The sequence below is a fragment of the Qipengyuania sp. SM2507 genome, from assembly GCF_053714505.1.
The window spans coordinates 635,380-691,819 of sequence record NZ_CM132307.1; the positions used below are offsets into that span (position 1 = coordinate 635,380).

Here is a 56,440-nt window from a genome sequence, read left to right on the forward strand (position 1 = left end):
ACGATCTGTGGGTCGGGCTGATCAAGGCACCGGTGTTCGGGCTGATCGTCGGGCTGGCGGGCTGCTATCACGGCATGCAGGTCAAGGGCGATTCCGAGCAGGTGGGTCTGCGCACCACGCTGGCGGTGGTTTCGGCGATCTTCGCGGTGATCGTGATCGACGCATTCTTTGCGGTCTTCTTCACCAAGCTGGGATGGGCCTGATGGGCGAGGACAGCAACCGCCCCGGGCGCCACGAGCGGTATCGCGGCGAGCATCCCGTCGTGGTCAAGGGACTGGTCAATCGCTTCGGCGACCATGTGGTTCACGAGAACCTCGATCTCGAGGTGCGGCGCGGCGAAATCCTCGGTGTGGTCGGTGGCTCGGGTTCGGGCAAATCGGTGCTGATGCGCTCGATTATCGGCCTGCAGCCGCCGACCGAGGGCGAAGTCGAGGTGTTCGGCCGCTCGCTCACCAATTCGCAGCCCGACGAGGTGCTGGGCGTCCGCGACCGCTGGGGCGTGCTGTTCCAGGGCGGCGCGCTGTTTTCGACGCTCACGGTGGGCGAGAATGTCGAGGTTCCGCTCAAGCAGTTCTACCCTGAACTGTCGGACAAATTGCGCAAGGATATCGCCAGCTTCAAGGTGCTGCTCTCGGGCCTGCCCGCAGAAGCGGTGAACCAGTATCCCTCCGAGCTGTCGGGCGGGATGCGCAAGCGCGCCGGTCTGGCGCGGGCGTTGGCGCTCGATCCCGAGCTGCTGTTCCTAGACGAACCGACCGCGGGGCTCGACCCGATCGGGGCGGCGGCCTTCGACCGGCTGACGCTGGAGCTCAAGGAAACGCTCGGGCTGACCGTGTTCCTGATCACCCACGATCTCGACACGCTCCACGCGATCTGCGACCGGGTGGCGGTGCTCGCCGACAAGAAGGTGATCGCGGTCGACACCGTGCCCAATCTGATGGCGCTCGATCACGAGTGGATCCAGGAATATTTCAACGGCCCGCGCGGACGCGCGGCGCTCAGCGCGCAGGCGCTCGAGGAATTGCGCAAGCATATGGACACGCCCATCGCCGCGCAGACCCTCAAAGCGTTGGACAACGCGCCGGATAGGAAGGCATAGGCGAGGCAATGGAAACGCGGGCCAATCATGTATGGGTAGGGGCGGTGACGCTGCTGCTGCTCGCTGCGCTGGCGCTGGCCATCGTTTGGATCGCGCGGCTGGGGCAGGGCGACCAGGACGAATACGACATCTTCTTCAAGACTTCGGTCGCGGGTCTCGCCACCGGGTCGCAGGTCTCCTTTGCCGGTGTCCCTGTGGGGCAGGTCAGCGAGATCGTGTTGTGGGACAAGGATCCCGAATTCGTGCGTGTGCGGATCAAGGTGAAAAACGAGGTGCCGATCCTGGTCGGAACCACCGCGACCATCCAGTCCAGCTTCACAGGCGTCTCGACCATCATGCTCGACGGCGCGCGCAGCGGCCAGCCGCCGATCACCTGCGAAACCACCGCCTGCACCGAAGGCGTCCCGATCATCCCCCCCAAGGCGGGCGGGTTCGGCGAGATTCTCGCCAATGCGCCGCTGCTGCTCGAACGGCTGGCGACGCTGACCGAGCGGCTGACCTCGCTGCTCTCGGACGAGAACCAGGGCGAGCTGGCGGGCATTCTCGCCAACACCAATGCGATGACCGAGGATTTCGCCCGCGCGACCCCGCAGATCGAGCGCACGATGCTCGAGCTGCAGGTCACCTTGCGCGAATCGAGCGAGGCGCTCGACCAGTTCGAGAAGGTGACCGCCACCACCGATCGCCTGATCAACCAGGAAGGCGTGGCGATATCGCAGCAATTGCGCAAAACGCTCGACTCCGCCAGCGGCGCGGCTGCGGCGCTCGAACAGACGCTCGAAGAGGCGCGCCCCGTCACCCGCCAGCTGACCGAAAGCACGCTGCCGGCCGCCGAAGCGACGCTGCGCGATTTGCGCGCCACCAGCAAGTCGCTGCGCGATATCACCGAAACGATCGAGGATGAGGGCGTTGGCGCCCTGGTGGGCGGGCCGCCCCTGCCCGATTACGAACCGTGAGACACGCCATGATCCGTGCCAAATTCCTCGCCTGCCTGGCGCCCGCGCTGGCGCTGACCGGCTGCATCAGTTTCGGCGCGGACGCGCCGCCCAGCCTGCTGACGCTGACCGCGACGGCTACTGCACCAGCCGGTGCGGGAGCGAGCGGCGATGCAAACACCGCGCTGGTGCTGAACGAATTCGAGGTGCCCGCGCGGCTCGACGTAACCCGCGTCCCGGTGCAGGTCACCGACACCGAAATCGCCTATCTCAAGGATGCGGTCTGGGTCGAGAAACCCGCCCGCCTGTTCCGCCGCCTGCTGGCCGAGACCATCCGCACCCGCAGAAACCGCGTGGTCATCGATGGCGACGATCCCGGCGTGCTGGCGGATTCGCGGCTGGGCGGTGTGCTGCGCGAATTCGGCTACGATGTGGCGACAGGTTCGGTGGTGGTCAGCTTCGACGCGGTCCGCAAGGGCGAGGGCACTTCGGTGACCACGCGGCGGTTCGAGGCGGTGGTGCCGGGCGTTCCCGCCGAGGCGGGGCCTGTGGGCGTGGCGCTCAACCAGGCGGCGAACGATGTCGCCGGCCAGGTCGCGGCCTGGATCGGCTAAGCCAGGCTTAAACGGCAGCGGCGCGGGCGAAGTCCAGCGCCGCGAGGAATTGCTTTGTCCGCTGACCGCGCTGCTCCTGCGCTTCCTCGTCGGCGCCCCATTGCTCGATCTGCCAGTCCTCTTCCAGATTGGCGGCATCCCACAGCGCCCGCGCATCGGCCTCGGCGTCGAGCACCGACAGGCCCACGCACAACGAGGCTGCGAGCGAGGTCAGCGTTTCGAGTGCGGCCAGTTCGAAGGGCGTGAATTGGCCCAGCCGTTTGCGCAAGGCGGCCAGGGTTTCGGGCCGCTGCGGGCGATGGATCACTCCGCTCACCCGTTCCAGAACAACCTGTTCACGCGCCTCGAACCCGGCGACCAGCGGTTCCCATTGCTGCTGCTGGCGGCGCCAGAAGGGTTCGTCAGGATCGGCGCGGTAGCACAGCGTGTCGGTCTCGACATAGGCGAGCAGATTGTCGCGGACCGGATCGGGATCGCGTGCAACCATGTCGATCGCATAGTCGGCCAGATCGCGATGGACGAAGCGCTTGGGGTCGAGCGTTTCCCCTTGGCCGCGCCATTCGGCGGCGAGCAGTTCGGCAAGCTTCGGCGTTGGCAGCACTTGGGGCTGCCCGCCCTGCGTCTTGATGGGACGACCATCGAGCCGGACGGTCCAGCCGTCGCTCTCGTCGGTGATGGTAACCTCGGAATAGAAACGCTTCATTCGTCGCGACTTTTCCAGCGCTTGGCGAGCGTGTGCGGCAGGAAGAAAAAGCCCAGCGCCCCGCCGACCAGCAGCGCGAAGCCGAGCAGCGCGGGGCCTTCGATCCGGTTCTCCTGAATGAGCAGGCCGAACATCACCACGAAGATGCAGGCCAGCCGGACGAGGTGGAGCGCCATGTAACGCCCCATTGCTGGATCGCGGGCGGGGGCAGAATCGGTGCCGGGATCGTGTTCAGCCATGCGCCGGGTCCCCGAGCAGCGCTTCGAGCGCCTGCATGTCGCTCGCTACGCCGGTTGCGCCGGTAGCGAGCAGTTCCTCGGGCGCGTGATAGCCCCAGTCGACGCCGATCGCGCGCACCCCGGCGGCGCTGGCCATTTCCATGTCGAAACTGGTGTCGCCGATCATCACCGCAGCGCCAGCTTCGACGCCCGCTTCGAACAAGGCGGCTTCGAGCATCGCGGGATGCGGCTTGGACGGGTGGCGGTCGGCGGTCTGGAGCGTGACGAAGAGTTCGGAGATCTCGTGCCCCGCGAGGCAGGATGTGAGCCCGCGGTCGCTCTTGCCGGTGGCGACGCCGAGCAGCCAGCCGGCTGCGTGCAGCCGCTGGAGCAGCTCGCGCATCCCCTCGAACAGCGGCTCGCTCAGCCGCCCCTCGGTGCGTGCGTTGAAGAAGGCGCTCTTGTAGCCGCTGACGATTTCGGAGCGCTGATTTTCGCTGGCCTCGGGAGCGAGCTGGATCATTGCCTGCGGCAGGCTGAGCCCGACCACGCGGCGCACCTGCGCGCGTGGCGGGCAGGGCAGGTCGGCTCCGGCGAAAGCGGCTTCCATCGCCTCGCAGATCGAGGCCTGGCCATCGACCAGCGTCCCGTCGCAATCGAACACCGCCAGCCGCGTCATCCGTTGTCTCGCGGCTTCTTCGGGCTGGGACGTTTGACGCGAGCCGGCTTGGCGCCGCCAGCCCTGGGACCCTTTCCGGCGGGCTTGCCTCGACCGGCGGGCTTGCCCGGGCCTTTGCCCGCACCCTTGGCGGCGCCCTTCGCCGGACCCTTGGCGTCGACCGCGTTGCGGCGCCCGCGCCGTTCGCCGCGCTGGTCCTTGCGGATCGACTTGGCGTGCTGGCGCGCGGCCTGCTTCTTCTCCTCGCGCGATTTGGGCGGGGGTTCGTCGCGCAGCGGTTCGGCGTTGGTCAGCGTGAGGTCGAAACCCATCTGTTCCATCGTCGCGGCGAAATGCTCGGGCAGCTCGGCCACCGCATCGATCTTGCCGCCGCCGGGCGAACCGATCACCAGGCGCCGTGCATGGAGATGCATCTTGCGGCTGATGCTCCCGGTGAGGAAGGCATCCTGTCCGCCGTATTTGCCATCGCCGACGATCGGATTGCCCATCGCCGCGCAATGGACACGCAATTGGTGGGTGCGCCCGGTCAGCGGTTCGAGTTCGAGCCAGGAGGCCCTGCGGCCGGCGGTTTCGACCACGCGATAGCGGGTCTTGGCGATCTGGCCGTTTTCCTCGTCGACATGCATCTTCTCGCCGCCGGTGCCCGGCTGCTTGGCGAGCGGCGCCTCGATGGTGCCCTCGCGGACGTCGGGGACGCCGACCACAAGCGCCCAATAGACTTTTCGCGCGCTGCGCCCGGAAAAACGGCGCGAGAAATGCGCCGCGCTGCCCGGGGTGCGCGCGATCAGCAGCACGCCGCTGGTGTCCTTGTCGAGCCGGTGGACCAGCCGCGGGCGCGGGCCGTCGCCTTCGACGAAGGCATCGAGCAACCCGTCGACATGGCGGGTGGTCTTGGTCCCCCCTTGCGTGGCGAGGCCGGGCGGCTTGTTGAGGACGATCGCCGCCTCGTTCTCGAAAATGACCATCGCCTCGGCCTGCTCGATGTCCTCGGCGCTCAGCTCGGGCTTCTCGCGCGGTGTGCGGTTCTCGCTTTCGCCGCCGGGGGGGACGCGCAATTGCTGCCCGGTTTCGAGCCGGTCGTCGGGCTTGGCGCGCTTGCCATCGACCCGGATCTGGCCGGTGCGCGCCCAGCGGCTGACCGTGTTGAAGCCGATCTGCGGCAGATGGCGTTTGAACCAGCGGTCGAGGCGGATGCCGTTGTCGTCGGGACCGACGGTGAACTGGCGGACATCGAACTGGGGAGCGTCAGACTGTGTGGCGTCAGACTGGGGGGTATCGGTGGCGCTCATCCGAACATCCTCGTAAGAGTCAGGCCGAAGAACAGGCCGGTGACCCCCAGCGCGATGGAAAGAAAGGCGTAAAGCGCGGCGATGGTGAACTGGCCGCGTTCGATAAGCACCACCAGTTCGAGGCTGAAGGCGCTGAAGGTGGTGAAGCCGCCGAGCAGACCGACGCCGAGCAGCAGGCGCAGCTGATCGCCACCCTGCCCCGCGCGCGCCAGCCAGCCGAACAGCAGCCCGATGAGCAGGCTCCCCAGCGCGTTGACCGCCAGCGTCGCCCAGGGAAAGAGCGACATGGCGGGTGCGCCGAGCCAGCCGGTCATCGCGCGGCCCATCTGATAGCGGAGCGCGGCACCGAAGGCGCCGCCGATGGCGACGTTGACGGTAGCGACGAAGGGGGAGAGGGTGGACATGGCTGTTGCCTTAGCCGCGCATGGCGCAAGTGAAAAGCCGCAGCGGCCCGATAGAGCGGCCCGTTGTAGCAGCGGGGTGCAGGCACGCTTGCATTCCGTCGGGGGCGGGTTTATGTGGCGAGCGTTATTGCCGGTCCGGAACGGATTCGGCGCAGTCTTCGTTGATTCGACGAGACGGTCTTTCCGACCCGGTTTTCAAGGAGGCATACCCCGCCGCGGCGGGCTCTGGCCCGCTTAGCAAGGTGTTTGAATTTATGCAGATCATGGTTCGCGATAACAATGTCGATCAAGCTTTGCGCGCGCTCAAGAAGAAGCTGCAGCGCGAAGGCGTCTATCGCGAGATGAAGCTGCGTCGCCATTACGAGAAGCCCAGCGAGAAGCGCGCCCGCGAAAAGGCTGCCGCCGTGCGCCGCGCGCGCAAGATGGATCGCAAGCGGATGGAACGCGACGGCTGAAAATGATCCGGCGCGCCATGCGCCGGACTTGAAGCCCCGGACTTGAAGCATTTGCCAAGCTAAGCCATGAGGGCGCGGATCGCTATCCGCGCCCTTTCGCATTCCAGTTTTCCTCTCGCTTTTCCGGGACACATCATGACCGAAGTCACCCGCGTACCGTTGCAGCCCATCGCCAAAGGCTCGCTCACCAAGCTGTGGATCGGCATCGTTCTGGCAGTTCTGGCTGCGGCCGCGCTGGCCTGGTACGCCGCGCCCAAGGGTGTCGACGTCGACACGCTGACTGCGGGGAGCGGCCCCAACCCGGCCGCCACCGATGTGGTGTTCGTCCGCTACACCGGCACGCTGGAAGACGGTTCGGTGTTCGACCAGTCGCAGGATATCCCGCTCCCGATCGAGGGCATCTTCCCCGAGGGCAATCCGCTCCCGCTCGACCGCATGGTCCCCGGCTTCGCCGAAGGCGCGCAGCAGATGCAGAAGGGCGGCACCTATCGCCTCACCATTCCCGCCAGCGCGGGTTACGGCGCCGAAGGGCGCACCGATCCGCAAGGCAATGTGGTGATCCCGCCCAACGAGACGCTGACCTTCGAGGTGGAACTGGTCGATTTCATGACCATGCCCGATTTCGAGCGCCGCCTCGCGACGCTGCAGCAGGCGATGCAGATGGGTGGTCCCGGCGGCATGACCGGCGATCCCTCCGCTCCCGAGGGACAGGCCTCGCCGCAAGACGGCATCCAGCCCGCGCCCGCGCCGATCCAGTAAAAGCCCACGCGATCGCCGCTTGAAGCGGTGGGCGCGCGCCGCTAACGCGCGCTCATGTCCGTCGATAAAGCTACAGTCACCAAGATCGCCTCGCTCGCGCGCATCCGCATGAGCGATGGCGAGCTCGAACGCATGGCCCCCGAGCTGAGCCAGATCCTCGACTGGGTCGAGCAGCTGGGCGAGGTCGATGTCTCGGGAATCGAGCCGATGACCGCGGTCATCCCCAACAGCCTGCGGCTGCGCGACGATGTCGTCGATGCCGATCCGCTGACCGGCGGCGGGCGGCGCGAGGACATCCTCGCCAACGCCCCCGCGGCCGAACACGGCTTTTTCGCCGTACCCAAGGTGATCGAATGACCGACCTTACCCAGCTTGGCATCAAGCCGCTCCGTGATGGAGTGGCGTCGGGCGAATTCACCGCGCGCGAAGTGGCCGAGGCGTTCAACGCCGCGGTCGCCGGTGCCGCCGCGCTCAACGCCTTTATCGTCACCACCCCCGATCACGCGCTGGATGCGGCAAGCAAGGTCGATGCCGCCCGCGCCGCGGGCAAGCCGCTGGGCGCGATGGCGGGCGTGCCGATCGGGATGAAGGACCTGTTCTGCACCCATGGCGTGCAGACCACCGCCGCCAGCCATATCCTCGAAGGCTTCGTGCCGCGCTACGAAAGCACCGTCAGCCAAAAGCTGTGGGATGCGGGCGCGGGCATGCTGGGCAAGCTCAACCTCGACCAGTTCGCGATGGGTTCGTCCAACGAGACCAGTCATTTCGGCAATGTCTCCTCGCCCTGGCGCCGCGCGGGCACCAATGCGCCGATGAGCCCGGGCGGCTCCTCTGGCGGTTCGTCCTCGGCAGTCGCCGCGCGGATCGCGCCTGCCGCCACCGGCACCGACACCGGCGGTTCGATCCGCCAGCCCGCCGCCTTCACCGGCATCTGCGGGATCAAGCCGACCTATGGCCGCTGTTCGCGCTGGGGCGTGGTCGCCTTCGCCAGCAGCCTCGACCAGGCCGGGCCGATGGCGCGCAGCGTCGAAGACTGCGCGATCATGCTCGGCGCGATGGCCGGGTTCGACGCCAAGGACGCCACGAGCCTGAAGATGGATGTGCCCGACTGGGCCGCCGGGCTCGACGGCAATCTGGCGGGCAAGACCATCGGTATCCCCAGGGAATACCGCATGGAAGGCACCGATGCTGCGATCCTCGATAGCTGGGAACGCGGCAAGGAATGGCTGCGCGACGCGGGTGCGACGATCGTCGACGTTTCGCTGCCGCACACGAAATACGCGCTGCCGGCCTATTACATCATCGCCCCCGCCGAGGCCTCGTCCAATCTCGCGCGCTATGACGGCGTCCGCTATGGCTTGCGCGACCTGCCCGATGGCGCGGGCCTGCAGGACATGTATGCCGAGACCCGCGAGGCGGGCTTCGGCGACGAGGTCAAACGCCGCATCCTGATCGGCACCTATGTGCTGAGCGCGGGCTTCTACGACGCCTATTACACGCAGGCGCAGAAGGTCCGGGCGCTGGTGGCGCGCGATTTCGAGCAGGCGTGGGCGCAATGCGACCTGATCCTCGCGCCGACCACGCCGACGGCCAGCTTCCCGCTCGGCGACAAGAGCGACGACCCGCTCGCGATGTATCTCAACGACGTCTTTGCGGTGCCCGCCAGCCTCGCCGGCCTGCCCGCGATGAGCGTGCCCGCGATGCAGAACGCCGACGGTCTGCCGCTGGGGCTGCAACTGGTCGGCAAGCCGTTCGACGAGCAGGGCGTGCTCAACGCCGGGCTGGCGATCGAACAGCGCGCCGGTTTCGCTGCAACGCCGGAGCGTTGGTGGTGAAGTCGTTGGGGTCCGTGACTGTCAAACCGATTGACGGTTGGGGATTCGACGAGACGGTGGACGGAGAGTTGGCGCCTGAGTTTACAATCGAGATCGCTGAGGCCGGTGTGCAGCTGGTTGGTGGCATTCTCGGTTGGCGGGGTAGCGCACTTGATGGAAAGTACGCTGGTACCACAATCGAAATGTCACCGAGGCACGAGGATTGGGATGACGTGGTTGTTTTGAGAGCTTTGCGATCCGAGAACCGTGACGACTATTTTTTCTATGGCTTGGCGAACACCGCTGGATTGAAACGGGATTGGACATGAGCACTTACCGCATCCACGGCGCCACGGGCGAATGGGAGGTCGTGATCGGCCTCGAGGTCCATGCGCAGGTCACCTCCAATGCCAAGCTGTTCAGCGGCGCCAGCACCGTTTTCGGGGCGGAACCCAACACGCAGGTCAGCCTCGTCGATGCGGCGATGCCCGGGATGTTGCCCGTGCTCAACGCCGAATGCGTCCGCCAGGCGGTGCGCACCGGAATGGCGATCGAGGCGCAGATCAACAAATACTCGCGGTTCGACCGCAAGAACTACTTCTACGCCGATCTGCCGCAGGGCTATCAGATCAGCCAGCTCTACCACCCGATCGTGGGCGAGGGGCAGCTGTTGATCGATGCGGACGAAAAGGCCGGGATCCCGGAGGACAAGATCATCGGGATCGAGCGGATCCATATCGAGCAGGATGCGGGCAAGCTGATGCACGACCAGCATCCGACGATGTCCTATGTCGACCTCAACCGCGTCGGCGTGGCGCTGATGGAGATCGTCAGCCGCCCCGACATGACCTCGCCCGCCGAAGCGGGTGCCTATGTCCGCAAACTGCGCAGCATCCTGCGCTATGTCGGATCGTGCGACGGCAACATGGAAGAAGGCTCGATGCGCGCCGACGTCAACGTCAGCGTGCGCAAGGTCGGCGATCCCGAACTGGGCATCCGGACCGAGACCAAGAACGTCAATTCGGTGCGTTTCGTGATGCAGACGATCGAATTCGAGGCTCAGCGCCAGGTCGATCTGCTCGAGGATGGCGGCACCGTGGTGCAGGAAACGCGGCTGTTCGATCCGGGCACCGGCACCACGCGGACCATGCGCAGCAAGGAAGACGCGCATGATTATCGCTACTTCCCCGATCCCGATCTGCTGCCGCTCGTGCTGGAGGAGGATTTCCTCGCCGAATGCCGCGCGAGCCTGCCCGAACTGCCCGACGCCAAGCGCACCCGCTATACCGATGTGCTCGGCCTCACGCCCTACAACGCCCGCGAACTGACCGCAGAGGTCGAAACCTTCGCCCGGTTCGAAACGCTGCTGGGCGAAACCGCCAGCGCGGTTGGCAAGTCGGAAGCCGATGTGGCGACGCAGGTCGCCAACTGGTCGCTGTCGGTGGCACCCGGGGTGATCAAGTCGCTCGGCGACGAAGCCGATCCCAGCCACGCCACCGCGCAGGCGCAGGCTGCCATCCTCAAGATGCAGGCCGCCGATGAAATCAGCGGGGGGCAGGCCAAGGAAATCTACGAGATCGTGCTCAGGACCGGCCGCGCGCCGGACGAGATTGCCGATACCGAAGGGCTCAAGCAGGTCAGCGATACCGGCGCGATCGAGGCGGCCATCGACGCGATCATCGCGGCCAATGGCGACAAGGTCGAACAGTATCGCGGCGGCAAGGACAAGCTGTTCGGTTTCTTCGTCGGCCAGACGATGAAGGCGATGCAGGGCAAGGCCAATCCGGCGGTGGTCAACGATCTGCTCAAGGCCAAGCTGGGCTGATCGCCGCCTCGCGATTGCCCCTCTATTGTCCAGCCCATTGACCGCTTGAAGCGCGCTGCGATCCGCCCTAGCGACGGCACAGCCCGCGCTCTGGCGCGATACCAACGGATTGGGAATTCCATGCGCAAACCTGCTTCGATTGCTACCCTTCTCGCCTGCAGCTCCGCGCTGTCTCTGACCGCACCGCTCGCCGCCAAGGAAGGCATGTTCACGCCCGACCAGCTGCCGCAAATCGCCGAGGACCTGCGCGCGACCGGGCTCGAGATCGACCCCGAGGCGCTCTCGGACCTCACCGGGTTTCCGATGGGTGCCATCGTCTCGCTGGGCGGCTGTTCGGCCAGCTTCGTTTCGCCCGCAGGTCTGGTCGTCACCAACCACCACTGCGCGCGCGGTTCGGTGCAGTACAATTCCACCGCCGAGAACAATTATCTGGTCGACGGCTTTCTCGCCCCGGCCAAGGGAGACGAACTCCCCGCCGCGCCGGGCTCGCGCATCTATGTGACCGTGGCCGAGGAAGACGTGACCGTGCGGATGCGCGAGGGCACCGAAAACCTCGAACCCGCGGCGCGCTACGACCTGGTCGAGCAGCGCAACAAGGACATCGTCGCCGAATGCGAGCAAGACGCCGGCTATCGCTGCCTGGTCGCCAGCTTCTACGGCGGCGCGCAGTACAAGCTGATCAAGCGGCTCGAGGTGCGCGACGTGCGGCTGGTCTATGCCCCGGCGGATTCGATCGGCAAATACGGTGGCGACATCGATAACTGGCAGTGGCCGCGCCACACCGGCGATTTCGCCTTCTACCGCGCCTATGTCGCTCCGGATGGCTCGGCGGCCGATTACGCCGAAGAAAACGTCCCCTACGAGCCGGAGCATCACCTCAAGGTCAGCGCGGGCGGGCTCGAGGAAGGCGATTTCGTGATGGCCGCGGGCTATCCCGGATCGACCCAGCGCTATGCCATGCTGGCCGAGGTCGAGAACACCTTCGACTGGCAATATCCGACCTTCGTGACGCTGCTCAACGAGTGGATCGACACCATCGAGCTGGCTGCTCCGGCGGATTCCGACGCACGGGTCAAATATGAAGCGCGGCTCGCCGGGCTGAACAATTTCGAGAAGAACCTGCGCGGCCAGATCGAGGGTGCGCGGCGCGTCGGACTGGTCGAGCGGCGGCGGATGCGCGAGGCGGCGCTGGCCGAATGGATCGCCGCCGATCGCAGCCGCGCTCCCTATGGTGCTGCGATCACGCAATTGTCGGCGCTGGCCGATGAAAGCGCGACTGCGGCGCGGACCAATTTCTGGTACAATTACGGCACCAATTCGCAGATGCTCTCGACCGCCGAGCGGATCTACCGCCTGTCGCAGGAGCGCCTGAAGCCCGATGCCGAGCGCGATCCGGGCTATCAGGAACGCGACATGACCTTCTTCCGCCAGGGCCTTCAGGCGCTCGACCGGCGCTACGATGCCGAGGTCGACAAGGCCGAATGGCTGCTGTTCCTCGACAAATATCTCGCGCAGCCCGAAGCGGCTCGGGTGGATGTTCTCGACCGCCAGCTCGGGATTTCGGGAACGCCCGACCGCGCTGCATTGCAGAGCCGCATCGATGGTTATTACGCGCAGACCCGGCTCGACGAGGCGGAGTATCGCGCCAGCCTGCTCGACGCGACGCCCGAGCAGTTGGAAGCGAGCGAGGACCCCTTCATCAAGCTCGCGGTGGCGCTCTACGATTACGAGCGCAAGCTCGAGGCCGAGTCCGAGGTGCGCAGCGGGCGCGCACTGGCGCTGCGCCCCGACTATATGAAGGCGATCACCGGGTGGCAGGCCTCGCAGGGCCTGCTTGCCTATCCCGATGCCAACAGCACGCTGCGGGTGACCTATGGCACCGTGCTCGGCGGCTCGCCGCGCGACGGGATGGCCTATCTGCCCTTCACGACGCTCGAAGGGCTGCTGGCGAAGGACACGGGCGAGGACCCCTTCAACGCCCCGCCCGCGCTGCTGGAGACAATCCGCGAGAAGGATTACGGGCGCTACGAGCTCGAGAGCATCGATTCGGTGCCGGTGAACTTCCTCTCGGATCTCGATTCGACCGGTGGCAATTCGGGTTCGGCCACGCTCAACGCGCGCGCCGAACTGGTCGGCCTGCTGTTCGACGGCACCTTCGAGAGCGTCAATTCGGACTGGGATTTCGATCCGCGCACCACCCGCACGATCCATGTCGATACGCGCTACATGCTGTGGGTGATGGACAAGGTCGACGGCGCGCAGGCGCTGATCGCCGAGATGGACGTGGTCGACTGACCGCCATGGGCCAATGAGCATGAAAAAGGGGCGCCGGAGTGATCCTCCGGCGCCCCTTTTCGTTGGGCAAATTTTCGGGCGGTTCAGCCCTGGCGTTCGCCGGTCAGCGCCATGTCGCCGAAGGCGCCGGCGTTGACCTTGCCGGTCAGCTGGTCGCCGGTGACATTGGCGGTGCAATCGAGCGTCATCGGCATCGGGACGGTCATGTCCATCTTCCACTTCAGCGTGTCGCCGTCGATGGTGCCATCCTTGACGTCCATCGAACCCATGCCGCCGGCCATCGAGCCGGTGAAGGTCTTGCCGTCATCGCCCGGGACAACGGTGAAGGTACCCTTCTGGTCGCCCATGGGGCTCTTGACGATGGTGTCGTACGTACCGGCTACGGACATATATGCTCTCCTGTCAGGCGGCCCACAACTGCGGGCCGCGGTTTGAAATACAGTGCGACATCGACGGTGCTTACATCGATGTCAATACGAGGACCCTACTCTTCGAGGCTGATGACTTCGACATCTAGATCGAGCGCATCGAGTTGCGGACGGACCACGCTGGCATCGCCCACCACGACATAGACGATGTCGTCCTCGACGAAGTTTTCCCGCGCGATCGCGTCGAGCTCGGCAGCGTTGAGATTGCGATAGGTCTCGGCGAGACCCTCGTAATAATCGTCGTCACGATTGTAGCGGACGATCGATATCACGCCGCCGAGCACATCGCCGGCGGTCTCGAACTGGCCGGGAAGCTCGCGCATATTGCTGTTGATGATGCGCTCCAGCTCGTTGGGCTGGACACCGCGGGAAACGACGAATTCGTCGATCTCGCGCTGGACCTCGGTGATCGAATCCGCGGTCCGGTCGGCCTGGACCGGGGCGCGGACGCCGTAGAACACACGATCGAGCGCGGTGCCGATCCCGCCACCGGCACCATAGGACCAGCCCTTGGTCTCGCGCAGGTTCATGTTGATCCGCGAGAGGAAGCCACCGCTAAGCGCTTCGTTGGAGGCGCTGAGCTTGGTGAGATCGTCGGTGGCGCCGCGGGCGTCGAGCACCACGCCGCCATAGATCACCGATTGCGGCGAATTGGGGCGGTCGAGCAGCAGGATGCGCTGCCGCGGTGCGGGGATCGGCGTATCGTAGCCCCGCTCGGGCGGGGCCGAAGCCGGAGCCCGCCAGTCGCCGAAGCTTGCCTCGAGCAGGCCGGTCGCCTCGGCCAGCGTGGTGTCGCCGACCACATAGATGCGCGCATTGTCGGGACGCAGCCAGCGGTCGTGGAAGTCCTGGAGATCCGCCGCGTTCAGCGTCTGCAGCCGTTCCGGCGTGCCGAGACCGGACGAGGGCAGGCCGTAGGGGTGATCGCCATAGAGCGTGCGCCGCAACGCGCGGTCGGCCAGCTGGTTGGGCTCCTTGAGCTCGGCGGTCAGCGAGTTGAGCAGTTGCGCGCGCGTGCGCTCGATATCGCTGGCGCGGAACCCCGGCTGGCGAATGAACTCGGCCAGCAGCTCGAGCGAAGGCGCCAGGTTGGGCGACAGGCCACTGAGCGAGAAGGTCGTCCAGTCGGCGTTGAAACCGGCCGAGATATTCGCCGCCAGCCGTTCCTGCGCGATGGCGAACTCGGTCGAATTGAGCCGCCGTGTGCCTTCGTCCATTGTGGCTAGCATCAGCCGCTGGGTGCCCAGATCTTCGCGCGTCTCCGCTGCACGACCGGCGTCGAATTCGACGAGGACCGACACCGTCGGCACCGCATCGCGGCGGGCGAAATAGACTTCCATTCCGTTGGACAGGGTGGCGCGCTCGATATCGGGGAAATCGAGCCCGGAGAGCGTGCCGATCTCGGGCAGCGTGTCGCGATCGGCCTGCATGAAGGTGGCCAGCGCCTGCATGGCGCAGGCGTCGGGCTGGCAGTAATTCGCCTCGGTGAGATCGGCGAGGCTGGCAGGGCCTTCAGGATTAGTCCCGGTCACCGCACCACCGCGGTTCTCGCCGCCTTCGGTGCGCTCGCCGGGATTGAAGACCAGGTTGAAGACCGGCCGCGAGAGCCAGGTCCGGGTCAGTTCGCGGACCTGTTCGGGCGTCGCCGCGGCCATCTGCGCGAGCTCCTTCTCGACCTGGCCGGGATCGCCCATGTACAGTTCGCCCGCAGCCAGCTGCGGTGCCTTGCCGCCGAAGCCGCCGACCGATTCCAGCCCGCGGATCACGCCAGCCATGGTGCTGACCTTGGCGCGTTCGAGTTCGTCGGCGGTCGGGCCGGTGGCGATGAATTCGGCAATCTGCGCATCGAGCTTGGCGGCAACTTCCGCCGGGTCGACGCCCGGCTTCACATCGGCCTGGACGACGAACACGCCGGCATCCTCGAGCGAGTAGTTGAAGGTCGAGACCGAGACCGCCACCGGATCCTCGCGCACCAGCGCATTGTCGAGCCGCGAGCTCGACAGCCCGCCGAGGACTGCAGAAGCGAGGTTGAGCGGCACCGCCGCGGGCGAGTTCGAGCCCGGAACGGTCCACATGCGGAAGAGCCGCGTGGTCGAGATATTGTCGGTGGTGACCTTGGTCTTTTCCGCGGGGAGAGTGGGTACGGTCACCTCGGGGTGGACCACTTCGGGGCCGGCGGGGATGTCGCCGAACCAGTTCTGGACCTTGGCGCGCGCGGTGGCGGTATCGATATCGCCTGCCAGCACGAGCACCGCATTGTTGGGCCCGTAATGGTCGCGGAACCAGCTCTGGACATCCGCCATCGAGGCGGCGTTGAGATCGCCCATCGAGCCGATGGTCGAGTGATGATAGCGATGGCCCTTGGGAAAAAGGTTCTCGAAGATTTCGTAGCGCAGCAGGCCGAAGGGACTGTTGTCGCCCTGGCGCTTCTCGTTCTGGACGACGCCGCGCTGGTTATCGAGCTTCTCCTGCGTCACCGCATCGAGCAGATGCCCCATGCGATCGCTCTCAAGCATCAGGATGCGGTCGAGCGCGCCGGTCGGCACGGTCTGGAAGTAATTGGTACGATCGGGGCTGGTGGTGCCGTTGACGTCGGTGCCGCCCATCTGCTGGATGTATTCGAACCAGTCCGCCGGGGCGTTCTCGGTGCCGTTGAACATCAGGTGTTCGAACAGGTGCGCGAAGCCGGTCTTGCCCGCGGGCTCGTGTTTGGAGCCGACATCGTACCACACCGAAACCCCGACCAGCGGCGCCTTGCGGTCTTCGTGGACGATCACGGTCAAGCCGTTGTCGAGCGTGAATTTATCGAACGGCAGATCCACTTCGGCGACCAGCTCGGACAGCGGAGCGGGTTCGAATTGCACCGCCTGCGTTGCAGCGACGGCTGCAGCACGATCCGCAGTGGTTTTGGCCGAAGCGCTGCCTAGCGGTTGGTCGGCGGTGGTCGCGCAGGCGGCGACGCTCAGCGCGATCAGGCTGGTCGATAGAATGCGTATCATTGCGAATCCCCTTGGAAGTAATGCCACTTGCGTAAATGCTTATCGGCGGTTGGTCACGATTTTCCGGCTGGCGGCATTGGCCAGCACGTCATCGCGCCAGAAATGGACCGGTTTCAAGCGGTGTTGGACAAACAGCGCAGCCTGATCGGCATAGTGCTTGCTCTTGGGCCTGGTGGTCGCCGCGCCGAAGGGCTGGATCGAGCGGGAGGAGACGCGTTCTCCTTGCTCCCATTCGACCCACTGGATGAAGCTGTCGCCGTGCCGGACCGAAAGCCGCCCGTCGTCGGCGACGTCCCAGCTGGTCGAGGCGCGCAGGGTGTCGGACCCGCCATCGAGGGGCAGATCGACCTCGCCCTGACGCAGACGCAGCAGATCGCCCATCGGCGGGTCGATGCGGCCGAAGTGCTCGTTGAGATGATCGACCGCTTCACGCAATTCCTCGCGCAAATCCGGCTCGGGCTCGTTCTGGTATTCGGCCGACATGAAGTCGCGGATCAGCAGCAGCGCGATCGCATCCGCCTCGCCGATATTGTCGGCGGTGAAATCCCAACCGAGCAGCAGGTCGCGCGCCCGGTCGAGTTCGCTATCGTCCGACAGGTCGATGGTTTCGAGCGCATCCCACAGCCGGGCGACATAGCCCGAGCGCTCGTAGGATTTGTCGTATTTGATTTCCTCGAGCCGGGCGCGGTCGAGAAGTCCGCTTTCGCTCATCAGGCTCCACGCGCGGCGCGAGCGGTTGGTCTGCTTGAGTTCGACCCCGAGTTCGGGGGCGAAATCCTCGGGCGAGAGATCGCTGCCTGCGCCGGCTGCGGTGAAGGGCGTGTTGTTGGCGTTGTAGAGCCAGCCGCTGGCCGGATTTACATAGCGCGGCAGCCGTTCGTAGGCGACCGGACCGCTCCAGATCAGCGAGGGATCGTCGCCGGGAAGCACGCCGCGCCAGTTCACCCCGGGCTTACGGTCGGGTAGCGCGGCGTTGTAGATATAAGCGATGTTTCCCGCGTTGTCGGCATAGATGAAATTGGTGCTGGGGATGTCCATCCGCGCCAAGATGGTCTCGAACTGGTCCAGCGTCTCGGCCTTGTTGAGCCGGTAATAGGCGTCGAGCTGGCCGAGATCGTCGATCCCGCCATAGCGAATGGCAAAGGCGCCGCTGTCGTTGACGATTACCGGGCCGTGGACGCTGCGATGCACCGTGCGACGGATCGGCAGCGTGACCGGGCCGATACGGACGGGCAGGGTTACGGTCTGCTCTTCCAGCTCGAGCCAGCGATCGCCGAGCTTGTAGCGCGTCCCGCTGTCGTCGAGCACGAGCTTGTAGACATCGACCATGTCGGGGCGGTTGACCGTATTGGTCCAGCCCAGATTCTCGTTGTGGCCGAGGAAGGGGAAGGGACTGCCGGGAAAGTTCGCCCCGGCATAATGCCAGCCCTCGCCGCTCTCGACCACCAGCTCGTACCAGGCCACGCCACCGCGCCAGGGCTGGTGGGCATTGGAAATGAGCACGGTCGGTCCGCCGGATTTCGCCGGTGCCACCGCGAAAGCGTTGGAGCCGGACAGCGCGCCGTCCTCGCCCATGGGGAGCGGCATGGCGCGGGCAGTCGTCTCGGGCTTGTCATCGGCGCGGATGACGCGTGCGGGAGGAATGCCGTCGTCGGCGTCTGCGGCATCGGGGGTGATCGCCGGGCCGAACTCGGGCCGCATCGGCTCGTTCGCGACGAGCGGTCCGATCACATTGTTGAGCCCGAAGAAGAACGGCTGGCGCAGTGTGAAGCCGGTGGCGATATCCATCCCGTCGAGCGGAAAGAGATTGTCGAGTTTGACCTCGTCGGGATGCTCGCGGGCGTATTGGTTGAGCCCGCTGGCATAGGCTTCGAACAGCGCGCGGGTGTCGGCGGGCAGGCTGGGGTAGTGCCGCTCGGCGGTGTCGCGGGCACCGAGCAGGTGGTAGACATAATCGACCGCCGCACCGTCCTCGCCGGCGATCGCGCCGTAGCGGCCCACGCTCATCGCGGCGACGTCCTGCAAGGTGAAGAAATCGTCCTCCGCATGGGCGATGGCGACGCCATAGGCGACATCGGCATCGGTCTCGCCGTAGATATGCGGCACGCCGAAATCGTCGCGGATGATCTCGGCGGTATAGCTTTGCGCCGACGGGGTGACGCCTTCGCGTTGGGCCCAGAACGGTTCCCAGGTCGCCAGCGCGACAAAGGCGAGCAGCACGACAAGAAGCAGGGCAAAGCCCATGCGCGAAAGCCATTTGGTCATGAAATTCCTCTCTTGGCGCAAAGGAGTAGCCGCCTCGCGCCCGGGGACAAGCCTGCAAGCGAAGAAAATTTGTGAAGAGCCCCCTGTCCCCGCCGGCAAGCACCCCTATGTTCGGGTAACACACTGCGAGCATATGCTGGTATGTGGTCAGAGTGGCCTTGTGTTGCGGAATGGCAACACCATATCCGCATAGTCATCCATAGAGGGGCAGCTCAATGAATCTGGAAAAATTCACCGATCGCGCGAAGGGCTTTCTCCAAGCCGCGCAGACCGTCGCGATCCGCATGAACCACCAGCGGATTTCGCCCGCCCACCTGCTCAAGGCGATGATCGAGGATGCTGAAGGCATGGCTTCCGGGCTGATCGCCCGCGCCGGCGGCAACCCACGCATGGTCGAGGACGAGATCGACGCCGCGCTGGCCAAGGTCCCCGCAGTGTCCGGCAGCGGCGCGCAACAGACCCCGGGGCTCGACAACGACGCCGTGCGCGTGCTCGACCAGGCCGAGCAGGTCGCCGAGAAATCGGGCGACGCCTATGTCACCGTAGAACGGCTGCTGGTGGCACTTTCGCTCGCCAGCACCACATCCGCGGGCCAGGCGCTCAAGGCGGCGGATCTCGACCCGGTCAAGCTCGAGGCGGCCATTTCCGAACTGCGGGGCGGGCGGCGGGCCAATTCGGCCAGCGCCGAGGAATCCTACGACGCGATGGAGAAATACGCCCGCGATCTCACCCAGGCGGCGCGCGACGGCAAGCTCGACCCGGTGATCGGCCGCGACGAGGAAATCCGCCGCACCGTCCAGATTCTCGCCCGCCGGACCAAGAACAATCCCGCGCTGATCGGCGAACCCGGCACCGGCAAGACCGCCATCGCCGAAGGGCTGGCGTTGCGGATTGCCAATGGCGATGTGCCGGACAGCCTCAAGGGCCGCACGCTGATGAGCCTCGACATGGGCTCGCTGATCGCCGGTGCGAAATATCGCGGCGAGTTCGAGGAGCGGCTCAAGGCGGTGCTCGACGAGGTCAAGCGCGCCGACGGCCAGATCATCCTCTTCATCGACGAGATGCACACGCTGATCGGGGCTGGGGCAAGCGAGGGCTCGATGGACGCTTCCAACCTGCTCAAGCCCGCGCTCAGCCGCGGCGAGCTGCATTGCATCGGGGCGACCACGCTCGACGAATATCAGAAATACGTCGAGAAGGACCCGGCGCTGCAACGCCGCTTCCAGTCGGTCTATATCGACGAGCCGAGCGTGGAGGACACCATATCCATCCTGCGTGGCATCAAGGACAAGTACGAACTGCACCACGGCGTCCGGATCACCGATGGTGCCATCGTGGCGGCGGCGCAGCTGTCCAACCGCTACATCCAGAACCGCTTCCTCCCCGACAAGGCCATCGACCTGATGGACGAGGCTGCGAGCCGGATTCGCATGGAAATGGAGAGCAAGCCCGAGGAGATAGAGGGGCTCGACCGCCGGATCATCCAGCTCAAGATCGAGGAGCAGGCGCTCCAGAAGGAGAGCGATCGCGCCTCGAAGGACCGGCTGGAGGCTTTGCGCAAGGAGCTTGCCGAGCTCGAACAGCGATCGAGCGAGCTGACCACGCGCTGGCAGAACGAGCGCGACAAGATCCACGCCGAAAGCCGGCTCAAGGAAGAGCTGGACGCGGCGCGGATCGAGCTGGAGCAAGCGCAGCGCGGCGGCGATCTCGCCAAGGCGGGCGAGCTGTCATATGGGCGCATCCCCGAACTGGAGAAACAGATCGAGGAAGCCGCCGGCCATACCGAAAACGCGCTGCTGCGCGAGGAAGTGACCGAGGAAGATATCGCCGGCGTCGTCAGCCGCTGGACCGGCATCCCGGTCGACCGGATGCTCGAGGGCGAGCGCGAGAAGCTGCTGCAGATGGAAGAACTGCTCGGCAAGCGGGTGATCGGCCAGCGCCAGGCGATCGACGCGGTTTCCAAGGCCGTGCGGCGCGCGCGGGCGGGTCTGCAGGACCCCAACCGCCCGCTCGGCAGCTTCCTGTTCCTGGGCCCGACGGGTGTGGGCAAGACCGAGCTGACCAAGGCGCTTGCCACCTTCCTGTTCGACGACGACGACGCGATGGTCCGCATCGACATGAGCGAATATATGGAAAAGCACGCGGTCGCGCGGCTGATCGGTGCGCCTCCGGGCTATGTCGGTTACGAAGAGGGCGGGGTGCTCACCGAGGCGGTGCGGCGCCGGCCCTATCAGGTGGTGCTGTTCGACGAGGTCGAGAAGGCGCACAGCGACGTGTTCAACGTGCTGCTGCAGGTACTCGACGACGGACGCCTGACCGACGGGCAGGGGCGGCGAGTCGATTTCTCGAACACGCTGATCATCCTGACCTCAAACCTGGGCAGCCAGTTCCTCGCCAATATGGATGACGACCAGAAGGTCGAGGATGTCGAGCCGCAGGTAATGGATGTGGTGCGCGGCCATTTCCGTCCCGAATTCCTCAACCGGCTGGACGAGATCATCCTGTTCCACCGGCTGGGCATGGAACACATGGCGCCGATCGTGGAAATCCAGGTCGGGCGGGTGCAGAAATTGCTCGCCGATCGCAAGATCACGCTCGAACTGACCGATGCGGCGCTGCGCTGGCTGGGGCGGGTCGGCTACGATCCGGTCTATGGCGCGAGGCCTCTGAAACGTGCGGTGCAACGCTATGTGCAGGACCCGCTGGCGGACAGGCTCCTCAAGGGCGAAGTGCCCGACGGCTCGACGGTGCAGATCGACGAGGGCGATGGAGAACTGCGGATGGAGATCGTTTGAAGCAACGATGCAGCCTTTTTGCCCCTTCTGCGTTACAGTTGATTACAATTGTTACAAATGTGTGATTCTGGCCACAGCCACACCAAAACTCGCTTCGGCGCTTTGACAAGGCGTCCTGCCTATTGCAGTTAACTCCTCATCGAAGGGGCTGGAAGTCTACAGCATCAACATTTCGGAACCTGTCGTTGGGGAAACGGCAGGTTCGATTGCGGACTGTTGAAGGGTGTGGGGGTCGCCAGACCCAGTTGTCGTGACTGGAGTTCTCAATGAAAAAATTGCACCGGAATTCACTCAAGGGCCTTGCGGTTTCCGCCTCGGTTCTCGCCCTGATCTCCGCAGCGCCCGCATGGGCCCAGGCTGCGCAAGCGGGCGAATGCCCCACCGGCCAGGAAGAAGTGGATGGCGATTGCGTCACCCAGGGTCCGGATGGCGTCACGAACAATGCCCCGCTGCAGAGCGAAGTGGTCGATGTTACCGACACCGGGGCCACCGGCCAGCGGAACGAGGGCGCGATCGTCGTGACCGGTTCGCGTATTCAGCGCGATGACACCTACAGCAGCATTTCGCCGCTTCAGATCCTCCAGACCGAGACGCTCCAGGACACCGGCCAGTTCGATGCTGCATCGATCCTTCAGCAGAGCGAATCGGCTGCCGGCACTCAGATCGACGCAACTTTCCAGGGCTTCGTGCTGAACAACGGCCCGGGTTCGCAGACGCTCGACCTTCGCGGTCTCGGTGCCGACCGGACGCTGCTTCTGGTGAATGGTCGCCGCCTTGCTCCGGCAGGTGTCGAAGGTGCGCCGACCAACCCGTCGATCAACCTCATTCCTTCTTCGCTGGTCGCTCGCTACGACCTCCTGCTGGACGGCGCATCGTCGGTTTACGGCTCCGACGCTATCGCCGGTGTGGGCAATATCGTCCTGCGCAGGGATATCGATGGTCTCGAACTGTTCGCCAGCGGCAACCTCAACGAACAGGGCGCCGGCAACGATTTCCAGATCAGCGGTGCATACGGCAAGTTCGGTAGCAACTGGAGCTTCGGTATCGGCGCGGAATATGCGCGCCGCGACGAAGTACGGATCCGCGATCGCGATTTCCTCGCCGGGTGCAATACGCATTACGAAATCACCGATTCGGGCCAGATTCGCACACTCGGCATTTCCGATGACGCGAACACCCGCTCCGACAGCGGTGGTGCGATCGGCGAAGTGACCACGCCTTGTACGATCGATGCCGCAGCACGCCGTATCATCCCCAATAGCCCGCTCTTCTTCAGCTCGATCTATTATGACGAGAGGGTCTTTGGGAGCACCGGCGTGGCCGGCAACACCGGCATTCCGAACTTCTCCGACGCGTTCGACGCCTTCGGCAACCCGGTCGATCGCGATGGCGACGGCCTGCTCGACGTCGATTTCTCGCAGGTCACGCGCAACGGCACCGATCTCGAGCCGTCGTTCATCTCCCCGCAGGATCTCTACAACGTGATGGCCTATGGCGAATACACGTTCGATGGTGAATGGGGTATCACGCCTTATTTCGAGGCGAATTACAGCCGTGCGGAAGTGAGTGCACGCGGCACCGCACCGCAGCTGTTCCCCTACGTTCCGGGCAGCAATCCCTTCAATCCGTGTAACATCGCCAACAACGATTGTGGCGCCCTGAACAACACTTTCGATGGCCTCAACACTTTCCAAGGCGGTGCATTCCGCCGTCCGGTCGGTCGTTCCTACACGGTTCGTCCGGTCGTCAGCGTCGTCGGCGATCGCAGCTTCGTCGAAACGGTGCAGGAGCAGTATCGCGGCGTCTTCGGCATCCGCGGTGACCTGCCGTTCATCAACTTCGGCCCGGGCAACGACTGGACCTTCGACGTCTCGGGTGTTTATTCGCGTTCGGAGGGTACCTCCTCGCGTATCGGTATCCGTAACGACCGCCTCGCGCTTGCGCTCGGCATGGATCCGACGGTTTCGGCTCCGACTGGTCGCGCCACTCCGGTGGTTCTCGCCGGTGGCCCTTGCGCCACCAGCGGCTTCTTTGATCCGTCGGCGCTCCAGCCGGACGTGATTAATGGTTGTGTGCCGGTCAACCTGTTCGCACCGAGCCTCTATCAGACCGCAGTCGGCGATTTCGCCACCCAGGCAGAGCGGGATTATCTGTTCGACTCGCGCGACTTCGACACGACTTACGAACAGACGGTCCTGTCGGCCTTTTTCCAGGGCAGCATTTTCGAACTCCCCGGCGGCACCGCAAAGATGGTGCTCGGTGCGGAGTATCGGAACGACACGCTGAATTCGCAACCCGATCTGGTTGCCTCGGAAGGCCTGTTCTTCGGTTTCTTCGCCGACCAGGGCGCACAGGGCAGCAAGAACATTTACGAAGTCTTCGGCGAAATCGATCTCCCGCTGATGAGCGGGCAGACGCTGGTCGAAGATCTGCGGGTGAACGTGTCCGGTCGTCTGACCGAAGACGAGTTCTACGGTACGAACGGGACCTACTCGGCCAAGCTCGGCTGGCGTCCGATCCAACAGCTTCTCCTGAAGTTCTCGTACGGTACCTCGTTCCGCTCGCCGAACCTGCGCGAACTGTTCCTGGCCGGTCAGTCGGGCTTCGGCGGGGTTACCGACCCCTGCGCGGTGCCGACAAACGCCTATGCGCCACTTGCTGGCGGGTACAACGCGGCCAACGATACTCGTGATGCCTTCGTTCTGGACAATTGTCGTCGTGAAGGTCGTGACCCGACCTTGGTCGGTACCGATGGTGCAACCACCGTTCAGGTTCCGAGCGTGGAGATCACCTCGGGCGGCAGCTTCGACCTCGATCCCGAAACGTCTCGGTCGATCACCACCGGTTTCTCCTTCGGTGAAAGCCTTGGTCCGATCGATTTCGATTTCAACTTCAACTACTACGATATCAAGGTCAAAGGTGCCATTGCGGAACCCACGGGCCAGTTCATCGTCAACCAGTGCTACCTGCGCGACGATGGCCAACGCTCCAATTTCTGCGATTTCATCGAGTTCGATACCGACCCGCTTTCGCGCCGACTGATCACGGACGTCTTTGCCGGCTTCGTGAACATCAACGAGGAATCGGTGCGTGGTATCGACCTCAACACGAACATCTCCACCGACCTGGCCCTCTTCGGGAAGGACATCCGCCTGGGGCTCAACGTTCGTGCAAATCACCTGATCCAGCGTGATTCGGTCTTCCTGACCGATATCGGTGAGCCGACCACAGACGAAGATGCCGGCGAGTTCGGCTTCCCGTCCTGGACCGGTCGGGGAACATTCTCGGCGCAAGTCGACAATGTCACCTTGACCTGGTCGACCCGCTACATCGGCTCGACCGAACAGCAGGAAGACGGCATCGATCCGCTTTCCGATGCCTTCGGTCGTGGTCCGGATGGCCAGCCGACCGGGTTCATCGGCAACACCTGCCTCGGTAACGGTTCGGGCAGCAACGACCCGACTACCGGCGCGTTCATTCCCGATGGCGTGGTGGCAGGCGATGGTGTTTTCTGTCGCGATATCGGCTTTGCAGACGAGTATTTCGTCAGCAGCGCGTCGGTCCGCGTCGAATTCGACCGGTTCAGCGTTCGGATGGGTGTCTCGAACATCTTCAACGAGAACCCGCCGCTGATCGATACCAACGAAGTGTTCGGAATTTCGAATATTCCGATCGGCAACGGCTACGATCTCGACGGTCGTGAATACTTCGCCTCGCTCAGCTTCGCGTTCTAAGTCGGTTCATCTCGAACCGACGATGACAGCAGGCGGCCCCGTACTTAACGTACGGGGCCGCTTTGCATTTTAGCGCAGCGCTCCTGCGTCGGCGTCGTAAACGAGCATCGGAGAGGCTTCTTCACCAAGTTGCTCGGCTTCCTCGCGAATGATCACGGCTCCGGTGGCCACCAGGCTTCAGTCCGAACAACAAAAACCCCCGCGGCCATGGATGGACGCGGGGGGCTTCGTTCCCTCAACTCGATTGCGGCGCTTCGCGCGCCGACCGACCTATTCGACCCGGCGCCCCTTGACCCCGTTCTGACCGGCGATGCGGATGAAGTAGGAGCCGAGCGCCGCTCTCTTGAACACCACCGCATCGCCGACCCGCGGCGGCCGCAGCCGCATGGGCACGTTGCTCATTTGCCATTTGCTGCCCTCGGTAATGGCGATGACGTAGGTATCCCCGCGGAGCCTTCGGACATCAGTGATCGTGGATTCCAGCATCGAGCTATCGTCCTCGTCGTCATTGCTGCCGAAAATACCGCCCTCGGGCATGGTGAAGCCGAACAGGCTGCGCCGGGTTTCGCGCACATCCTCGCGATCGACGATGCTGACCTCGCCACTGTCGGTGGCCGCGACCATCGCGGAGACCGCCTCATCGAAACAGGCGAGCCGCTGCGTCTCCACGGCGATAACTCGGCATGCCTTGAGTTGCGCGATATAATCGGACGAAGGGGCCGAACTGGTGTCGGAATCCTGCGCCGACACTGCCGATGCGCCGGCGAGTGCGGCAAGTGCCAGTGAAAGACCCAAGCCGCGACCCCAACGGCCTCCGGCGCGGTCCGCGAGGTCTAAACTGCGAGCAACGTAGTTGGTTACGGACATCTGACGTCTTCCCTGGGCTGCTAATTCCGCTCCTAAGGGCGGTTTCAGAGCCCGCGAGTCAACTGTAACTCCAATGTCACACCGGTGAAGTTCCGGCGGTTGCAGGTGTGACTTCCATTGCTGCGACCGCCCGGAATGCCTTAGACCGCAGCCATTCGGATCAGAGTCCGGAAAAATTTCTTATAAATGGGAGGCGGTGGTCGCTTCCCGTTACAAAGGGGATAGCAATGTCTTATCGCTTCACGAAGGCCTCGCTGCTCACGGGCACGATCATGGCTGGTGCCATGTTCGCCGCTCCGCTGCACGCGCAGACCGCCACCAACAACACCGACGATGCCACCGACCAGGAGCCCGCGCTCCAGGCCACTTCCGATCAAGTCGGCGCGCCGATTGTCGTGACCGGTTCGCGCATTGCGCGCCGCAACGTCGAGACCGCCGCTCCCGTTGCCGTCATCGGCGACGAGGAATTCCAGCTTTCGGGCACGGTGAACGTCGAGAACGTCATCAACACCCTGCCGCAGGTCGTCCCCGGCACCTCGTCCTTCTCGAACAACCCGGGTAACGGCACCGCGACGCTCAACCTGCGCGGCCTCGGCGTCAACCGCAACCTGGTGCTGGTCAACGGTCGTCGCTGGATGTTCTTCGATGTGAACCAGTCGGTCGATCTCAACACGATCCCCTCGTTCCTGATCGATTCGGTCGATGTCGTAACCGGCGGTGCTTCTGCCGTTTACGGTTCGGACGCGATCGCCGGCGTCGTCAACTTCCGCCTTCGTCAGGTCGAGGGCGTCGAGCTGGGCGGCCAGTACTCCATCACCGAGGAAGGCGATGGCGAAAGCTACGAACTGCACGGCGCGATCGGCACGTCCTTCGCCGATGGCCGCGGCAGCGCCACGGTCTTCGCCGAGTATTTCAACCGCTCGTCGATCTTCCAGGGCGACCGCGACTTTTCGCGCTTCGCGCTTGGCGGCGAGTCGTCCGGTGCTCCGTTGCAGCAGTTCGGTTCGTCGACCCCGCCCGAGGGCCGGGTGAACTTCCCCGGCACGGTCACCGTGCGTAACGCGGGTGGTGGCTTGCCGGCATTGAGCGCCCCGATTGCTCAGGGCCTCATCTTCGACGATGCGTTCTTCGCCACAGCTGGATCGCCGCGTGCGCGGACCGGTGCGGATGCCTACAACTATGCTCCGGCAAACTACCTGCAGATTCCGCAAGAGCGTTATCTGATGGGCGGCTACGCCGATTACGACATCGGCGGTGGGCACAAGTTCTACACCGAAGTCGCTTACGTGAACAATCGCGTGCAGCAGGAACTGGCGGCGACGCCCGTAACCGGTACGTTCAACGTCAACATCAACACGGTGGCTCCGTTCCTGAGCGCCGCGGCTGTTGCCGAACTTCGCACGATCGACCAGCGTGAAGCCGCTGCCAGTGCCGCGCGCGTTGCAAACGGCCTGTCGCCGCTTTCGACCGCCCAGCTGGGTGTGGTTTCGACCTTCATCCAGCGTCGCACTACGGACAGCGGATCGCGCAATTCGCTCGACGAGCGGAATGCGTTCCGCATCCTCGGCGGTGCAACCGGCCCGATTGGCGACTACCTCCAGTACGATGCATATTATATGTACGCTCGCACCCGGAACGCCAACGTCCAGGAAGGCAACATCTCGCGCTCGAAGTTCCAGGCCGGCCTCGACGGCACCGGAACTGCGATCAACATCTTCGGTGCCAACACGCTGACACCGGCGATGGTCGATGCAATCTCGATCCGCGCCCAGAACGGCGACATCTCGACGCTCGAAGTCGTGAATGCCGCGGTTTCGGGTACGTTCGGCGATTTCGCGCTCGGCACCGCCGAACCGATCGGTTTCGCCGTCGGTACCGAGTATCGCAAGGTGGGGTCGGAATTCCTGCCCGATACCGCGCTGGCTTCGGGTGACGTTATCGGCTTCAACGCCGGACGTCCGACCGAAGGCGGATACGACGTGAAGGAAGCGTTTGGCGAACTCAACGTCCCGATCGAATTCGGTTCGGCACGTCTCGAGATCAACGGCGCGGCTCGTTACTCCGACTACTCGCTCGAAACCGTCGGTGACGTCTTCACTTACGCTGGTGGCATCCAGTTCGCGCCCATCCCGGACGTGACCTTCCGCGCTCAGTATCAGCGTGCCATCCGTGCGCCCAACGTTGCCGAGCTGTTCGGTGGCCAGGCGATCGGTTTCCCCGGTGCGACCGATCCATGTGCGACCTCGGCGGCTACCTCGGGTACCTTGCGGACGCTGTGTCTGGCGAACGGTGTCGATCCGGGCCTGATCGGAAACCCGGCGATCCAGCTGAACACGCAGATTCCTGCGACGTTCGGCGGAAATACCAATCTGCAGGAGGAAACCTCCAACAGCTTCACCGCTGGTGTGGTCTTGCAGCCGAGTTTCATCCCCGGCTTCACGTTGACGGCGGATTACTTCAACATCGAAATCGAAGATGCCATCAGCACGATCTCGCTGCAGCAGAGCTTCGATCTGTGTTTCCGCCAGGTGCAGGACCAGAACTCCTCGATTTGTAATCCGTTCTTCGCCGGAGGCCCGATCCGTGAAAACAGCGTGATCACCACGCTCAATCCTCCGGCCCTCGGTGGACAGAATATCGCTACCCTCACGGTTTCGGGTGTCGATCTCGAGATGGCCTACAACAGCTCGATCCCGTTCTCGCTCTTCACCGACACCGGCGAACAGCGCGTGAACCTGTCGTTCCTCGGTACCTGGACGGAAGAATCTTCTTTCGAAGCGTTCCCGGGTGCGGTCGTGGTTGATTGTGCTGGCCTGTTTGGCTTGACCTGCGGTCAGCCGACACCGGAGTTCAAGTGGACCAGCCGTGCCTCGTTCATCGATGGCCCGGTGACGACTTCGATCGCCTGGCGTCATCTCAGCTCGGTTCAGGACGACGATGTTGGTACCAATTACACCGCTCTCGGCGGTGCCAATTCGATCGACAGCTACGATCTCATCGATCTCTCGTTCGGGTTCGACGTCTACGAGAACTTCAGCATGAACCTGGGTGTGAACAACCTGTTCGACACTCTGCCCGACGCCCCGGTTTTCGGTGCGAATGGCGTGGTCACCAGCCGCGGCAACTCGCTGCTGCTGGGCGACAACCAGGAGCAGGCCAACACCTACCCGAGCACCTACGACGTGCTGGGTCGCCGGTTCTTCGTGTCGGGCACGTTCAAGTTCTAGGAACGCGCTTGCCGCAAGGCGAAAGAATGGAGGGCGGTGGACTTCGGTCCGCCGCCCTTTTTCTATGCTGGCTGGCTGAGAATGGAGTTGCGGGGTGCCGATAGCCCCAACGCAAAGCGAGCCAACGGCGGCTCCCCGGCGGTGATCGTCTAGGAAAAGGCTAGGAAATCGCCGAAGGCGCGACCGGAGGGCTCGCAAACATTCGAGCTTGTCTGCAATCCAAGTCCCGCGGCGGCAAAGGCGGCGACCAGCCGTTCGCGATCGTCTGCCGTGGCGCAAGCCCGGGCCAGCGAGTCGATCCGACCGATTTCATTGTGCGCCTGACGCTCGATCGATGAGAGCGTGGCGAGCATCGACGGGACGCCGGACTGCCTGCCCATTATCAGCGTCCTGCGGACGGCTTCGGGAATTTCCCAGCCGGGCGAGTGTTGCCCGAAGCGCTGTTCACCCTCGCGCGTCGCCTCGGCAGCAGCATCGAGCGCAAGCTGCAGTCCGCCCGGCCCCATGGTGAGCGCCGAACGCGCGCGTCCGATCGCCGAAATGTCGTCCAGCGCCCATGAGATCGCTTCCGCGCGGCTGCGGTTGTGTTCGAGGATCGGTCCGTCGCCGCGATGGACCAGCAGACCGATCCTGCCGCCCGGGCGCAAGACCCTCGCAATTTCGATGGCCGCCGCTTCGACATCGCCATATTCGAAGCCGAATTGGCTGGTCACCGCATGGAACTGGGCGTCCGGAAAGGGAAGCGCCTCCATCGCAACGCCGCTGCGGACTTTCGTTCCGCGCGGGGCAGGCGGAAGCTGTGGAGCGAGGTCGGCACCGGTGAGCTTGAGATCGCGCCGTCGCGCCAGCATCCATTTGAGAACCCGGCCATCGCCAGTGGCCAGGTCGAGCAGGCGCGCCGACTTGGGCAGTTTCGCGATGAAGCCGAACCAGACTGCTTTTTGCGCGTCCTCGATCGCCGCCCATTGGTCAGGCAGGCAACCGCCCCCGGTCGGCGTGCCACCGGCGCCGGCGTTGTTGGCCCAGAACTCTGTCCAGGGGCTGTCGTCGGGTTGGCTGCTGCTGGTCATGGCGTCTGCCCTGCCACGGGAACGACGTCGAAGGCCACCGTCATCCGCTCCGCATCCCCGAAGGGCGTGGTCCCGTGATAGAGCGTGCTGGGAAACAGGGCGAGATAGCCCGGTTCGGGCCGGATGGTTGCAAGCGGCGCGAGGTCGCGGCGAAGATCGGGCGGAGGACGACCGATTTCGAGCCAGCCACGCTGCTGCTCGCCCTGCGCATCCTCGGGCACGATCAGGTACAACGCGGACGAGAGGATGCCCTGGGGGTGGATATGCGCGGTATGGTAATCGCCGCCGCCGGTCAGCCGCACCGACCAGGATCCGGCAAGCCGCAGGGGCGCATCGGCATGGCGCAGCAGCGGGTGCGTCTCGTCCACCGCGGGAAGCCCTGCCTGGTAATCTCCGATCGTTTCGAGAATCGCCGCACGCAGTTCGGCCAGCACCTGCTCGGTCCGATCGAACAGAATGCCACGGGTCTGCGTCCCCCCACGCAGAGATTGTCCGAGCGGGAGTGGTGAATTGGCGTGTAACTCGCGCAATTTGGCCACGACCCTGCCTAGCAGATCGTCGCTTCCGCCGAGCGGCAGGCGTTGGACCAGTCCTTCCTGGCCATGCAGCCATTCGACGCGCGGATCTTCGATCAGTCGCCAGACTACACCGCGAAGGGCCCAGGCAGCAATGCTCCAGGGTTCGTGTTCCAACGCCCGTTGCAGCAGCCTATCGGCTCGCTCGAATTCGCCGGACCGGATATGATGGCGCGCTTCCTGGACCCAGCGCTGCGGCTCGTCGAGCGCGAGCCCGGCGAAGATCGCCCCGGCACGCTCGTCATCGCCAGCCGAACCCGCGTGCACCGCTTCGAGCAGGGCAAAGCCGGGCTGCTGCGGGAAGCGCGTACGCGCTTCGGCGGCGACCTCCGCGGCCTCGGTCGCGAAATCGAGCCCCGCCAGCGTCTCGGCATGAGCATAGGGGATATTCGGGTCGGCGGGATGACGGCGCGCCGCTTCGTGGTAGTGACCGGTAAAATCGCCTTCCCCGGCGGCCAGTTTCAGCTGTGCGAGAAACTTCAAGCCGTCGAGCCAGCCGGGCGCCTGCGCGGTGACCTGTTCCATGATCTGCCGCGCTGCCGTGCTGTGGCCCGCGACATCGAGCGCCTGCGCCTTGCCAAGCCACAAATCCGGCTCGCCCGGATTGAGCGCCAGCGCGATGTCGAAGCGCGCCTCGGCACCGGTTTCGCCACGTTCGATCGCGACGCGCGCGCGACCATGCAGCCCGCGCGGATGCTGCGGTTCGAGGGCGAGACAGCGGTCATAGGACCGCGCTGCATCGTCCATCCGCCGCGCCGCGCGCGCCGCATTGCCGCGCGCGGACCAGTAGCGCGGCAGAGCCTGAGCCTGGCTTTCGATCTCGGCCAGAAGGTCGCACGCTTCCTCGTGCCGCTCGAGCCTGCCGAGCGCGATGGCGCGGTTGATGGCAAATTCCGGATTATCGGGAGCGAGCGAATTAGCGCGGGCGAACAGCGTCTCGGCATCCGCGGCATCGCCGACCCGCAGAGTCAGTGAGCCGGCGTCGTTATGGAGATCGGCGTTATCGGGCCATTGCGCCAGGCCTTGACCGATGACGGTGCGGGCCTGCGCCGGATCGCCATTGCGCTCCGCTCCGATCGCGCGCTCGTGCCATTGCTGCGGCGTCAGCTGGTTCACCGGTCGCGCAGCCACCCGGTGATCGCATAACGCCCGATCGGCGCGAATGGCGGCACATAGGTGACCGCGTGGCTTTGCGGGACGGCAAAGAGGTTGAGCGCGTTGAAGCGGGGCCGGAAGCCTTCGATGATATCGCCATCCTCGTCGAGGAAAGTGAGATAGCCGCCCCAGTCGGGATGCCAGTCCTCGCGCGCGAGATTGAGCACATAGGCGACGCGCCAGCCTTCGGCGACATGGCTGTCGATATGGCGACCGAGATAATGCTGGGCGGCATAGAAGGTCGCCTGTCCGTCGGCGCGGACGAGTTCGGGAATACCGGTCACCTCGCGCACGAGATCGAGGAAGTCCGGCGCGTTGAGATATTCCAGCAGCAATTCATACGGACCGCCCGGGTCCCACCCCTGGTTGAGCGCTTCGACGATGGGGTAATGCGCGTAGCGGAAGCCGTAATCGCCGCGCGCGCTCGCCTCGTGCGCCTGCTGACCGAGGCGGTTGGCCTTCTCGACCCCGGCCTGCGTCGCCAGCTCGGCATTGCTGATCGATTGCGGCGGGGTATCGGCGGAATCGCCGCCGCGCATCGCCACGCTCCAGCGGGTCGCCTGCAGGATGGACTGGATCTCGCGCGCGGTCTCGGGCGTCAGCACATCGCGAATTTGTACGCGGGTCCGATCGGCAAAGCGGCGAGCGAGAGCAGGGCGGTCGAGCCCGGGGTTAATTTCGAAGAGCGCTTTTTCCATGGTGCGCGCCCGCTTTTGCCTTGCACCACCGGCCTTGGCAAGCCGCTGCGCGGGTCTCACGGTGCAGCGGCTTGACCACTTTCGCCTCGCACCTTACGCAATCGAAAAACAAGTAGCAGATCGAAACCGGAGAGAGCCGCAATGCCAGAAGCCTATATCGTCGAAGCCGTCCGCACCGCCGGGGGTAAGCGGGGAGGCCGGCTCGCCGGCGTCCATCCCGTCGACCTGGCTGCCCGATCGCTCGACGCGATCATCGAGCGCAGCGGAATCGATCCCAAGGCCATCGACGATGTGATCATGGGCTGCGTCAGCCAGGGCGGCGAGCAGGCGATGCAGGTCGGGCGCAACGCGGTGCTGGCGACCAAGCATCTGGGGGAGGGCACGCCGGCCGTTACCATCGACCGCCAGTGTGGTTCGAGCCAGCAGGCGATCCAGTTCGCCGCGCAGGCGGTGATGAGCGGAACGCAGGATTGCGTCATCGCTGCGGGTGTCGAGAGCATGAGCCGCGTGCCGATGGGCTCGACCGCGATGTTCCACATGAAGGAAGGGCTGGGGAACTATAAATCCCCCGGCCTCGAAGAGAAATACCCCGGCATCCAGTGGTCGCAATTCAAGGGCGCCGAAATGATCGCCGAGAAGTACGGCTTGTCGAAGGACGATCTCGACAATTTCGCGCTCCAAAGCCACCTCAAGGCGGCAAAGGCCACCGAAGCGGGTGCTTTCCAGAAGGAAATCGTCCCCATCGCGATCGAGACCGCCGAGGGCGACGCCTGGCACACGGTCGACGAGGGCATCCGCTTCGATGCCACGCTCGAAGGCATCCAGTCGGTCAAGAAACTGTCCGAAGACGGCAAGATCACCGCCGCCTCCAGCAGCCAGATCTGCGACGGATCGAGCGCGGTGCTGGTGGTGTCCGAACGGATGCTGAAGGAGCATGGGCTCACCCCGCTGGCGAAAATCCGCAACCTCACCGTAACGGCGGGCGATCCGGTGATCATGCTGGAAGAGCCGCTGTTCGCCACCGACCGTGCGCTGGAACGCGCGGGGATGAAGATCGAGGATATCGATCTCTACGAGGTCAACGAGGCCTTCGCTCCCGTTCCGCTGGCATGGCTAAAGCATACCGGTGCCGATCCCGAGCGGCTCAACGTCCATGGCGGCGCGATCGCGCTCGGCCACCCGCTGGGGGCCAGCGGCACCAAGCTGATGGCCACGCTGGTCCACGCGCTGCGCCGCAACGGCAAGAAATTCGGTCTGCAGACGATGTGCGAAGGCGGCGGCGTCGCCAATGTGACGATCATCGAGATCGTCTAGCTGAAGTCGTCACCTCGGCGGGAGTCGAGGCCGCAGCTGCGAGCAGACAAGTTATTGCATCAGGTCCCGGCATGGGCTGGGACGACATTCAGATATCAGGAGAGAACAAATGGAAGTTTCTGCCAATACCCCCGCAGTCGTCACCGGCGGCGCCTCGGGCCTCGGGGCGGCCACCGCCCGCGCCATTGCGGCCAAGGGCGGCAAGGTCGCCATTTTCGACATGAACGAGGAGAAGGGCACCGCTCTTGCCCAGGAACTCGGCGGCGTGTTCTGCAAGGTCAACGTCACCAGCGACGAGGAAGTCGACGCCGGTTTCGCCAAGGCACGCGAAGCGCATGGCCAAGAGCGGATCCTAGTCAATTGCGCCGGTATCGGCAATGCGATCAAGACCGTCAGCCGCGACAAGCAGTCGGGCGAGATCAAGATATTCCCGATCTCGGCCTTCGATTTCGTGATCCAGGTCAATTTGATCGGCACTTTTCGCTGCATCGCCAAGTCTGCTGCCGGGATGATCACGCTCGAGCCGCTGAGCGAGGATGGTGATCGCGGTGCCATCGTCAACACCGCTTCGGTTGCAGCCGAGGACGGCCAGATGGGCCAGGCCGCCTATTCGGCTTCCAAGGGCGGGGTCGTCGGCATGACCCTGCCGATCGCGCGCGACTTGATGCGCGAAGGCATCCGGGTCAACACGATCCTGCCGGGCATTTTCAACACCCCGCTGATGAACGCCGCACCCCCGCAGGTGAAGGAAGCGCTGGCGGCCAGCGTTCCGTTTCCCAAGCGGCTCGGCAATCCCGAGGAATACGCCAAGCTCGCGATGTGCATGATCGAGACCGGCTATTTCAATGGCGAGGATGTCCGCCTCGACGGGGCGATCCGGATGGCGCCGCGCTAGGCACCAGACAGACGAGAGGGCGGCTCGCGGGCCGCCCTTTTCATATGGGCCTTTCGATTGGGCCTAGTGAATGGAGAGGATGGACATGGCCGACTACACGCAGATCAAGCTCGACATCGCCGATGGCATCGCCACGCTGACCCTGCATCGCCCGGAAAAGATGAACGCCTTCACGCGGGTGATGATGGACGAGATTATCCAGGCGATCGATGCGACCGATGCCGACGACAGCGTGCGCGCGGTGATCTTTACCGGGCATGGCGACCGCGCCTTCTGCGCCGGGGCCGACCTTACGCCCGATGGCGGCGGCCACGTCTTCTCCGATCCCAACCCGGTCGAGGATCTCTCGGACGAGCGAGTGCGCGATGGCGGCGGGCGGTTGGTGCTGCGGCTGTTCAATTCGAAGAAGCCGCTGATCTCGGCATGCAACGGGGTCGCGGTGGGTGTCGGTGCCACCATGCAACTGCCGATGGATATCCGTCTTGCCGCCGACGATGCTCGGTTCGGCTTCGTCTTCGCCCGCCGCGGGATCACCCCCGAAGCCGCGTCGAGCTGGTTCCTGCCGCGGCTGGTGGGCATGCAGACCGCGCTCGAATGGTGCATGACCGGGCGGATATTTTCCGCGCAGGAAGCCATGGACCGCGGGCTGGTCCGCTCGCTCCACCCTCGCGCGGACCTGATGGATGCGGCGCGCACGATCGCTCGCGAGATCGCCGACAACACCTCGGCAGTATCGGTCGCGATGACCCGCGCCATGCTGTGGCGGCTGTCGGCGACCGAGCACCCGATGATGGCGCACCGGATCGACAGTCGGGCGATCTACCGGCTCAGCCGCAGCGAGGATGCCAAGGAGGGGATCGCGAGCTTCCTCGAGAAGCGCCAACCCGCCTATCCCGACACGGTCGGCGCGGATATGCCCGACTTCTATCCCTGGTGGGACGAGCCCACCTATAAGTAGTTGCGGTTGAAACGGTCTTGCCAAGCCGGGCAGGAGGACTAGTGTTCGAGCCATGTCGAAACGCCAGCCTGCCCAACGCCTTGCGGACTTCCTGCCCTATCAATTGTCGATCGCGTCCAATGCGGTATCGACGCGCATTGCCGAGCAATATCGCCGGCGCTTTGCGCTGCGGACCACCGAATGGCGGATCATGGCGGTGCTGGGCGACAGCGGGCCGCTGACCCAGCGCCAGCTCACCCAGCTCACGCTGATGGACAAGGTGCCCGTGAGCCGTGCCTGCAAGGAGCTCGAGCAACGCGGGCTGGCCGAGCGAACTCCAAACGAGGCCGACGGCCGCTCGCATCTGTTGCAGCTGACCACCGAGGGACGTGGGGTCCACGCCGGCATCATGCCGCTGGCGAAGAAAATCGAGGCCGAACTGTTTTCCGTCCTCGACGAGACCGAACGCGACCAATTGCGCAACATGCTGGTGCGGCTGCGCGAAGCGGCGGGGGATTTCGACGCCGAAAGCCTGGTGGGCTAGAACACCCTCCAGGCTTTCTGGTTTCAACGCCCGATTGTCGGATCAGATGCCGCCGGAGAAAGCGTCGGCGATCGAACAGGCTGCCGGGCCGAGAATGACGATGAACAGCACCGGCAGGATGAACAGGATCAACGGGATGGTCATGATCGCGGGCAGGCGCGCCGCCTTTTCCTCGGCGCGCATCATCCGCGAGTTGCGGAACTCGGCCGAGAGCACGCGCAGCGCCGAGGCGAGCGGGGTGCCGTATTTTTCGGTCTGCACCATGGTCGTCACCACGCCCTTGATGTCTTCCAGATCGACGCGATAGGCGAGATTGTTGAAAGCTTTTCGGCGTTCGTTGAGAAAGGAAAGCTCGATCGCGGTCAGCGCGAATTCGTCGCCCAGCTCGGGATAGGCGCGACCCAGTTCCTTGGCCACGCGGTTGAAGGCGGCATCGACGGTCAGACCTGCTTCGGCACAGATCACCAGCAGGTCGAGCGCATCCGGCAGACCCTTGCGCATTGCGTCGGTCCGTTTGCTTGTCAGATTCTTGAGATAGATCTCGGGACCCTTGTAGCCCAGGCCGACCGCAGCGGTAAGCGCGGCGAGCTTCTTCATGTCGCCCCATTCTGGGAAGCTGTTCAGCAGATAGACGTAGAGGAACACCAGCCCGCCCAGAACCAGCGGCATCGCGAGACGCAGGCCGATGATGAGGACTGCCAATTCCTTGTTGCGAAAGCCGGCGTGGGCCAGCTTCTGCTGGATGTCCTCGATCTGGCTCTGCTGCAGCACCTTCATGCTGTCGAGCGTGTCCTTCACCCGGTCGGTGGTGTCCGAATTGCGGACCAGCTTCTGCCGCTTCTTGGCGTTGTTGGTGACGATCCCTGCCTTGAGTTCGTCGCGTCGCGCATTCAGCGCCTTGACCCGTCGGGCCATCGGGTCCCGGATCGTCACTGCGGTGTAGATCGCGAAGATCACGGCAAAGGCGGCGATCCCTGCAAGGATCGAGCCGACCACGATGACGTCGAAGCCGAGAAGCGTGGGGCCGGCGGGCGTGTTCATTGTTTGCTCTCCGTCCCTTAGATTTCGAAGCTGACCATCTTGGCCATGATGAAGACCCCGATGCCCATCCACACCATCCCGCCGAGGCCGGCCACGATCAGGCGATCTTCGGTGAAGAAGCCGCCGACATATTCGGGGTTGATCCACCAGATCATGCCGAAAACGATGAAGGGCAGGGCGCCGACGATATAGGCCGAGGCCTTGGACTCCGAGCTCATCGCGCGGATCTTGAGCTTCATCTGCCCGCGCTTGCGCAACACGTCGGAGAGGTTCGACAGCGTTTCCGCCAGATTGCCGCCGGTCTCGCGCTGGATGGCCAGGGTGATGCAGAAGAAGTTGAATTCCGGAATACCGAGACGGTCGGCGGTAACTTGCAGCGCCTCTTCCATGGTCCGACCGATCTTGATGCGCTCGACGATGGATTTGAATTCCTCGCCAACCGGGCCGGACACTTCCTGCGCGACAACGGCCAGCGTCTCCGTGACCGGAAGGCCCGAGCGCAGGCCGCGCACGAGCAGTTCGATGGCGTCGGGAAATTTGGCGTTGAACTGGTTGGTGCGCTTCTTGACGAAATGGCCGACCAGCATGTGCGGTATGCCCGCACCGAAGAGCACGCCCACGCCCAGTGCCAGGGGCAGAGCCCCCGACCGCAGGTACAGGATCACCGTGATGGCCAGCGTCAGTCCGAGCGAAGCGTAGGCGTATTGACTGAGGCTCCAGCCTTTGCCCGTCCGGTCCAGCCGGATCGCCAGCGCTTCGATGCGAGAAGTCGAGCCTGCGACCTTCTGCAGCTTTGGCTTGCGCGCCGCGATCGCCTTCTTGAACTGCGATTCCACCTTGGTGTCGGTGCTCTCCGAATGACGGAAACGCACCTGCTGAAGCCGACGTTGGCCGGCCTTGGCCGGGGAGGGGCCCGAGAGCATCGCATAGCCGAGCACCAGCATCCCGAGGGTGCCGGCTATGACCAGCAGGAACTGGATCGTGCTCATGTTGCGTCTCCGATCATCGTCATTCCATCATGCGCCTATGGGCAGGAAGCGAGCGAAGCCCGCTTTCACCGCCTGACGTCAGTCCGCGGTTGCTGCAACCAGGGAGGCGGGCTTGGGCTTCTTGGCCAGCAGCGATTTCAGATCGAAGCTGCCAAGCAGCGATTTCTTGGCGGGGTCGATATCGTCTTCGCCCTGTTCCTCGATACCGCTGATGATGCGTTCGCCGAGCGATTTGATCGCCGAGGCAGCCTTGCTCTGGCCATTCGCTTCGATGAACGGCTGACCCAGCTTGGCGGCGGTGGCAGCACCCTTCTGATCGAAGGGGACGGTGAAATCGATCTTGCGCTCGATCGAGGCCTCGAAATCGGATTTGCTGATTTCGGCGGTGCCGGATTGGACCTTGTTGGCGACGACGATCGGCACGGCGTGGCTGGCATTGGTCTTGAGCCAGGACAGCAGCCGGATCGAATCGCGCGCCGAGGCGAGCGTCATCTCGGTCGCCAGCACCACGATGTTCACATCGTTCAGCAGATGCGGAAAATTGATCAGCATGTTGCGCGGGAGGTCGATGACCGTCATCTCGAATGCCTGGCGGAATTCTTCCTCGAGTTGGAGGAAGGCCGCGCCGTCGGTCATCAGCGGCGAATTGATCGGCGCCTCCGCCGAAAGGATGGCGAGATTGTCGTGCGCCCGGATCATGGCGCGTTCGATGAACAGGCCGTCGATCCGGCTGGGATTGTCGATCGCGTCGGTCAGACCGCGGCCCGGCTCCAGATCCAGCGCCAGCGCCCCGGTGCCGAAATGGATGTCGAGATCGAGCAGGGCGGTGGAAAGGTGCTTGTTCGAAGCGAAGTACCAGCTGAGCGAGGTCGCCAGCGTCGAGGCTCCGACGCCGCCACGGGTGCCCACGATCGCAGTGGAGACGTGGCTCTTGACCGCTTCGACTTCGCCGGTGCGCGGAGCGCTGAATACCGTCTGCGCCTGGTTGAGCGAGTCGCGCAGCGCGGTCGCCGACAATGGCTTGAGCAGGTAGTCGTGAATTCCGCTCGCGAGCAGGTCGCGGTAGAGCCGCACGTCGTTGACCTGCCCGATGGCGATCACGACGGTACCCGGTTCGCAAACCTCGGCGAGCGAGTTGATATCGTTGAGGGGATCCCCGCTTTCCGACAGGTCGACCAGCAGGATGTTGGGGCTGGCGCTGACCGAAAGTGACTGGATGGCGTTGCGAAGGCCGCCCTTGTTGCACTTCTCCGGCGCCCAGCCGAGTTCGATGACAACGGGACGCAGAACGTCGAGCGCGTTCTCGTCGCAGATATAGGCGGCGAAGGGATCGCGATTGTTTCCGGGCATGCCTGATTTCCAAGGTGCGTTCATGGCTTATTCCCCTCCGGTATCGACTTCGGCGAGACCGCCGACACCGGTCGGTTCGGCAGCTCGGTAGGCATCGATCGCCTTGGTCGAAGTGGTCACGACGGTCTCGCCGGTACCCGTCTGGCCCGCGATCAGATCTTCCGGATTGGCGACCATGGCGGCGAGGTTCGAATTCACGCCGCAGCCGAAGCCGGGGTAGGTCGCGTTACCGTAATTCGCACTGCTTTTGGCCGACCAGTCCGGACAGCCTGGGACCGAAGCCGTGGAGCGGGTGATCACCACGCGGGCCTGGCCCGGCGCGACATAGCCCTCGGTCACCGGCGAGCCTTCGGCCAGCAGCAGTCCGTAGCGCCCGGCGAGCGCAGAAACCGCTTCGCGCGTTGCGACGGAATTGACCGGATCGTCGATCGAGATGCGATCGCCATAGCGCAGGTCCATCGCTTCGAACCAACCGGCCAGCCGCTGCTGTTCGGTGATGGGCAAGCCGCCCTGCGGAGCGTCGATGTCGAGCGTGTAATTGGCGCGTTCGACCACCGGCTGCTTGATGCTGTAAAGCGAGCGGTTGTCCGCCATGCCGCCGCACCCGGCGAGCGCGACGCCAAGTGAAAGGGCGATGGCCCCGGCGATCTTGCGATTGAAACTGGTACGCATGGGTCTAGGTCCCCTCACTTGAAGCTGAAGCCGGGAGCGGCGGCGAGGTCGCCATCACGTTCCTGGCGGCGCGGAGTTGCGGGTTGGGTCGCGGCCTGCGCATCGGGTGCCCGCAGCACCTGCGGCGCGACTGGAATGGCGTCGGAAACCGTCGGGCCGGGGCGGCTTGCGCCCGAAACTCCGTCGTTCTCGTAATAGCCGATCACGCTCTGTGCCGTGTTGGGCGACTGATACCCGTCGGTCGGCAGCGCGATGCGATTGCCGTCGATCGGCTTGACCAGATAGGGCGTAACCACGATGACCAGTTCGGTTTCGCCGCGGCGGAAATTGGTCGAGCGAAACAGATTGCCCAGGATCGGCACGTCACCGAGACCAGGGGCCTTTTCGATCGAATTCTGCGCATTGGTGGATAGCAGTCCGGCGATCATGAAGCTCTGCCCGGATCCCAGTTCCACCGTCGTTTCCGCACGACGGGTAATGAGGGCGGGGACCTGGATGCCCCCGAAATTGACCGCACCCTGAGTGGACAATTCGGAAACTTCCGGGCGGACCCGGATCGAGATCCGTCCATTGGCCAGTACCGTCGGCGTATAGGCCAGGCTGACGCCATAATTCTTGTATTCGATCGTCGTGGTGCCCAGCCCCTGGGCAATCGGGATCGGGAATTCGCCGCCGGCAAGGAATTCGGCGGTTTCACCGGACAAGGCCGTCAGGTTGGGCTGCGAAAGCGTCGTGACCAGGCCCTGCGTTTCGGCAAGGTCGAGCGCCGCGCCGATGTCGAGACCAAGCAACTGACCGGCAAAACCGAGCGTCGATCCGATATCGGCACCGGGGATGCTGGTCCCGGGGAGCTGTTGCACCGCACCGGTGACGGGATTGAAGACCTGATCGGTAACCGTCACCCCGACCCCCAGCGAGCGACCAGGTGCCAGGACACTGGGCTTGCTGCCATTGGCGACGCCGAACTGGAAGCCGCCGGTGCTGTCTATACTGGCCAGATTGGCCCCGAGCGTCCGTACGAGCGAACGGCTGACTTCGGCAAAGCGGACCTGAAGGTTCACTTGCAGCGGGGTCGCCATCCGCAACCGGCTGATGACATTGGTTTCTTCGCCAACGAAGGCCTCGACCAGCATCTGTGCTTCGGCGGCGTCTTCGGGCGCAGCGACGGTGCCGGTCAGGAGCACCGTGTTGGAGCCCATCGTTGCGACCGCGATCTTCGCTTCGGGCATCGCAAGCGCGAGCATCTGGTCGATGCTGCCGATGTTTGAGCCGACGCGGACATTGGCCGACCAGATGATGTCGCCCGCCGCATTGCTGGCATAGATCGTGGTCTCACCTCCGGCGCGTCCGAAGACGTAGAGCTGGCGCTGCGATTTCACCTGTACGTCGGCGATAGTATCGTCCGCGACGAAGATATCCGCCATGCTGCCGGGCACGTTGATAAGCTCGCCCTTGCCGATCGAGATGACGATGCTCTGCGATGGCCGGACCGAGCTCTGCGCCGTGGCGACGGTCGTCGGAATGCTGGCCAGCGGCGCGAGCGCCAGGCTGGCGAGCAGCATTTTTGCAGTGAGACGAGGTTTCATTGATTTAAGCCCCCTGATGGCTTCGATTGGGTCGGCCGCGGTCGTTGCCAGCGTCACCGTTTTATCCCGTTGTGTCCGAAACTTGCCGATCATCGTGTTTTCCCGATCGGCACTTCGGTCGTTTCCTGCCCGCGGGTGACGCGAACGACCGGCCCGCGCGGAACGGTACGGGTCTCGGCTGCGGGCACCGGAGCGCCCGGTCCGGCCTGCGGCATATCCATGTTGCGGTCGGCGGTTTGCGGCGCGGTCTGCGGCGGAACCGAGGAACGCTGGAAGCGTGAGACGTCGCCGCCGGTGGCGAAGGAGCCACGCGCATCATTGGGCCGTGCCATTGCTTCGCGCAGCAGCTTCTCTTCCTCTGCGGGCGTGGCGTCGTCGGGGATGACGATATCGCCGCGAGCGAGGACCTGCTCGAGCTCGCTCTGGCTGTCCGCCAGCGAGCGCAGCGACAGGCTGAGCTGGCCGATCGTTTCGGCAACCGCGATCTTTTCCGCGATCTTGGGCGTCACCTCGAGCGTAACGGTCCGGGTGTCTTTGACGACCGTCTTTCCTTCGACCACTTCCTGCGTGGTCGACTGGTCGGTCGCGAGAACGCGAAGGTTACGCAAGATGGTTTCCGAGGCGTTCAGCGGCTGTCCCTGAGCCCCGTTGACAGTCTGGGTCAGCACGATGTCGACCCGGTCGCCCGGGAAGACGAAGCCGGCGACGCCGGTCTTGGCAGATACGGGTACGGTCACGGCGCGCATGCCCGGACCGAGCGCGGCGGCGAGGAAGCCACTGTCGCCGGGGCTCACGAGAGAGCCTTGCGTCACGGGCTGGCCTGCGGTGATCGGAAGGCGCACCACCGTGCCCAGCAATTTGGTCATGTCGGATTCGCCTTCGACGAAATAGGCGTCGGCGACCATTTCACCCGGCCACGACTGGAAACCGATGGCATCGGCGGTGATGATCGTGCCGACCGGCAGCGCGCGTTGCGCAACCAGAACCTTGGGACCCTGTGGGACGACCTGAGCCGCTTCGACCTGCGGCGCTGCGGCGCCCGCGAACATGCTCCGTGCGATCAATGCCGTTCCGATCGCAATGACCAGCGCGCCGAACAGCAGAACCAGCTTCTTCCTATCCATGGCTTTACAAGGCCCCTTGTTTGTCCGCCTGCAAGACGCGACGGACGGCTATGGTTTCGGGGCATAGAGCCCGATTGGTTAAGATCGCGTTTTCAACCGAATGCCGCAGCGGGCATGGCGTAGACGAGATCGCCGGTGGCGAGGATCCAGATGCCTCCGGTCGCGATGGCGAGACCGTAGGGCACTCGAATTTGCTCCTCCTGGCGGCGCAGCACGCGCAGCGAGGCGAGCGTGACGGCGATCAGAAGCAGGACCGGGAGCAGGGACAGGCCGAGCGTCAGGGCCAGGTCCCCGGAGGCGACTTCGGCAAGGGCGGACGGCAAAGCGAGCTTGGGGCCGCCCAGAACCGCGCTGGCGAAGGCGGCCGCGATCAGCGTGCAACCGATCAATACGCCGAGATCCCGTCGCGGGGTGACACCTGCGGTCCCGGATCGAGCGACCTGCCAGGTACCCATGGCAAGTGTCAGCACCCAGCCGACCATCACCATGATGACCAGGAGGTCGAGATAGGCCGCGGGTGGCATCCACAGCGCCAATGCAGTCAGCAGCTTGACGTCGCCCCCGCCCATCTGGCGGATCGCGAAGAACAGGCAGCAGATGGCGAAGGTCAAGGCGGCGATACCCAGCTGGATCGCGACACCGGGCCACAACGCCAGATCGCTCGCCAACCAGAACAGCGGCGCGGCCAAGGCGATTCCCGCGTTGAGCCAATTGCCGATCGTCCTGCTACGCAGATCGGTGACGACCGCCACCAGCAGTGCGATTGCCAATGCCCCGAGCAATACGTAGGTGAAAAGTTGGTGCATTTCGTCCCTGAGGATCGTCCTTTGGGAGCGTGCTACAGGAACGTGCTTACCAAACGGTAACCATCGGGAGGCGACCATCGCGGCGAACCAACAGGACGAGGCCGGGGCGCGCGGAGCCCTCCATGGGGCTATCGATCGCCGGGAAATTCCTGCGACGGCCAACGAATCGCAGTGGACCGCAGCGGACGGTTATCGGCTGCGGCGGATCGACTGGCCGGGCGACGAGGCCGGTCCGCGCGGATCGATCCTGTTCCTGCCCGGGCGCGGCGACGCCTATGAAAAATACTTCGAAACGCTGGAGCAGTGGCATCGCGCCGGCTGGCGGGTGACCGCAGCCGACTGGCGCGGACAGGCTGGGTCCGGCCGCCTCGGCACGGACGCGGTCACCGGGCACATCGACGATTTCGGTACATGGGTGAACGACCTATCGGGCCTTTGGGATACGTGGAAGGCGGAGACGCCCGCGCCGCATGTGCTAGCCGGCCATTCGATGGGCGGACATCTGGTGCTGCGCGCGCTGATCGAGCATCGGGTCGATCCTTCTGCCGCAGTGCTCACCGCGCCGATGCTGGGCATGGCGGGTCCGCCGCTGCCGCTGCGCGTGCAGCATTGGGTGGCCAAGCTTATGACCAGGATCGGCGCGCCGACGCGGCCTGCGTGGAAATGGAGCGAGAAGCCCGGCGAAATGCCGGCTTCGCGCCAGTCGCTGCTGACGCATGACGAGGCCCGCTATGGCGACGAATTGTGGTGGCGCGAGAAACGGCCGGAGCTGGTGATGGGTCCGGGCAGCTGGGGCTGGGTCGAGCGTGCCTACGCCTCGCGCCGTGTGCTCGATGCCTCAGGGGCGATGGAAGCAGTGAAGGTTCCCGTCCTGCTTATCTCAACCTCGAACGACAAGCTCGTCAGCCACGACGCGGTCGTCCGCGCGGCGGAACGCCTGCCGCGCGGAGAACTGCTCGCCTTCGGGAAAGAGGCGCGGCACGAAATCCTGCGCGAGGTCGATCCCGTGCGCGACCGGGCAATGGCGGCGATCGCCGATTTCCTCGACCGGACCGCCCCGCCGCGATCTGCATGAGCGGTTTCGACTTCGCCATCGTGGGCGCCGGGATGGCCGGGGCCAGTCTGGCTGCGGAACTCGGTCAGCACGCCTCGGTGCTGCTGCTCGAGGCGGAGGATCGGCCGGGCTATCATGCCACCGGACGGTCCGCCGCCTTCTGGGAGGAATGCTATGGTGGGCCAGAGATCGTCCCGCTCACGCTGGCATCGGGTCCCTATCTGCGCGAGCACGGGTTCCTCAAACAGCGCGGCGCGCTTTATATCGGGCGCGATGAGGATGCGCCGCTGCTCGACGCGTTTCTCCAGCGCTTCTCCGGCACGGGTGCGACCATCGAGCGGCTCGACCGGGAAGCTCTGGTTACAAAGGCTCCGGACCTGCAAGCGCATTGGAACGATGCGATATGGGAACCGGCATGTTCCGATATCGATGTTGCGAGTCTGCACACGCACTATTTGGCGCTCGCACGAGAACGTGGCGTCCGGCTGGAAACTCGCGCGCGTCTGACCGCCGCAGCGAGGCACGATGACGGCTGGGCCTTGCGGACCGAACGCGGCGAGACCTTCACCGCGAACACACTGGTCAACGCCGCCGGGGCGTGGGCGAACGAACTCGCCGTTCTCGCGGGTGCCCGACCGCTGGGCATAGAGCCTCTGCGGCGGACGGTGGTCCAGCTGCGCACCGATCCTGCGCCGCCCTCCGATCTGCCGCTGGTGCTGGATATTGCCGGGGGGTTCTATTTCAAGCCCGAGGCGGGTCGGTTGTGGCTCAGCCCCAATGACGAAGTGCCCAGCGAGCCCTGCGACGCCGCGCCGGAGGAACTGGCGGTGGCCGAAGCGATCGAGCGGCTGTCGCAGGTGATCGACTGGCGGGTCGAGGCGGTGGAGCATCGCTGGGCAGGCCTGCGCAGCTTCGCGCCCGACCGGCTTCCCGTCTACGGTTTCGATCCGCAGGTCGAAGGATTTGCGTGGTTTGCGGGGCAGGGCGGCTACGGCATCCAGACCGCGCCCGCCGCGGCGCGGCTAACTGCACAATTGCTGCTCGGGCTCGATCGGGACGCGATGACGCAAGGCCTCGACGCCACGCTCTATGCTCCGGACCGGTTTACCTAGGCCCGAAAGCCGAAACTTACCCTAGCGCGCGGCGGCGATTCGTTCGGCTTCGTCGCTGGCGAGCTGATCCACGCGGTCGTTCTCCGGATGGCCCGAGTGTCCCTTGACCCAGTGCCAGGTCACATTGTGGCGCGCGGTTTGCGCGATCAGCTCGTGCCACAGGTCCTCATTGCGCACCGGCTTCTTGCTGGCGTTGATCCAGCCGCGCTTCTGCCAGCCCGCGACCCACTTGGTGATGCCGTCGATCAGATATTTGCTGTCGGAATAGATATCGACCTCGCATGGCTCGATCAGCGCGCTCAGGCCCTTGATCGCCGCCATCATTTCCATGCGATTGTTGGTGGTGGCAGGGTCGGCGCCGGACAATTCCTTCTCGTGCGGGCCAAGCCGCAGCAGCGCCCCCCAGCCGCCGGGGCCGGGATTGCCCTTGCAGGCACCATCGGTGAACAGTTCGACGCGTCTCATGCGGAAATTCCCTAGCGTGGGCGCGGGCTTACGCGAAGGCCCGATACCCATGCTCGGCGTAATATTTCCAGCGGCGGGCAAAATCCATCGGATCCTTGCGGGTGACCAAAGCGTCGGCGGGGGTATCGAGCCAGTCCTGCGCGCGACTGGCGGTGAAGCGCAGGCAGGCTCCTTGCGCCAGCAGCGGCATCGCATCGCGTTCGCCAGGCTCGAGCGGGCGGACCGACTCATAGCCGGCGACGAGCGCCTTTCCGACCTCGTCCGCGAATTTCGTACCGCTGCGGTCGAAGCACCAGGCGGCATGGGTCACCGCGAGATCGTAAGCCATCATGTCGTTGCAGGCGAAATAGAAGTCGATCAGCCCGGTCACCCGCTCGCCCAGCATGAGGACGTTGTCGGGGAAAAGATCGGAGTGGATGATCGATCGCGGAAGCTTGTCCGGCCAGCGCGCGACCACTTCTCGCCCCACGTCCAGCCATTGCGGCAGGTCCGGGTCGATTCCCGCCAGTCCCGCTCTGCCGCAGCGTTCTAGGATCGCAAGACAGGCGCTCACATCCAGATCGTTCGCGCGGCGGCCCTCGTAATTCGCGGCCGCGCGATGCACCCGCGCGAGCGCCGCGCCGACCGCATGGGCCTGCGCAGGAGACGGCGTGTCGGGCGAGATGCCAGGAAGATACTCGATCAGCGCGAGCGCCTTGCCATCGAGCGTAGGGGACGCAGATCCTTCGCGATCGTGGATCGTCGCCGGAACGGCGCAGCCCCTCGCGGCAAGATGGTCGAGCAGGCCGAGGAAGAAGGGCAGTTCGGCAGGATCGGTGCGCTTTTCGTACATCGTCAGGATGAAACGCGCGCCGGTTCCGTTCGCGCCGCTGGTTTCGACCAGCCAATTGCTGTTGGACACCCCCTCGGCGATGCCCTTGGCCGAGATCAGTTCGCCGACATCATAGGCGGCGATCAGCGCGGCGAGATCTTCCGAAGCGAGATGGGTGTAGACCGCCAATTGGGCAGGTCAGTCCGGGTCGGTCAGCTGCCGCGGGAGCTTGAAGACCATCTTCTCCTCCGCCGCCGCGATGGTCTGCTCGTGGACGTTGCGCCATTGCGAAATGCGTTCCACGACTTCGCGAACGAGTATTTCCGGTGCGGAGGCCCCTGCGGTCAGCCCGAGGGTGCCCACTCCGTCGAGCCATTCGGGTTCGATTTCGTCGGCGCGCTGGATCAACCGCGAATTGGCGCCCAGCCTTTCGGCGACCTCGACCAAACGAAGCGAGTTCGAGGAATTGGGCGAGCCGATCACCAGCACCAGATCGCTGGCGGGGGCGATCCGCTTGACCGCCGCCTGGCGGTTGCTGGTGGCGTAGCAGATATCTTCCGCCTTTGGCCCCTGGATCTGCGGGTAGCGTGCTTCCAGCGCGGCGATGATATCGGCGGTGTCGTCGACCGAGAGCGTAGTCTGCGTCAGGTAGGAAAGCTGGTCCTCGGTGGTGAAAGGCAGCCTTGCGATGTCCTCCACGCCTTCGACCAGGGTCATCTGGCCCTCGGGCACCTGACCCATCGTCCCGATGACCTCGGGATGGCCGGAATGGCCGATAAACAGGATGTGGCGCTTCTTCTCGAGCTGGCGCTCGGCCTGGCGATGCACCTTGCTGACCAGCGGGCAGGTCGCATCGACATAGAGCAGCTTGCGCCGTTCCGCCTCGGCGGGAACCGACTTGGGAACGCCATGCGCGCTGAACACCACCGGCATGTCGTCGGGGACTTCGTCGAGTTCCTCCACGAAGATGGCACCCTTGGCCTTGAGGCCTTCGACGACATAGCGGTTGTGGACGATTTCGTGCCGGACATAGACCGGGGCACCGTATTTCTCGAGCGCTCGCTCGACGATTTCGATGGCGCGGTCGACGCCGGCGCAGAAGCCGCGCGGGGCGGCGATGAGCAGCGTGAGCGTCGGCTTGAGGCCCGCTGGTTGCAAGGGAGCATTCATAAGCCTCCCCCTAGCGCTTTGCGCGCGCCCTCGCTAGGGGATGCGACCATAGGAATTCGAGGGATACGACACGCATGACTTTCCGCTTCCGCCAGCTCCCCGCGATCGCCCTCGGTCTCGGCCTCGCCGCTTGCGCCAGTGAAGGCGATCTCGTGGTCGATCAGGGCGTCGGCATCACTGCCGTGCGAAGCGTCTGCCCCGCGGTCGGCGTGCCCGATTACACCGGCGACGTGACCGTGTTCCGCGATCCGCAATCGCGGCTGGCGAGCGACATCGATGTGACGGCAACGATCACCAATGTCCGCGCCACCTGCAACGAGACCGGCGACCGGATCTATTCCGAAGCCAGTTTCGACGTCCAGGCACGCCGCAGCGACACGCGCGGCGCGCGTCAGGTGACGCTGCCCTATTTCTCTACTGTCCTGCGGGGCGGTAGTGCGGTGGTGACCAAACGGGTCGGCACGGTGACCTTCGCATTTGCCGACGGTGAAGCCCGGGCGAGCGCTCGCGCCACCGCCGGTGCCTATGTCGATCGCGCCGAAGCGACCCTGCCCGCCGATATCCGCGAGCAGATCACCCGTCGGCGCAAGGCGGGCGATCCCGATGCCGCGCTCGATCCGCTTGCCGATCCGACGGTCCGCGCCGCGATCGAGCGTGCCACTTTCGAGCTGCTGGTCGGCTTCCAGCTGACCGAAGCGCAGCTCGCCTACAACGCGACCCGCTAAAACCGCATGAGGCCGCCGCTTCGGCAGCGTCATCGCATCCCACGGTTCGATCCGTACGCGTTCCCCGCGGGCGCGCAGCATGGCTGAGACATGACCGACACGCAGACCCTTCACGCCCATTATGCCGCCAAGATTGACGCGGTTCTCAACGCGCTCGAGATGGAAGGCGACCTGCCGCCCGATTGCGACCGCGGCAATGTGGCGGTCGAACCGCCGCGCGATCCGGCACATGGCGATCTGGCAACCAACGCCGCGATGGTGCTGGCCAAGCAGGCGAAGAGCAATCCGCGCGCGCTGGCGGACAAGATCGTCGCGCATCTGGCTCGCGATCCGGAAATCACCGCGCTCGATATCGCCGGTCCGGGGTTTATCAACATCCGTCTGACGCAGGATGTCTGGCTGCGCGAACTGGCGACCATCGCCGCATTGGGCGACGACTACGGGCGTTCGGCGAAGGGGCGGGGCACCCGCGTCAATGTGGAATTCGTCTCGGCCAACCCGACCGGGCCGATGCATATGGGCCATTGCCGAGGCGCGGTGGTGGGCGATGCGCTGTGCGATCTGCTCGCATTCGCCGGTCACGACGTGATCCGCGAATATTACGTCAACGATGCCGGCGGCCAGGTCGATGTGCTCGCCCGTTCGGCGCATCTGCGTTATCGTGAGGCACTGGGGCAGGACATCGGGAGCATTCCCGAGGGGCTCTACCCCGGCGAGTACCTCAAACCCGTCGGCGAGCATCTGGCCGGTGAATATGGCGATCGCTACCTCGACGCCCCCGAAGCGGAATGGCTGGCGCAATTCCGCGCGGCGTCGGTGGCGGCGATGATGGAGATGATCCGCGCCGATCTCGCCAAGCTGGGCATCCAGCACGACGTTTTTTCATCGGAAGCCGCGCTGCAGGCGGCGGGCAAGCCCGAGGAGGCCGAGGCATGGCTGCGTGCGCAGGACCTCGTCTATGACGGCGAGCTGGAAGCCCCCAAGGGCAAGGCTCCGCCCGAGGACTGGGAACCGGTCGAGCTGCCGCTGTTCCGCTCGACCGCGTTCGGCGACGATCAGGACCGCCCGATCCGCAAGTCGGACGGTAAGTGGACCTATTTCGGCGCCGATCTGGCCTATCATTTCCAGAAGGCCGAAACCGCCGATGCGCTGATCGACATCTGGGGCGCGGATCATGCCGGCACGGTCAAGCGGATCACCGCCGCAGTGGCGGCGCTGACCAAGGGCGCGGGGCTCGATGTGCCCTTCGACGTCAAACTGGTCCAGATGGTCAAGCTGATGCGCGGCGGCGAGCCGGTGAAGATGTCCAAGCGCAGCGGCAATTTCATCACCATCGCCGATGTGGTCGAGGAAGTGGGCAAGGACGTGGTCCGCTTCACCATGCTGACCCGCAAGCCCGACGCGCAGATGGAGTTCGACTTCGCCAAGGTGGTCGAGGCATCGAAGGACAATCCCGTCTTCTACGTGCAGTATGCCCATGCGCGGATCCATTCGACGCTGCGCAAGGCGGCGGAACAGGGTCTGGCGCCATCGTCTGATGGGCTGCAATTGCTGGGCGAGGCGGATCTGACCTTGATCCGCGAGGCGGCGCAGTTCCCGCGGATGGTCGAAGCCGCCGCGCAGGCGCGCGAACCGCACCGGATCGCCTTCTATCTCAACGATCTCGCCAGTGCCTTCCACAGCTTCTGGAACGCGGGTAATGACGATTCCTCGCTGCGGATGATCCAGTCCGACAATGAGACACTGAGCGCCGCGCGGCTGTTCCTGGCCACGCAAGTGGCGCAGGTGATTCGCAACGGTCTCGCCATATTGGGCGTCGAAGCCGTCGAGGAAATGTGAGGAACGTCGGGTGACTGCGGGCGAGGACGGACATACGCAAACCTATCCGGGCGAAGAGCTCGATCTGGGCCAGGATGGCGAAAGCCTGCCCTGGCTCGAATCGGTCGATGACGAGGACGGGCACGAGCAGGGCTTCGACACCACCAGGCTGATCGGAATCGGCCTGTTGATGATCGTTGCGTTGGGGCTGATCGTCGGCGGGATATGGTGGTTCACCAACCGCGCGACGGGCGGCGGGCCGGAACCCGATGGCTCGCTGATCGAAGCACCGGCCGAACCCTATCGCGTTCGGCCCAATGACGAGGGCGGCAAGACCTTCGCGGGGACTGGCGACACCAGCTTCGCGGTGGGCGAGGGCCAGACCCGCGAGGGTCGGCTGGCCACGGCGCCGCCCGAGCCAGAAGCGGACGCGACGGACGAGGCTCCGAGCGAACCTGCGCCGGCGCGCTCCGCGGCGCTCCCTGCGGGCACCGCAGTGCAGGTCGGCGCCTATTCCAGCCGCGCGGATGCCGAGAGCGGCTGGAGCACGCTGATCCGGCAGACCGAAGTCCTCTCGGGCGTCGATTATCGCATCGTCGAAGGGCGCGCCGATATCGGCACCGTCTTCCGCCTCCAGGCCGCAGCGGGCGATTCCGCGAATGCGCGGCGGATGTGCCAGGCGCTCAAGGGTGACGGGCTGCCCTGCACGGTCAAATAGACGGGCGGGGGCGGGAGACCGACTCCTCCGTGTCGATTTCCACATGCGGATCGAGGGCTCGCTTGCGAAAGCAACGGGAAGCTGCGATTCCAGCGCGATGACACCAGCGATCTTCGGCATCGGCGGCCCCAGCCTGACGGACGACGAGCGCGCCTTCTTCGCCGAGGCCGATCCGGTGGGCTACATCCTGTTCGGACGCAATTGCGAAACGCGCGCCCAATTGCGTACGCTGACCGACCAGCTGCGTGCCATCCATGGCCGCGACAAGCTCTTTATCGGCATCGATCAGGAAGGCGGGCGGGTCGCGCGGATGAAGCCGCCCGAATGGAGCGCCTTCCCGCCCGGCGCGGTGTTCGACCGGCTCTACCGGATCGCCCCCGCCAGCGCGATCGAGGCGGCGCGGATCAATGCCCATGCGCTCGCTCTCGAACTCGCCGAAATGGGCGTCACGGTCGATTTCCATCCCCCTCTCGACCTTCCCCAGCCGGGCGCCCACGATGTCATCGGCGATCGCGCGCTCGGTCACGAGCCGATGCAGGTTGCGGCGCTCGGCCGGGCGATCCTCGACGGTTTCGCGAAAGCCGGCGTGCTGGGCTGCATCAAGCATATGCCGGGGCACGGGCGTTCTGTCGTCGATACCCATAAGGAAATGCCCACCGTCACGGCGAGCGAAGAGGAGCTCGCGCATGATTTGGCTCCCTTCATCCGGCTCAACCAGGCACCGGTGGGGATGACCGGGCACCTGCTCTTCACTGCCTGGGATGCCGAGCGGCCCTCGACCCTGTCGCCGATCATCATCGAGCAGATCATTCGCGGCAGGATCGGCTTCGATGGCCTGCTGCTGACCGACGATATCGATATGGAAGCGCTCGACGGCACGATCCCCGAACGCGCGGAACGGGCAATCTCCGCCGGCTGCGATGTAGTCCTCAATTGTTGGGCCAAGATGCACGACATGACCGGCATCGCCGAGCGCTGCGGCACCATGCGCGCGCCAGGCCTGGCACGGCTCGAGCGCGCGCTCGACGCGATGGGCCAAGCCCTCGAAAGTTTCGATAATGGCGAGCTGATCGCCAAGCGCGACGCGCTGCTGGCGATCGCCGGGCAGGCCGCGTGAGCCAGGACACCCTGCTCCTCGATCTGCCGCATGAAGCCGGATCGCGGGCGGGTGAGGACGACGATTGGGCAGGGATCGCGGTGGAACAGCCGAATGTGGACGAGGATGCTCTCTATCTCGACCTTGATGTCTGGGCCGGACCGCTCCACCTCCTGCTCGATCTCGCGCGGCGCCAGAAGGTCGATCTGCGCCAGATCTCGATCCTCGCGCTGGTCGACCAATATCTCGAATATATCGACCAGGCCGATGCGCTGAAGCTCGAACTCGCGGCCGATTACCTGGTGATGGCCGCCTGGCTCGCCTATCTCAAATCCTCGCTGCTGCTCCCCAAAGGGGAACAGGAGGAGCCCTCCGCCGAGGAGCTGGCGCTCAAGCTGCAATTGCGGCTGCAACGGCTGGGCGCGATGCGCGAGGCGGCGGCGCGGCTGATGGGGCGCGACCGGCTCGACCGCGATGTCTTCTTGCGAGGTGCACCCGAGGGCCTGCGGATCGAGAAGCTGACGCGGTGGAAATGCGACCAATACGCGCTGATCGAGGCCTATGGCCAGGTCAAGGCGCGCACCGCGCCCGCGGTCCACATGGTCCGCGATCGCCCGGTGATGTCGCTCGACAGCGCGCTCGGGAGGGTTTCGGCGATGCTTGGGGTGACGCTCGACTGGATGGAACTACGCGAATTCCTGCCGCCGCACGCCGAGCCGCGCCTGCGCCGCTCGGCGCTCGCCTCCAGCTTCGCTGCGGCGCTCGAACTGGCGAAGATGGGCCGCGCCGAACTGGCGCAGGACGAGGTCTTCGGGCCGCTGCGGCTGCGCCGGATCAAGGCATGAGCATGGACGAACTGGCGCGCGGTTTGGAGGCGGCGCTGTTCGCTGCCGAAGAGCCGATGAGCGCCGAGGCGCTGGCGGGTTTTCTGGGCGACGCGCCGCTGGGCGATGTCCGCGCCAGTCTGCGCGAGTTGGCCGAGCATTACGGCGGCCGGGGGATCCGTCTGGTCGAGCGAGGCAAGCGCTGGCATTTCGAGACTGCGCCCGATCTCGCGCATCTGCTCCGGCGCGAGCGCGAACAGTCCCGCAAGCTCAGCCGCGCCGCCACCGAAGTGCTTGCGATCATCGCCTATCACGAGCCGGTCAGCCGCGCGGAGATCGAATCGATCCGCGGGGTGCAGACCTCGGGCGGGACGCTGGACGTGCTGATGGAGTCGGGCTGGGTGACAATCGCGGGCCGACGCGAGGTGCCGGGGCGACCCACGATCTACGCTACCACTCCCGAGTTTCTCGATCACTTCGGCCTCACCAGCCGCCGCGACCTGCCCGGGATCGACGAATTGCGCGCCACCGGCCTGCTCGATCCGGTCGAGGACGCCTATGATGCGCTGATCGGGGATGGCGAGGACAGATCCGACCACGAAGAGGACGAGCGCGATCAAGCCTGACTGGCGCGAACCTGCCGGGATCGCTATATGGGCCCCAACGCTACGAAAAAGGTAATCCCATGTCGCTCGGCCCCTGGCAGCTCATCATCATCGCCCTCGTCATCCTGGTCCTGTTCGGGCGCGGGCGAATCTCCGAAATGATGGGAGATTTCGGCAAGGGCATCAAAAGCTTCAAGAAGGGCATGACCGAGGAAGAGCAGGCTTCTGACGGCCCTTCGCCGCGGATCGAAGGTCCGTCGCACGAGGCCAAGCCGGCCGGCGAGACCGTCAAAGAGACCAAGCCAGCCGATCCCACCGAAGCCGGGCGTTGAAGCCCGGTCTAGAGGACTAGCGCCATGTTCGATATCGGCGCCAGCGAACTGCTGGTGATCGTGATCGTCGCGATTCTCGTCATCGGTCCCAAGGAAATGCCGCGGGCTTTGCGGACCGCCGGGCGCTGGATCGGCAAGATGCGGCGGATGTCCGCTCATTTCCGAAGCGGGATCGACACGATGATCCGCGAGGCCGAACTCGAGGACGCCGAGAAGGAATGGCGCGAGCGCAATGCCCGCATCATGGCCGAAACCTCCGGCAGCGACACCCCGCCCGCGATGGAGCCGCTCCCGCAGCAGCAAGCCTCGAGCAAGGATGCGGCGGCAACCGACGACTACGATGCCCGCGCCGAAGCCGCCATCGCGCGCGCGAAGCCCAAGAATTCAGCCGAAGACGGCAGTCCGAGCGACTTGACGGACGACGACCAGCCCTCGCTGCCGCTCGACCCCGCAGGCCCGAAGCCCGCAGCTCCGAAGAAGGACGGCTGAGCAACCGTGATGAAGGATATCGACGAGAGCCAGGCCCCGTTGCTCGACCATCTGGTCGAATTGCGCGCGCGGCTGGTGCGGTGCGTGCTGACGCTGGCGGCGGCGTTCGGCGTGTGTCTCTATTTTGCCGACGACATACTCGGGTTCCTGATCCAGCCGCTCAAGGGGGCGTTTCAGGGCGATCAGGGGCAGCTGATCTTCACCAAGCTCTACGAGGTGTTCTTCGTCGAGTTGAAGGTTTCGCTCTTCGCGGCCTTCTGCGTCAGCTTTCCCATCATCGCCAACCAGCTGTGGGCCTTCATCGCACCAGGCCTCTACGCCAAGGAGAAGCGTGCCTTCCTGCCCTTCCTTTTCGCCACGCCGATCCTGTTTGCCGCGGGCGCGTCGCTGGCCTATTTCGTGGTCATGCCGACCGCGTTCCGCTGGTTCCTGGCCTTCGAAGGAGAAGCAGGGGGACTGACCATCCAGGCACTGCCGAGCGCGAACGATTATCTCAGCCTGGTGATGCAGTTCATCCTCGCCTTCGGGATCAGCTTCCTGCTCCCGGTGCTGCTGTTGCTGCTCCACCGCGCCGGGATCGTTACCCGCTCGCAATTGGTGGGCGCGCGCCGCTATGTGATCGTGCTGGTAGTCGCCTTCGCTGCAATCATCACTCCGCCCGATCCGGGATCTCAACTGTTGCTGGCTCTGCCGCTGCTGCTGCTGTTCGAGCTGTCGCTGGCGATCATGTGGTTCTTTGACCGCAAATCGGCTGAATCCGAGGACGCGGCGACCGAGTAGGTCGCTTTCTTCGCTTCCCCACTTTGTTATCCTGATTCGTGACCAGCTGCATTTCGGTGGTGTCCTTGGCGTGCACTCCGCAGACGCCTGGGCCGAATTCGGCTAGCACTGAGCCGCAAATGCCGGACACAACAAAAACGGGGCCCGAAGGCCCCGTTTCGTTATTCGGATTGTCGTAGTCGCTTACGGGCTGACGGCGGTGTCGTCGTCATTGTCGGCGGCGATCAAGATGCCGGCGATGACCGCAGCAGCGGCGAGCAGAGCAACGATGATCGAAACAC

At 64.8% G+C, this 56,440-nt stretch carries 52 protein-coding genes (2 of these 52 running past the window's edge); 29 read left to right on the forward strand and 23 right to left on the reverse strand.

What is annotated here, in order from left to right:
• The 4 genes in view from ACWIKC_RS03020 to ACWIKC_RS03035 are tightly spaced (at most 8 nt apart) and all read left to right on the forward strand, a layout consistent with a single transcriptional unit that may run on beyond the window.
• Window positions 1-203 carry the final stretch of an MlaE family lipid ABC transporter permease subunit gene (locus ACWIKC_RS03020; protein ID WP_454598652.1) on the forward strand. It extends 910 nt beyond the left edge of the window, so the window shows 203 of its 1,113 coding nt (coding positions 911-1,113); its start codon lies off the left edge, out of view; its stop codon occupies window positions 201-203.
• Window positions 203-1,099, forward strand: coding sequence for an ABC transporter ATP-binding protein (locus ACWIKC_RS03025; RefSeq protein ID WP_454598653.1), 897 nt, complete (start codon window positions 203-205; stop codon window positions 1,097-1,099). Before ACWIKC_RS03020 ends, ACWIKC_RS03025 begins: the two co-directional genes overlap by 1 nt.
• An 8-nt stretch (window positions 1,100-1,107) precedes the next feature.
• Window positions 1,108-2,055 (forward strand): MlaD family protein, encoded by a 948-nt coding sequence (locus ACWIKC_RS03030; RefSeq protein WP_454598654.1) that lies wholly within the window; start codon window positions 1,108-1,110, stop codon window positions 2,053-2,055.
• Window positions 2,056-2,063: 8 nt separating this feature from the next.
• Window positions 2,064-2,648 (forward strand): ABC-type transport auxiliary lipoprotein family protein, encoded by a 585-nt coding sequence (locus ACWIKC_RS03035; RefSeq protein WP_454598655.1) that lies wholly within the window; start codon window positions 2,064-2,066, stop codon window positions 2,646-2,648.
• A gap of 7 nt (window positions 2,649-2,655) precedes the next feature.
• Here ACWIKC_RS03035 and ACWIKC_RS03040 read toward each other — a convergent pair whose 3' ends face one another.
• Genes ACWIKC_RS03040 through crcB form a run of 5 tightly spaced genes read right to left on the reverse strand, consistent with a single transcriptional unit; the run spans window position 2,656 to window position 5,941 of the window.
• Entirely contained in the window at window positions 2,656-3,351 is a 696-nt protein-coding gene (locus tag ACWIKC_RS03040; protein ID WP_454598656.1) for an ATP12 family chaperone protein, read from the reverse strand.
• Complete coding sequence (locus tag ACWIKC_RS03045; RefSeq protein WP_454598657.1) at window positions 3,348-3,590, reverse strand: hypothetical protein; 243 nt, start codon at window positions 3,588-3,590, stop codon at window positions 3,348-3,350. Before ACWIKC_RS03045 ends, ACWIKC_RS03040 begins: the two co-directional genes overlap by 4 nt.
• Window positions 3,583-4,248, reverse strand: a complete 666-nt coding sequence (locus tag ACWIKC_RS03050) for an HAD-IA family hydrolase (RefSeq protein WP_454598658.1) — start codon at window positions 4,246-4,248, stop codon at window positions 3,583-3,585. Before ACWIKC_RS03050 ends, ACWIKC_RS03045 begins: the two co-directional genes overlap by 8 nt.
• Entirely contained in the window at window positions 4,245-5,537 is a 1,293-nt protein-coding gene (locus ACWIKC_RS03055; RefSeq protein WP_454598659.1) for an RluA family pseudouridine synthase, read from the reverse strand. Before ACWIKC_RS03055 ends, ACWIKC_RS03050 begins: the two co-directional genes overlap by 4 nt.
• Complete coding sequence (gene crcB / locus ACWIKC_RS03060; protein WP_454598660.1) at window positions 5,534-5,941, reverse strand: fluoride efflux transporter CrcB; 408 nt, start codon at window positions 5,939-5,941, stop codon at window positions 5,534-5,536. The genes ACWIKC_RS03055 and crcB overlap by 4 nt, the downstream gene beginning before the upstream one ends.
• Before the next feature lie 254 nt (window positions 5,942-6,195).
• Between crcB and rpsU the strand changes: the two genes are divergently transcribed.
• From rpsU to ACWIKC_RS03095, 7 genes are all read left to right on the forward strand, one after another.
• Window positions 6,196-6,396, forward strand: a complete 201-nt coding sequence (rpsU, locus tag ACWIKC_RS03065) for a 30S ribosomal protein S21 (protein WP_067611817.1) — start codon at window positions 6,196-6,198, stop codon at window positions 6,394-6,396.
• Between the two features lie 135 nt (window positions 6,397-6,531).
• Window positions 6,532-7,155, forward strand: a complete 624-nt coding sequence (locus ACWIKC_RS03070; RefSeq protein WP_454598661.1) for an FKBP-type peptidyl-prolyl cis-trans isomerase — start codon at window positions 6,532-6,534, stop codon at window positions 7,153-7,155.
• Window positions 7,156-7,209: 54 nt separating this feature from the next.
• A complete protein-coding gene (gatC, locus tag ACWIKC_RS03075; RefSeq protein ID WP_454598662.1) occupies window positions 7,210-7,512 on the forward strand; it encodes an Asp-tRNA(Asn)/Glu-tRNA(Gln) amidotransferase subunit GatC in 303 nt (100 codons plus the stop codon).
• Window positions 7,509-8,990: an Asp-tRNA(Asn)/Glu-tRNA(Gln) amidotransferase subunit GatA gene (gatA, locus tag ACWIKC_RS03080; protein ID WP_454598663.1), complete on the forward strand. Its 1,482-nt coding sequence runs from the start codon at window positions 7,509-7,511 to the stop codon at window positions 8,988-8,990. The genes gatC and gatA overlap by 4 nt, the downstream gene beginning before the upstream one ends.
• Before the next feature lie 14 nt (window positions 8,991-9,004).
• Window positions 9,005-9,298 carry a hypothetical protein gene (locus ACWIKC_RS03085; RefSeq protein ID WP_454598664.1) on the forward strand — a complete coding sequence of 98 codons (294 nt, stop codon included), beginning with the start codon at window positions 9,005-9,007 and terminating at the stop codon, window positions 9,296-9,298.
• Window positions 9,295-10,794, forward strand: coding sequence for an Asp-tRNA(Asn)/Glu-tRNA(Gln) amidotransferase subunit GatB (gene gatB / locus ACWIKC_RS03090; RefSeq protein WP_454598665.1), 1,500 nt, complete (start codon window positions 9,295-9,297; stop codon window positions 10,792-10,794). Before ACWIKC_RS03085 ends, gatB begins: the two co-directional genes overlap by 4 nt.
• Window positions 10,795-10,914: 120 nt before the next feature.
• Window positions 10,915-13,089: a S46 family peptidase gene (locus ACWIKC_RS03095; RefSeq protein WP_454598666.1), complete on the forward strand. Its 2,175-nt coding sequence runs from the start codon at window positions 10,915-10,917 to the stop codon at window positions 13,087-13,089.
• Window positions 13,090-13,172: 83 nt separating this feature from the next.
• Here the strand turns inward: ACWIKC_RS03095 and ACWIKC_RS03100 are convergent, their stop codons facing one another.
• From ACWIKC_RS03100 to ACWIKC_RS03110, 3 genes are all read right to left on the reverse strand, one after another.
• Entirely contained in the window at window positions 13,173-13,478 is a 306-nt protein-coding gene (locus tag ACWIKC_RS03100; protein ID WP_454598667.1) for a hypothetical protein, read from the reverse strand.
• Window positions 13,479-13,573: 95 nt separating this feature from the next.
• Complete coding sequence (locus ACWIKC_RS03105) at window positions 13,574-16,516, reverse strand: M16 family metallopeptidase (RefSeq protein WP_454598668.1); 2,943 nt, start codon at window positions 16,514-16,516, stop codon at window positions 13,574-13,576.
• A gap of 39 nt (window positions 16,517-16,555) precedes the next feature.
• Window positions 16,556-18,781: a penicillin acylase family protein gene (locus ACWIKC_RS03110; protein WP_454598669.1), complete on the reverse strand. Its 2,226-nt coding sequence runs from the start codon at window positions 18,779-18,781 to the stop codon at window positions 16,556-16,558.
• A gap of 215 nt (window positions 18,782-18,996) precedes the next feature.
• Here ACWIKC_RS03110 and clpB point away from each other — a divergent pair, with 215 nt between their 5' ends.
• Window positions 18,997-21,576 (forward strand): ATP-dependent chaperone ClpB, encoded by a 2,580-nt coding sequence (gene clpB, locus ACWIKC_RS03115; protein ID WP_454598670.1) that lies wholly within the window; start codon window positions 18,997-18,999, stop codon window positions 21,574-21,576.
• 395 nt (window positions 21,577-21,971) lie between these two features.
• Entirely contained in the window at window positions 21,972-25,310 is a 3,339-nt protein-coding gene (locus ACWIKC_RS03120; RefSeq protein WP_454598671.1) for a TonB-dependent receptor domain-containing protein, read from the forward strand.
• 270 nt (window positions 25,311-25,580) lie between these two features.
• Here the strand turns inward: ACWIKC_RS03120 and ACWIKC_RS03125 are convergent, their stop codons facing one another.
• Window positions 25,581-26,105 (reverse strand): hypothetical protein, encoded by a 525-nt coding sequence (locus ACWIKC_RS03125; RefSeq protein WP_454598672.1) that lies wholly within the window; start codon window positions 26,103-26,105, stop codon window positions 25,581-25,583.
• 179 nt (window positions 26,106-26,284) lie between these two features.
• Between ACWIKC_RS03125 and ACWIKC_RS03130 the strand changes: the two genes are divergently transcribed.
• The gene (locus ACWIKC_RS03130; protein ID WP_454598673.1) at window positions 26,285-29,404 is read left to right on the forward strand and encodes a TonB-dependent receptor domain-containing protein; all 3,120 of its coding nucleotides are present in this window, start codon (window positions 26,285-26,287) and stop codon (window positions 29,402-29,404) included.
• A gap of 149 nt (window positions 29,405-29,553) precedes the next feature.
• Here ACWIKC_RS03130 and ACWIKC_RS03135 read toward each other — a convergent pair whose 3' ends face one another.
• From ACWIKC_RS03135 to ACWIKC_RS03145, 3 genes are read right to left on the reverse strand one after another with little or no spacing between them, the layout of a single operon-like run.
• A complete protein-coding gene (locus ACWIKC_RS03135) occupies window positions 29,554-30,474 on the reverse strand; it encodes a class I SAM-dependent methyltransferase (RefSeq protein ID WP_454598674.1) in 921 nt (306 codons plus the stop codon).
• Entirely contained in the window at window positions 30,471-32,165 is a 1,695-nt protein-coding gene (locus tag ACWIKC_RS03140) for a tetratricopeptide repeat protein (RefSeq protein WP_454598675.1), read from the reverse strand. The genes ACWIKC_RS03135 and ACWIKC_RS03140 overlap by 4 nt, the downstream gene beginning before the upstream one ends.
• The gene (locus tag ACWIKC_RS03145) at window positions 32,162-32,902 is read right to left on the reverse strand and encodes a 2OG-Fe(II) oxygenase (RefSeq protein ID WP_454598676.1); all 741 of its coding nucleotides are present in this window, start codon (window positions 32,900-32,902) and stop codon (window positions 32,162-32,164) included. The genes ACWIKC_RS03140 and ACWIKC_RS03145 overlap by 4 nt, the downstream gene beginning before the upstream one ends.
• Before the next feature lie 141 nt (window positions 32,903-33,043).
• Here ACWIKC_RS03145 and ACWIKC_RS03150 point away from each other — a divergent pair, with 141 nt between their 5' ends.
• From ACWIKC_RS03150 to ACWIKC_RS03165, 4 genes are all read left to right on the forward strand, one after another.
• Window positions 33,044-34,216, forward strand: coding sequence for an acetyl-CoA C-acetyltransferase (locus tag ACWIKC_RS03150; RefSeq protein WP_454598677.1), 1,173 nt, complete (start codon window positions 33,044-33,046; stop codon window positions 34,214-34,216).
• 109 nt (window positions 34,217-34,325) lie between these two features.
• Window positions 34,326-35,111 carry an SDR family NAD(P)-dependent oxidoreductase gene (locus ACWIKC_RS03155; protein WP_454598678.1) on the forward strand — a complete coding sequence of 262 codons (786 nt, stop codon included), beginning with the start codon at window positions 34,326-34,328 and terminating at the stop codon, window positions 35,109-35,111.
• Window positions 35,112-35,196: 85 nt separating this feature from the next.
• Window positions 35,197-36,069: a crotonase/enoyl-CoA hydratase family protein gene (locus ACWIKC_RS03160; RefSeq protein ID WP_454598679.1), complete on the forward strand. Its 873-nt coding sequence runs from the start codon at window positions 35,197-35,199 to the stop codon at window positions 36,067-36,069.
• A gap of 52 nt (window positions 36,070-36,121) precedes the next feature.
• Entirely contained in the window at window positions 36,122-36,592 is a 471-nt protein-coding gene (locus ACWIKC_RS03165; protein ID WP_454598680.1) for a MarR family winged helix-turn-helix transcriptional regulator, read from the forward strand.
• Window positions 36,593-36,634: 42 nt separating this feature from the next.
• Here ACWIKC_RS03165 and ACWIKC_RS03170 read toward each other — a convergent pair whose 3' ends face one another.
• The 7 genes from ACWIKC_RS03170 to ACWIKC_RS03200 form a co-directional block, all read right to left on the reverse strand.
• Window positions 36,635-37,633, reverse strand: a complete 999-nt coding sequence (locus ACWIKC_RS03170) for a type II secretion system F family protein (protein ID WP_454598681.1) — start codon at window positions 37,631-37,633, stop codon at window positions 36,635-36,637.
• Between the two features lie 17 nt (window positions 37,634-37,650).
• Window positions 37,651-38,622 (reverse strand): type II secretion system F family protein, encoded by a 972-nt coding sequence (locus ACWIKC_RS03175; protein ID WP_454598682.1) that lies wholly within the window; start codon window positions 38,620-38,622, stop codon window positions 37,651-37,653.
• A 78-nt stretch (window positions 38,623-38,700) separates the two neighbouring features.
• The gene (locus ACWIKC_RS03180) at window positions 38,701-39,996 is read right to left on the reverse strand and encodes a pilus assembly protein CpaE (RefSeq protein ID WP_454598683.1); all 1,296 of its coding nucleotides are present in this window, start codon (window positions 39,994-39,996) and stop codon (window positions 38,701-38,703) included.
• Window positions 39,997-39,999: 3 nt separating this feature from the next.
• The gene (locus ACWIKC_RS03185; protein ID WP_454598684.1) at window positions 40,000-40,644 is read right to left on the reverse strand and encodes a CpaD family pilus assembly protein; all 645 of its coding nucleotides are present in this window, start codon (window positions 40,642-40,644) and stop codon (window positions 40,000-40,002) included.
• Window positions 40,645-40,658: 14 nt separating this feature from the next.
• Window positions 40,659-42,230, reverse strand: coding sequence for a type II and III secretion system protein family protein (locus ACWIKC_RS03190; RefSeq protein WP_454598685.1), 1,572 nt, complete (start codon window positions 42,228-42,230; stop codon window positions 40,659-40,661).
• An 89-nt stretch (window positions 42,231-42,319) separates the two neighbouring features.
• On the reverse strand, window positions 42,320-43,354 hold the full coding sequence (gene cpaB / locus ACWIKC_RS03195; protein ID WP_454598686.1) for a Flp pilus assembly protein CpaB: 1,035 nt from the start codon (window positions 43,352-43,354) through the stop codon (window positions 42,320-42,322).
• A gap of 92 nt (window positions 43,355-43,446) precedes the next feature.
• Window positions 43,447-44,160 carry an A24 family peptidase gene (locus tag ACWIKC_RS03200; RefSeq protein ID WP_454598687.1) on the reverse strand — a complete coding sequence of 238 codons (714 nt, stop codon included), beginning with the start codon at window positions 44,158-44,160 and terminating at the stop codon, window positions 43,447-43,449.
• 130 nt (window positions 44,161-44,290) lie between these two features.
• Here ACWIKC_RS03200 and ACWIKC_RS03205 point away from each other — a divergent pair, with 130 nt between their 5' ends.
• Entirely contained in the window at window positions 44,291-45,235 is a 945-nt protein-coding gene (locus ACWIKC_RS03205; protein WP_454599429.1) for an alpha/beta fold hydrolase, read from the forward strand.
• Entirely contained in the window at window positions 45,232-46,326 is a 1,095-nt protein-coding gene (locus ACWIKC_RS03210; protein ID WP_454598688.1) for an NAD(P)/FAD-dependent oxidoreductase, read from the forward strand. The genes ACWIKC_RS03205 and ACWIKC_RS03210 overlap by 4 nt, the downstream gene beginning before the upstream one ends.
• 21 nt (window positions 46,327-46,347) lie before the next feature.
• On the opposite strand, the gene rnhA is transcribed toward ACWIKC_RS03210, so the two are convergent.
• Genes rnhA through ispH form a run of 3 tightly spaced genes read right to left on the reverse strand, consistent with a single transcriptional unit; the run spans window position 46,348 to window position 48,772 of the window.
• A complete protein-coding gene (rnhA, locus tag ACWIKC_RS03215; RefSeq protein WP_454598689.1) occupies window positions 46,348-46,791 on the reverse strand; it encodes a ribonuclease HI in 444 nt (147 codons plus the stop codon).
• A gap of 28 nt (window positions 46,792-46,819) precedes the next feature.
• Complete coding sequence (thrB, locus tag ACWIKC_RS03220; protein ID WP_454598690.1) at window positions 46,820-47,791, reverse strand: homoserine kinase; 972 nt, start codon at window positions 47,789-47,791, stop codon at window positions 46,820-46,822.
• A 9-nt stretch (window positions 47,792-47,800) separates the two neighbouring features.
• Window positions 47,801-48,772: a 4-hydroxy-3-methylbut-2-enyl diphosphate reductase gene (gene ispH / locus ACWIKC_RS03225; protein WP_454598691.1), complete on the reverse strand. Its 972-nt coding sequence runs from the start codon at window positions 48,770-48,772 to the stop codon at window positions 47,801-47,803.
• Between the two features lie 74 nt (window positions 48,773-48,846).
• On the opposite strand from ispH, the gene ACWIKC_RS03230 reads away from it, so the two are divergent.
• From ACWIKC_RS03230 to tatC, 9 genes are all read left to right on the forward strand, one after another.
• The gene (locus ACWIKC_RS03230; RefSeq protein WP_454598692.1) at window positions 48,847-49,497 is read left to right on the forward strand and encodes a hypothetical protein; all 651 of its coding nucleotides are present in this window, start codon (window positions 48,847-48,849) and stop codon (window positions 49,495-49,497) included.
• 90 nt (window positions 49,498-49,587) lie between these two features.
• Complete coding sequence (gene argS, locus ACWIKC_RS03235; protein ID WP_454598693.1) at window positions 49,588-51,336, forward strand: arginine--tRNA ligase; 1,749 nt, start codon at window positions 49,588-49,590, stop codon at window positions 51,334-51,336.
• A 10-nt stretch (window positions 51,337-51,346) separates the two neighbouring features.
• The gene (locus tag ACWIKC_RS03240; protein ID WP_454598694.1) at window positions 51,347-52,033 is read left to right on the forward strand and encodes an SPOR domain-containing protein; all 687 of its coding nucleotides are present in this window, start codon (window positions 51,347-51,349) and stop codon (window positions 52,031-52,033) included.
• Between the two features lie 97 nt (window positions 52,034-52,130).
• Window positions 52,131-53,150 carry a beta-N-acetylhexosaminidase gene (gene nagZ / locus ACWIKC_RS03245; protein ID WP_454598695.1) on the forward strand — a complete coding sequence of 340 codons (1,020 nt, stop codon included), beginning with the start codon at window positions 52,131-52,133 and terminating at the stop codon, window positions 53,148-53,150.
• Complete coding sequence (locus ACWIKC_RS03250) at window positions 53,147-53,974, forward strand: segregation and condensation protein A (protein WP_454598696.1); 828 nt, start codon at window positions 53,147-53,149, stop codon at window positions 53,972-53,974. The genes nagZ and ACWIKC_RS03250 overlap by 4 nt, the downstream gene beginning before the upstream one ends.
• Window positions 53,975-53,976: 2 nt before the next feature.
• A complete protein-coding gene (gene scpB, locus ACWIKC_RS03255) occupies window positions 53,977-54,579 on the forward strand; it encodes an SMC-Scp complex subunit ScpB (RefSeq protein ID WP_454599430.1) in 603 nt (200 codons plus the stop codon).
• A 59-nt stretch (window positions 54,580-54,638) separates the two neighbouring features.
• Window positions 54,639-54,890 (forward strand): twin-arginine translocase TatA/TatE family subunit, encoded by a 252-nt coding sequence (tatA, locus tag ACWIKC_RS03260; RefSeq protein WP_454598697.1) that lies wholly within the window; start codon window positions 54,639-54,641, stop codon window positions 54,888-54,890.
• Window positions 54,891-54,914: 24 nt separating this feature from the next.
• Window positions 54,915-55,379 carry a Sec-independent protein translocase protein TatB gene (gene tatB, locus ACWIKC_RS03265; RefSeq protein WP_454598698.1) on the forward strand — a complete coding sequence of 155 codons (465 nt, stop codon included), beginning with the start codon at window positions 54,915-54,917 and terminating at the stop codon, window positions 55,377-55,379.
• A gap of 9 nt (window positions 55,380-55,388) precedes the next feature.
• Window positions 55,389-56,159 carry a twin-arginine translocase subunit TatC gene (gene tatC, locus ACWIKC_RS03270; protein ID WP_454599431.1) on the forward strand — a complete coding sequence of 257 codons (771 nt, stop codon included), beginning with the start codon at window positions 55,389-55,391 and terminating at the stop codon, window positions 56,157-56,159.
• Window positions 56,160-56,342: 183 nt separating this feature from the next.
• Here the strand turns inward: tatC and ACWIKC_RS03275 are convergent, their stop codons facing one another.
• Window positions 56,343-56,440, reverse strand: partial view of a hypothetical protein gene (locus tag ACWIKC_RS03275; protein WP_454598699.1) — the final stretch only. 124 nt of this gene lie beyond the right edge of the window; only the last 98 of its 222 coding nucleotides appear in the window; the start codon falls outside the window, past its right edge — the gene reads right to left on this strand; the stop codon is at window positions 56,343-56,345.

What these genes read in the sequence shown, in the direction of transcription:
- ACWIKC_RS03145 (WP_454598676.1), bottom strand. Translation starts at nt 32,902, where the DNA reads ATGGAAAAAGCGCTCTTCGAAATTAACCCCGGGCTCGACCGCCCTGCT.
- clpB (WP_454598670.1), top strand. Translation starts at nt 18,997, where the DNA reads ATGAATCTGGAAAAATTCACCGATCGCGCGAAGGGCTTTCTCCAAGCC.
- ACWIKC_RS03165 (WP_454598680.1), top strand. Translation starts at nt 36,122, where the DNA reads ATGTCGAAACGCCAGCCTGCCCAACGCCTTGCGGACTTCCTGCCCTAT.
- ACWIKC_RS03095 (WP_454598666.1), top strand. Translation starts at nt 10,915, where the DNA reads ATGCGCAAACCTGCTTCGATTGCTACCCTTCTCGCCTGCAGCTCCGCG.
- ACWIKC_RS03180 (WP_454598683.1), bottom strand. Translation starts at nt 39,996, where the DNA reads ATGAACGCACCTTGGAAATCAGGCATGCCCGGAAACAATCGCGATCCC.
- rnhA (WP_454598689.1), bottom strand. Translation starts at nt 46,791, where the DNA reads ATGAGACGCGTCGAACTGTTCACCGATGGTGCCTGCAAGGGCAATCCC.
- ACWIKC_RS03050 (WP_454598658.1), bottom strand. Translation starts at nt 4,248, where the DNA reads ATGACGCGGCTGGCGGTGTTCGATTGCGACGGGACGCTGGTCGATGGC.
- tatB (WP_454598698.1), top strand. Translation starts at nt 54,915, where the DNA reads ATGTTCGATATCGGCGCCAGCGAACTGCTGGTGATCGTGATCGTCGCG.
- ACWIKC_RS03030 (WP_454598654.1), top strand. Translation starts at nt 1,108, where the DNA reads ATGGAAACGCGGGCCAATCATGTATGGGTAGGGGCGGTGACGCTGCTG.
- ACWIKC_RS03230 (WP_454598692.1), top strand. Translation starts at nt 48,847, where the DNA reads ATGACTTTCCGCTTCCGCCAGCTCCCCGCGATCGCCCTCGGTCTCGGC.
- ACWIKC_RS03025 (WP_454598653.1), top strand. Translation starts at nt 203, where the DNA reads ATGGGCGAGGACAGCAACCGCCCCGGGCGCCACGAGCGGTATCGCGGC.
- ispH (WP_454598691.1), bottom strand. Translation starts at nt 48,772, where the DNA reads ATGAATGCTCCCTTGCAACCAGCGGGCCTCAAGCCGACGCTCACGCTG.
- ACWIKC_RS03040 (WP_454598656.1), bottom strand. Translation starts at nt 3,351, where the DNA reads ATGAAGCGTTTCTATTCCGAGGTTACCATCACCGACGAGAGCGACGGC.
- gatC (WP_454598662.1), top strand. Translation starts at nt 7,210, where the DNA reads ATGTCCGTCGATAAAGCTACAGTCACCAAGATCGCCTCGCTCGCGCGC.
- ACWIKC_RS03045 (WP_454598657.1), bottom strand. Translation starts at nt 3,590, where the DNA reads ATGGCTGAACACGATCCCGGCACCGATTCTGCCCCCGCCCGCGATCCA.
- ACWIKC_RS03190 (WP_454598685.1), bottom strand. Translation starts at nt 42,230, where the DNA reads ATGAAACCTCGTCTCACTGCAAAAATGCTGCTCGCCAGCCTGGCGCTC.
- ACWIKC_RS03200 (WP_454598687.1), bottom strand. Translation starts at nt 44,160, where the DNA reads ATGCACCAACTTTTCACCTACGTATTGCTCGGGGCATTGGCAATCGCA.
- ACWIKC_RS03100 (WP_454598667.1), bottom strand. Translation starts at nt 13,478, where the DNA reads ATGTCCGTAGCCGGTACGTACGACACCATCGTCAAGAGCCCCATGGGC.
- argS (WP_454598693.1), top strand. Translation starts at nt 49,588, where the DNA reads ATGACCGACACGCAGACCCTTCACGCCCATTATGCCGCCAAGATTGAC.
- crcB (WP_454598660.1), bottom strand. Translation starts at nt 5,941, where the DNA reads ATGTCCACCCTCTCCCCCTTCGTCGCTACCGTCAACGTCGCCATCGGC.
- ACWIKC_RS03155 (WP_454598678.1), top strand. Translation starts at nt 34,326, where the DNA reads ATGGAAGTTTCTGCCAATACCCCCGCAGTCGTCACCGGCGGCGCCTCG.
- tatC (WP_454599431.1), top strand. Translation starts at nt 55,389, where the DNA reads ATGAAGGATATCGACGAGAGCCAGGCCCCGTTGCTCGACCATCTGGTC.
- nagZ (WP_454598695.1), top strand. Translation starts at nt 52,131, where the DNA reads ATGACACCAGCGATCTTCGGCATCGGCGGCCCCAGCCTGACGGACGAC.
- ACWIKC_RS03105 (WP_454598668.1), bottom strand. Translation starts at nt 16,516, where the DNA reads ATGATACGCATTCTATCGACCAGCCTGATCGCGCTGAGCGTCGCCGCC.
- ACWIKC_RS03055 (WP_454598659.1), bottom strand. Translation starts at nt 5,537, where the DNA reads ATGAGCGCCACCGATACCCCCCAGTCTGACGCCACACAGTCTGACGCT.
- ACWIKC_RS03175 (WP_454598682.1), bottom strand. Translation starts at nt 38,622, where the DNA reads ATGAGCACGATCCAGTTCCTGCTGGTCATAGCCGGCACCCTCGGGATG.
- ACWIKC_RS03110 (WP_454598669.1), bottom strand. Translation starts at nt 18,781, where the DNA reads ATGACCAAATGGCTTTCGCGCATGGGCTTTGCCCTGCTTCTTGTCGTG.
- ACWIKC_RS03135 (WP_454598674.1), bottom strand. Translation starts at nt 30,474, where the DNA reads ATGACCAGCAGCAGCCAACCCGACGACAGCCCCTGGACAGAGTTCTGG.
- ACWIKC_RS03185 (WP_454598684.1), bottom strand. Translation starts at nt 40,644, where the DNA reads ATGCGTACCAGTTTCAATCGCAAGATCGCCGGGGCCATCGCCCTTTCA.
- scpB (WP_454599430.1), top strand. Translation starts at nt 53,977, where the DNA reads ATGGACGAACTGGCGCGCGGTTTGGAGGCGGCGCTGTTCGCTGCCGAA.
- cpaB (WP_454598686.1), bottom strand. Translation starts at nt 43,354, where the DNA reads ATGGATAGGAAGAAGCTGGTTCTGCTGTTCGGCGCGCTGGTCATTGCG.
- ACWIKC_RS03210 (WP_454598688.1), top strand. Translation starts at nt 45,232, where the DNA reads ATGAGCGGTTTCGACTTCGCCATCGTGGGCGCCGGGATGGCCGGGGCC.
- tatA (WP_454598697.1), top strand. Translation starts at nt 54,639, where the DNA reads ATGTCGCTCGGCCCCTGGCAGCTCATCATCATCGCCCTCGTCATCCTG.
- ACWIKC_RS03070 (WP_454598661.1), top strand. Translation starts at nt 6,532, where the DNA reads ATGACCGAAGTCACCCGCGTACCGTTGCAGCCCATCGCCAAAGGCTCG.
- gatA (WP_454598663.1), top strand. Translation starts at nt 7,509, where the DNA reads ATGACCGACCTTACCCAGCTTGGCATCAAGCCGCTCCGTGATGGAGTG.
- gatB (WP_454598665.1), top strand. Translation starts at nt 9,295, where the DNA reads ATGAGCACTTACCGCATCCACGGCGCCACGGGCGAATGGGAGGTCGTG.
- rpsU (WP_067611817.1), top strand. Translation starts at nt 6,196, where the DNA reads ATGCAGATCATGGTTCGCGATAACAATGTCGATCAAGCTTTGCGCGCG.
- ACWIKC_RS03170 (WP_454598681.1), bottom strand. Translation starts at nt 37,633, where the DNA reads ATGAACACGCCCGCCGGCCCCACGCTTCTCGGCTTCGACGTCATCGTG.
- ACWIKC_RS03150 (WP_454598677.1), top strand. Translation starts at nt 33,044, where the DNA reads ATGCCAGAAGCCTATATCGTCGAAGCCGTCCGCACCGCCGGGGGTAAG.
- ACWIKC_RS03035 (WP_454598655.1), top strand. Translation starts at nt 2,064, where the DNA reads ATGATCCGTGCCAAATTCCTCGCCTGCCTGGCGCCCGCGCTGGCGCTG.
- ACWIKC_RS03160 (WP_454598679.1), top strand. Translation starts at nt 35,197, where the DNA reads ATGGCCGACTACACGCAGATCAAGCTCGACATCGCCGATGGCATCGCC.